The following is a 55900-nucleotide window of genomic DNA, read 5'->3' as shown; positions in this document are numbered from 1 at the left end:
TCCGCACGGGCGGGACCAGGGAACCCCTGGTCACCCTCAACGGTTCGGGCCTCCCCCTGGGCCGCACCCTGGTGGCCCTGCTGGAGCAGCACCAGAACGAGGACGGTTCGCTCACCGTCCCGCCCGCCCTGGTCCCCTACACCGGCTTCACGGCCATCGCTCCCGACGGCACCACGGTCCCCGCCTGACCGGCGGCAGGGCCCCGCGCCGCCTCAGGAGGACTCGCGCACCACCAGTTCCGTGGGCAGCACGATCCTGGGGCGTTCCCCCGCGCGGTCCCCGGAGCGGTTCGCGATCTCCTGGAGCAGGACCCGGGCCATCGTGCGGCCCATCTCCTCGATCGGCTGGCGGACGCTCGTCAGCGGGGGGTCCATGTGGCGGGCCACCGCCGAGTCGTCGAAGCCGATGAGCGCCACGTCGTCGGGGATGCGCCGGCCGGACTCGCGCAGGACCTGTCGGGCGCCGGCGGCCATCACGTCGGAGGCGGCGAAGACCGCGTCCACGTCGGGGCGGCGGACCAGCAGCTCCCGCATGGCACGGGCGCCGCCCTCCTCACTGAAGTCGGCGGGGGCGATCAGCCGTTCGTCCGGATCGAGGCCGGCGGCCGCGATCGCCTTGCGGTAGCCGTCGAGGCGGCGCTGCGCGCCGTACACGTCGAGGCGTCCGGTGATGGTGGCGATGGAGCGGCGGCCCCGCGATATGAAGTGGTCGACCGCGGCGCGGGCGCCCTCGAAGTTGTCGGAGTCGACGGAGGGCAGCGTCTCCGCCGCGTGTCTGCGGCCACTGATCACCGAGGGCATGCCCAGCTGTTCCAGCAGATCGGGCAGCGGGTCGTCCGCGTGCACGGAGACGAGCAGCACGCCGTCGACGCGGTGCGCGGTCAGGTACTGGGCCAGCCGGCGGCGCTCGCGGTCGTTGCCCGCGAGGGTGAGCAGCAGCTGCATCTCGGTGTCCGCGAGGGCGGCCCCGACACCGCGCACGATGTCGGAGAAGTACGGCTCGGCGAAGAAGCGCGTCTCGGACTCCGGGACGACGAGCGCGATGGCGTCCGTACGGTTCCCCGCGAGCGCGCGGGCCGCCCGGTTGGGCACGTACCCCAGTTCCGCGACGGCAGCCTCGACGGCCTCCCGGGTCTGTGCGCTGACCCGCGGCGAGCCGTTGATGACGCGTGAGGCCGTGCCACGCCCCACCCCGGCCCGCGCCGCCACTTCTTCGAGCGTGGGCCGCCCGCCACTCCGTACTCGCGCTGCCGCCATGGCTGCCTCCCGTTCGCGGTCAATTTCTCACAGCGGGACAAGGCAAACCAAGTCCCTCCGTCCGATCCCTTGACACTTGTCCGGACCGACCGGTCCCTCCGCAGCGCCACCCCTCCTGGGAGCGCTCCCAAGCCTACGGGGTCACCGTGTCGAACGGGTCGGGCGGGCACAGAAAAGCGGGGCCCGGCCGACGGCCGGGCCCCGCGATCCGTCCAGGTCAGAGGGTGCCGTCGCGCGGGGGCAGGGCGTGGCGGCGGATCACGTCGGAGTACCAGTGGGCGCTCGCCTTGGGGATGCGGCGCTGGGACGCGTAGTCGACGTACACGGTGCCGAAGCGCTTCGAGTAGCCGTACGCCCACTCGAAGTTGTCCATCAGGGACCACAGGAAGTAGCCGCGGACGTCCGCGCCGTCGGCGATCGCGCGCTGCACGGCGTCGAGGTGCCCGTGCAGGTAGGCGATCCGCTCGGGGTCCTCGACCTTGCCCTCGGGCGAGACGTAGTCGTCGAAGGCCGCGCCGTTCTCGGTGACCATCAGCGGCAGGTCCGGATGGTCGCGGGTGACGTCCATGAGCAGGTGGTAGAGCCCGTCGGGGTCGATCGCCCAGTTCATCGCCGTGCGCTCCTTCCCCTCGGCGAGGTGGAAGGCGATGTGCTCGGAACCGGGCCACGGGGAGTACGCGCTGTTGCCGTGTCCGTCGTCGCGGGCGTCGCCGGAGCCGTGCTCGGGCGCGGAGACCAGGGTCGGCGTGTAGTAGTTGACGCCGAGGGCGTCGAACGGTCGCGAGATGGTGGCGAGGTCGCCGTCCTGGACCAGCTTGGACCAGTCCACCACGTGCGCGGTGTCGGCGATCAGGTCCTCGGGGTACTCGCCGCGCAGCATCGGTCCGGTGAAGACACGGTTGCCGACGGCGTCGATCCGGCGGGCGGCGTCCACGTCGGCCGCGCTGTCGGTCAGCGGGCGGACCTGGTGGAGATTGAGGGTGACCGAGGTCTGCGCGGCAGCGGGGAGTTGGGTGCGCAGAACCTCGATCGCCCGTCCGTGGGCGAGATTGAGGTGATGGGCCGCCTGCAGCGCCGCCGCGGGCTCGGTGCGGCCGGGTGCGTGCACACCGGATCCGTAACCGAGGAAGGCCGAGCACCACGGCTCGTTGAGGGTGGTCCACATGCCGACGCGGTCGCCGAGGGCGCCGGAGACGATGGCGGCGTAGTCGGCGAAGCGCTCGGCGGTCGCGCGCTCGGGCCAGCCGCCGGCGTCCTCGAGCTCCTGGGGCAGGTCCCAGTGGTAGAGGGTGGCGACGGGCATGATGCCGGCGTCGAGCAGCTCGTCGACGAGCTTGCGGTAGAAGTCCAGGCCTCGCTCGACGGCGGGACCGCGCCCGGTGGGCTGGACCCGGGACCAGGAGACGGAGAAGCGGTAGGCCTTCAGGCCGAGCTGCTTCATCAGCGCGACGTCGTCGCGGTAGCGGTGGTAGTGGTCGGCGGCGATGTCACCGGTGTCGCCGTTGCGGACCTTGCCGGGGGTGCGGCTGAAGGTGTCCCAGATGGACGGCGTGCGGCCGCCTTCGGCGGCGGCGCCCTCCACCTGGTAGGAGGCGGTGGCCGCGCCCCAGAGGAAACCCGTGGGGAAGTTCGTTGCCTCGGGCGCCTGCTTCGGGGTGATGTCGGGTCGTACTGCGGTCATGCGGGAGCGCTCCCAAGAATGGACGAACACGGACAGGGAAGAGCGGGGACCCCGGGACCCGTACGGCCTGTGGTCAGGTACAGGCCGTACGGGACGGCCGGGGTCGGACCGGGGGTGGATCGGCGGGCCCTGGGTCAGCCCTTGACGGCACCGGACATGATTCCTCCGACGATCTGCTTACCGAAGATCACGAAGACGACGAGCAGCGGCAGTGTGCTGATCAGCGCGCCCGCCATGACGATGCTCTGGTCGGGCACGTAGGAGGCGCTCAGCTGGCCGAGGGCCACCTGGAGCGTGGGGTTCTGCTGGTTCAGCGCGAGGTACGGCCAGAAGAAGTCGTTCCAGGCCTGCACGAAGGTGAGCATGCCGAGCACCATCATGGCCGGGCGGGCGACCGGAAGCACGATGCTCCACACGATGCGGAGGTTGTTCGCGCCGTCCACCCGGCCCGCTTCGATGAGCTCGTACGGCAGTGCCTCGATCAGGTACTGCCGCATGAAGAACACGCCGAAGGCGCTCACCAGGGTCGGGAAGATCACCGACTCCAGCTGACCGCCCCAGCCGATGTCGGACATCATCATGAACAGCGGTACGACGCTGAGCTGCGGCGGGATCGTCAGCGTGGCGATGACCACCGTCATCAGCGCGCCGCGGCCCTTGAAGCGCATCTTGGCGAAGGCGTAGCCGGCCAGGGTGCAGAAGAACAGCGTCGCGAGGGTGATGCTGCTGGACACGATGACCGTGTTCAGGATGGCCTTGCCGAGGCTGGCCTGTTCCCAGGCCGCCTGGAGGTTGTTGAACAGGTTCCCGCCGGGGATGAGCGGCGGGGTGGTGTCCAGCACCTCCTCCTGGGTGCGTGAGGCGGCGACGAGCGTCCAGTACAGCGGGAAGAGCGAGCCTAGGCCGACGACGGCCAGGGCGAAGTAGGCGAAGGGCCCTGCGTGGTGCTGGCGGCCCGCGCCGGGCTTGAGACGGCTGCGGCGCGGGGGCTCGCTGCGGGGCGCGGACTTGGCGACCCGGCGGTCCGCGGCGGTGGTGGGGCTGGTCGTGGTCATGGGTATCGCTCCCCGTCAGGCCGCGGTCTTGCGCATGAGGCGCCCGACGAGCCAGTTGATCGCGGCAATGAGCAGCAGCAGGACGAGCATGGCCCAGGCGACCGCGGCGGCCGGACCGAGGTGCCCGAGGTTCCAGCCGTAGTTGTAGAGGTAGATGCTGAGCGTCTCGTACTGGTTCTCGGTGCCGCCCTGCGCTCCGATGGGGCCGCCTTCCAGGAGCAGGGGCTCACCGAACAGCTGCATGGAACCGATGGTCGAGATGACGATCGTGAAGAGGATCGTCGGCCGGAGCGAGGGGATCGTCACGTTGCGGAACTGCTGCCAGCGCGAGGCTCCGTCGAGTGAGGCCGCCTCGTACAGGTCGGACGGGATGGCCTGCATCGCGGCCAGGTAGATCAGTGTGTTGTAGCCCGTCCAGCGCCAGATCACGATGACCGCGATGGCGATGTTGGACGTCCAGTGACCGTTGGCCCAGTTCGTCTCGCCGACGCCGAAGAATCCGAGCACCCAGTTCAGCAGGCCGCCGTCCGCCCGGAACACCAGGGCGAAGACCAGGGCCGCGGAGGCCACCGAGGTGGCGTACGGGGTGAGGATCACGGTGCGCCAGAAGGTGCTGGCGCGCAGCTTGTAGTTCAGCAGGTGGGCCAGGCCCAGCGCGATCATCAGCTGCGGGACGGTCGAGATGACGCCGATGACGAAGGTGTTGGTGACCGCGGTCCAGAATTCGGAGTCCTGGAGGATGTTGCTGAAGTTCTCCCAGCCGACCCATTCCATCTGGTCGAGACCGGTCATCTCCACCCGGTGCAGGGCGATCCAGCCGGTGTACAGGAGCGGGTAGAGCCCGAAGGCCCCGAAGACGAGGAAGAAGGGCGCGATGTAGGCGTAGGGCGATGCCTTGTCGTCGAATCGCCACAGCCGGCTGCGCCAGGCCTGGCGGCCCGGGGTCATGGGCTTCGGAGCGCGGCGGCCGGGCCGTGATCCGTGTGCGGCCCGGGTGGGGGTCGAGGTTGCCACAGGTGGGAGTCCTTCCCTGGGGTGTGCCGACACCGCAGGGGCAGGCCGGACCTCTGGTCAGGTCCGGCGGAGGTGTCGGGGACGGTGCGCATGCCGGCAGGAGAAACCGGCACCGGTGCGGGCCGGCCGGGACGCGTCGTACGGCGTCCCGGCGGCCCGCACCGGAGGGGATCAGCCGATCACCTTGTCGATGGCCTTCGTGGCGGCGTCCCAGGCGTCGTCCGGGCTGGTGCCCCGCTGCTCCATGTTGTTGATCTGCGTGGAGATGGAGTCCTTGATGACGCCGTCCTTCGGGCCGAGCACGGCCGCGGGGATGACCTGAGCCTCTTCGGCGTAGATCTCACCGATCGGCGCGTTGTTGAAGTACTCCAGCTTGGCGGTCTTCACGTCGGGGAGCTCGTAGGCGCCCTTGTTCGACGGGAAGAGGCCGGCGGCCTTGAACACGGCGGCCTGCTGCTCGGGCGCGGTCAGCCACTTCACGAGCTCACCGGCCTCCTTGACGTGCTTGCCCTTGGCGGGCACGGAGAGGAACGAACCGCCCCAGTTGGCCGCGGTCTCACCCGGGGTGCGGGCGATGTCCCACTTGCCCTTGAACGCGTCACCGGAGTACGTGGAGATCTGCGCGGCCATCCACGCCGGGCAGGCCACGGTGGCGATGCTGCCCTTGCGCAGGGCGTTCTGCCACGGGACACCGAACTGGGCCAGGCCCTGGGTCAGGCCCTTGTCGACCGCCTCGGCGGCGAGGTCCCAGCCCTTCTTGACACCGGCGCTGTCCTTGTAGATCGCCTTGCCGTCCTTGGAGTAGTACTGCTCCGAGTCGGAGCTGACCACGCCGTTGTACATGGCGCTGGCGGAGTCCATGAAGAAGGTGCCCTTGGGGGCCTTCTTCTTGAACTCCTCACCGAGCTTGAGGTAGTCCTCCCACCCGCCGGCGAGCTTGGCGGCGACCTCGGTGCGGTCCGCCGGCAGACCGGCCTGCTCGAACAGGTCACGGCGGTAGCAGATGGACATCGGGCCGATGTCGGTACCCGCGCCGATGACCTTGCCCTCGTCGGTGCTCGCCTGCAGCGACTTCCAGTTCACCCACTGGTCGGTGTCGATCACCTTGGAGAGGTCCGCGAACGCGTCCGCCTTGGTGTCGACGAGCTCCTTGACGCGGCCGACCTCGATGCCCTGTACGTCGGCCAGCCCGCTGCCCGTGTTGAGCTGCTGGAGGAACTTGGGGTAGTAGACCTTCTCCTCGGCCGTGACGTTTTCCTTGACCGTGATGTTCGGGTGGAGCTCGTGGTACTTCTCGAAGAGCCCCGCCTCCTTGTAGCCGAACTGGCCGAAGTCGGCGACGGTCAGGGTGATGTTCCCGTTCGCGTCGGCCTCGTCGGACTCCGAACCGGAATCGCTGCAGCCGGTCAGCAGCAGGGCGGTGGCCGTGAGGCCCGTGGTGGCCATGACGGCGGTTCTGCGGCTTCGACCTGCGACGGTGCGGGTGATGCGCATTCCACTACTCCTTGTTCCAGGGTGGGACTGGCGTTCAATCTGCTCGGCATACGCGCTGGTGGTGCGTGCCAGTGGTACGGAGAGGACATGGGCTGTGCCGTCCCCGTACGAGCGAAAAACCTCGTTCGATATGGGAGCGCTCCCATGCGCTGATGCCGGAACATTGCTGCCTCAAGGGGGTGGGTGTCAAGAGTTGAAGACGCTTCCGTTGCCCGAGTGTGTCCTGCAAGTCACGCGACCGTGTCCGACCGAGGGCTTGCGTTAACCTCCGCGTCCTGCATGCCGCACACGCTGGTCCGGCAATTCCCCCTGGTCAGAGGGGTGTTGGGTGCTGAAGCCGTGCTCCGCGCGGGATTCCTGCCGCGCTCGGGGCGGATTGGTTCGGACACGCGCCCCACGCTCCCGCCGCCCGGAAGGCGCACGCCGGAAGATGAACGGGACACGGCGTCGTGGGGGTGCCCAGGGGGCTCCGAGGACGGTTTCGCGTTCTACCCCCGAACTCCGGTGCGCGGTGGGGAGGTTCCGCTTGAGCGGGTTTGCGTGCCCGGGGTGGGGGCCGGGAGACGGGACCCGTGCGGGAAGAACGGGGGGCACACCCGGCCGGGTGCGGGGTGTGCCGGACGTCGCCGCCCCGGGCCCGCAAGGCGCCGGACCGCGCACCGGGCCGTCACGAGAAGGTGCCGGGTGGCGGAGCGGGTGACGGCCGGGCGGCCCCGTCGGTGACGACGGCGGCGCCGCCGGTGAAGCCGACGAGGGTGCGGCCGTGTTCGACGCGGCCGGGGTGCGGGTCGCCCGCGACCCGCCGGGTCAGCTCGGCGACCGCGATCGGCAGGTCCGAGGCGACCAGGACCGCGTTGCCGAAGCGGCGGCCCCGCCAGACGGCCGGATCGGCGGCCAGGGCCAGTTCGGGAAAGACCGAGGCCGCCGTGGCGACCTGACCGCGGAGGTGGGCGAGCGGCGGACCGTCGGCGAGGTTGGCGGCGTACTGACCGTCCGGCTTCAGGACCCGGCGCACCTCGGCGAGGAATTCGGCGGAGGTGAGGTGGGCGGGGGTGCGGGCGCCGCTGAACACGTCCGCGATGACGAGGTCCGCCCAGTCGTCCTGGATTCGGCCGAGCCCGTCGCGGGCGTCCGCGGAGCGCACCCGTATCCGGGCCTGTGGGTCCAGCGGCAGTTCGCGGCGCACCAGCTGGACGAGGGCCGCGTCGATCTCGACGATCTGCTGGGTGGAGCGGGGGCGGGTCGCCGCGATGTACCGGGCGAGGGTGAAGGCCCCGCCGCCCAGGTGCAGGACCTGCAGGGGCTGGTTCGGGGGCGCGGCGAGGTCGATGACGTGGCCGAGCCTGCGCTGGTAGGCGAACGAGAGGTACGAGGGGTCGTCCAGGTCCACGTGGGACTGCGGGGCGCTGTCCAGCAGCAGGGTCCAGGCGTGCGGCCGTTCACGGTCGGGGACGAGCTCGGCGAGGCCGCCGTCCACCGTCACGGCCACGGGCTCCGGCCTGCGCTCGGACCGCTTCCGGGCGCTCGTACCTCTGGCCGGCGCTGCTCGACGTGCCACGCCCTCGTCCTCGTTCACCTGTGCGGGCCGGTCCTGGGGCGGGCCGGCGACGGCGGGATGTCCGCCCACCCGGCCATTATCGCCTCAGCGGCAGTTGTCGGCCGCCTCGATGAGCCGGGCCGCCTGGTCGAGGGCGGCACGGAGCACGACCGGGTCGGTGACCCGGGAGTCCTCGGCGGGCGGCAGGAGCCAGCCGCCGCCGGTGACGGGCGGTTCGGCGGGGATGCGCAGCCCGCGGCCGTCCGTCCGCGTACAGGCGCTGCCGGGTACGTCCCAGGCGTCCGCCGTACCGGGCGGCACCAGGAAGCCGAGGGTGGCGCAGGCGCCGTCGTGCAGGACCGGGCCGACGGCCTCGTGATCAGCGCCCCGACGCAGGATGTCGACGGCCTCCAGGCCCTGACGTGCCGGGACGGTCACCAGGTCGCACGGTGCGGTTTCCGGGCCGATGTGCGGCAAGGGAACCCCTCCTCTCGTCGCCGAACGGAGCTACGCCCCGTTTCCTCATGGCCCAACGCGCCGACGGCGTCAAGGGCTACGGCGGCACACCGCCGCAAAGGGTGGCAGTTCATGGCAGATCGCGGGCGAGATGTCTGCCTTATGGCGAAATACAACATACGCGTCTCGCCGCAGCAGGTACGTTCTTGCTCCGCCGGGACACCGGAAACAGGCGCCCGGCTGCACCAGAGAGGGCCCCGCCATGGTGACACGGGCAGTTCCCAACCTCGTCTTCCGCCGTCTGCGTGGACAGCGCTCCGCCGGTGAGTTCGCGGCGGCCGTCCGCAGGGCGGCCCGCGAGATCGGTGAACAGGTCGCGTGCGACGCCCGGTACATCGGACGCGTGGAGTCCGGCGAGATCCGCTGCCCCAACTACGCGTACGAGCGGGTGTTCCTGCACATGTTCCCCGGGGCGACCCTGGCGGACCTGGGCTTCCCGGACCGCGAGAGCGTGCGCGGCCGGGGGGCGCGCCACGCACCCCGTTCCTCCCTTTCCCCCCTTCCCCCCATGCTCGACAGTGACATCGACGAGGAGTGCGACGTGCTGCGTCGCGTGTTCATGACCAGCGGCACCACCACGGTGGCAGCCGCGTCCCTGGGCCTGTGCGGCGGAGCGTCCGCCGCCGGCCCGCTCATCACCGTGCCCGCACAGCGCCGGGTCGGCGAGGCCGAGGTGAGCGCCGTCGAGGAGGCGGTGCGCCAGATCCGGCGGCTCGACGACCGGCACGGTGCGGACGGGCTCTACCGGCGGGCCGCCGAGCCCCTCCGGGCCGCGTACGCCCTGCTCGACGCGGGGACCGCGGCCCGTCGCAGTACGGCGGACCGGCTGCACGCGGGCGCCGGGGAGCTGGCCATCTCCGTGGGCTGGCTGGCGCACGACTCGGGCCGCCTGGAGGACGCGCGCTCGCACTACGCGGAGGCGCTCGCGACGGCGCGGCTGGCCGGGGACTCCGCGCTGGAAGCGCACGCGTTCTGCAACGCGTCGTTCCTGGCCAGGGACATGGGGCGGGCCCGGGAGGCGGTTCGCGCGGCGGAGGCCGGCGGGCGCGCGGCCCGCCCGCTCGGCTCCCCCCGGCTGCTGGCCCTGCTGGCGCTGCGGGAGGCGGGGGGCCGGGCCTGGCTCGGGGACCGTACGGGGTGCGAGCAGGCGATCGGGCGGGCGCGCACGGCGTTCGACCAAGGGGCGGGCGCGGCGGACCCCGAGTGGATGAGCTTCTTCCGGGAGGCGGAGCTGGAGATGCTGGAGGCGCAGTGCTGGTCGGCGCTGGGCGACTGGCCGAGGGCGGCCCGGCACGCCCGCCGGGCCACACGGCTGCAGGACCCGCACTTCACCCGGAACCTCGCGCTGTACCGGGCGCAGCTGGCCGGTGACCTGGCGCGGGCGGGGACGGCCGACGAGGCGTCCGCGGCGGGCCACCAAGTGCTCGACCTGCTGGGCCGGGTCCGCTCCTCCCGCATCCGGGGGATGCTGGCGAGCGCGGTACGGGTGCTGAGGCCGCGGGGCGGCCCGGAGGTCGCGGCGCTCCTGGAGCGCTACGAGGAGCTCCCGCGGTCCACGGGGTGACCGGCGGGGACGTGTTCGCGCCTGCGGGTCCGGGCCGGGCCCGGACCCGCAGGTACCGGGGTCACCGGTCCAGGTGCCCCGTGTCGTTCCAGCGTTCCAGGGCCGGCATCCCGTACGCCCACCCCAGCACCGACAGCGACGTCGGCTCCAGCCGGACCCGGGCGGCGAAGGAGATGTCCTCGCCGAGCCACCGCGCGCCCAGCGTCCGCAGGATGTGCCCGTGGGCGAAGACCAGGACGTCCCGGTCGGACGAGCGCGCCCAGTCCACGACCTCGTCCGCGCGGGCCGAGACCTCGGCCAGGGTCTCGCCCCCGGGGACGCCGTCCCGCCAGATCAGCCAGTCCGGCCGGTCCGCCTTGATCTGCGCCGGGGTCAGCCCCTCGTAGTCCCCGTAGTCCCACTCCATGAGCGCGTCCCACGGCTCGGCCCGTTCGCCGAATCCCGCGATCGCGCACGTCTCGGCGGCCCGGACGAGCGGGCTGGTCCGCACCTCCACCCCGGGCAGCCCGCCCCAGGGCTCCCGGTGCAGGCGTTCGCCGAGCAGCTTCGCGCCCTCGCGGCCGGTGTCGAGGAGGGGAATGTCGGTCCTGCCGGTGTGATTGCCCTGGACGGACCACTGTGTCTGGCCGTGCCGGGCGAGCAGGATGCGCGGTGCCATGACGGCTCTCCCTGAAAATACTGAGATCCGATGATCCGGGGACCCTAGGATCTGATGGGTCCCGGGACAGCGGTGTCCGGGACGGCGACGGGGCGGAAACGTCGGCACGCCGGGGGACGGTGCGGACGAGGCCCCGCTCCATCATCTCCCACACGCCCCGATGGCAACCCGCGGGGCACTGTCCGCGTCCCTCCCTCCGCACGGCCACGGACGTTCGCAGTGAACGCCCACGGGGAAGACGGGCCGACAACCGCCGTACGGTTGAACGCCCGCCGTCGACCGCATGAACATGGGGAGAGCCATCGGATGTCGCACGCCACCGCCGGGACACCCTCCCGCGTCCACCGGCCCCGCTGGTGGACGGAGCTGCCTCTGATAGCGGTGGTGTACGGGCTGTATTCGGCGGGCCGGCTGCTGGTCCGGGAGGACGTGCCGGCGGCGGTGGAGCACGGGCTCGCCATACTCCGCCTGGAGGAGGCGCTGTTCCTCGACGCCGAGCACCCGCTCAACCGGCTGCTGACCGCCCACCCCTTCCTGGGGATACCCGCCGACTTCGCGTACGCCTCCCTGCACTACCTGGTCACCCCGGCCGTCCTCGTATGGGTGTTCCGGCGCCGGGCCGCCGCCTACCGGGCGGCCCGCACCTGGCTGATGGCCTCCACGCTCATCGGGCTGATCGGCTTCACGCTGATGCCGACCTGCCCGCCCCGGCTCCTCGACGCCCGTCACGGATTCGTCGACACGATGGCCCAGTACAGCTCGTTCGGCTGGTGGGGCGCGGGGGCGAGCGCCCCGCGCGGGCTCAGCGGCATGACGAACCAGTACGCCGCGATGCCGAGCCTCCATGTCGGCTGGGCGGTGTGGTGCGGGGTCCTGCTGTGGCGCCACGGACGCCACCCGCTCCTGCGGGCGGCGGGCGTCGCGTACCCGCTGCTCACCGTGCTCGTGGTGATGGGCACCGCGAACCACTACTTCCTCGACGCGGTCGCGGGTGCCGCCGTGATGGGTCTGGGAGCACTGCTGACCAGGCCGGTCATGCGGGTGGCCGACCGGTTCAAGGACCGTGCGCGGGCGGTGTTCCGACCGTCCGGCGCTCCCGTCCCGCCCGCACGTTCCGCGATTGTCAGTGGCGAATGCGAGACTTCCGCGGGTGAGCGAATCCCCGGCCAGCGGACCCCCTCCGCAGATTCCAGCGACGCGGCCACCGGCTCCGCAGCCGAAGCCGCCGGCGACGACGCTCCGGCAGCGGCTCGCTGAGCTGCGCGGCCCGTCCGTCGCGCCGCATCCGCTCGACGCGCGTGCGCTGGCCGCCCTCGCCGCGAACCCCGGCTGCAAGCGGCGCGCCCTGCTCGACGGCGCGGGGGTCGACAAGGGAGTGCTGGCCGCCTCGCTGGGCTCCCCCGCCCCGTTCGGCCAGTCGCAGTTCGCTTTCGTCCGGGGCAACGCCTTCGAGAGGAAGGTCAAGGCCGACGGCGGTACGGAGCTGCTGCGCCTGCTCTTCGAGCGGCTCGGCAGCGGGGCGGACGCACCGGGCGAGGCCGCGGTGCCCGATCTCACGGCCGCCGGGCCCGAGGGCCGGGCCGCGCGTACGGCGCTGGCGCTGCGCGAGGCCACGGCGGCGGGCGGCTGGGCCCTGCTCGACCATCCGATGCTGGCCCTGGAGGTGGCGGGCTCCCCCGCCTATCTGGAGCCGGACGCCGTGGTGGTGCACCCCGACGGCACCTGGACGGTCGTCGAGATCAAGTCCTTCCCCATGATCGACAGTTCGGCGGACGCCGCGAAGGTCGGGGCGGCGGCCCGCCAGTCCGCGGTGTACGTCCTTGCGCTGGAAAGGATCGCCGGCGTCACCGAGGGCGCCGAGGTCGGGCACCGGGTCCTGCTGGTCTGCCCGAAGGACTTCTCCAACCTGCCGACCGCGTCGGTCGTGGACGTCCGCAGGCAGCGCGCCGTCACCCGCCGCCAGCTGACCAGGCTGACCCGTGTCGAGGACATCGCGGCAGCCCTGCCCGAGGGCACGACGTTCGACCCGGGGTGCTCCCCGGAGGAGCTGGGCAGCGCGGTCGCCGCGGTCCCGGCGGCGTACGCCCCCGAGTGCCTGGCCGCGTGCGAGCTGGCCTTCCACTGCCGGGCGAAGGCCCGCGCCGAGGGGGCGGTGGAGACACTCGGCCGGAGCGTGCGGGGCGAGCTCGGCGGCCTGACGACGGTCGCCGGGGTGCTGGCCGCCGCGGCCGGCAAGGAGGGTGATCCCGCGGACCCGACGGTGGCCGCGCTGCGGCGGGCCGCGGCGCTGCGCGCGGAAGCACTGGAGACACGGAGCGGCGGAGCGGCATGTCACTGATCACCACCCTGGCCCGGCTGGAGGCGGTGGACAGCGGGCGGGCCCAGCCGCTGACCACGGTGCGCCACCGCCATCTGACCGGCCGGCCGCTCGTGCTGGTGCCGCTCACCACGGCGGGCGAGGCGGGCGCCCCGCTCGGCGCGCTCGTCGGCACCGACCGCGAGGCGCCCCGGCTGCTCGCGGTGACCCAGCCCCGCGACCGCGATCTGCGGTTCGCCTTCCTCTCCGAGCTGGCGGAGGCGGTGCTGCCGCACATCGAGTCGTACGCCGATGCCGTCGAGCCAGCCGAACGCGACGAGACCGATCCCGGGACCGGCAAGAAGGTCAAGGTCGAGGTCGAGCTCTGCACCGACGCGGCCCAGCTGGTCGTACCGAGCCGGGCCGGCATCGACTTCGTACGGCTGCTGGGCCGGTCCATGCGGTTCCGGCGCACCGCCGAGGACGATCCGGGCACACCGTATCCGGCGCCCGCCCGCGTCCCGCTGCTCGGCCGCTGGCTGACGCACTACGGGGAGCGGGCCAGGGTGCCGGGCTCCTCGCTGCTGCTCGCCGCGACGGATCTGCTGAACCGGCACTGGGCGACGGGGCAGAGCAGCCTGGAGGACCAGCATCTCGGTGCGCTGCTCGCCTGGATCGACCCGCCGGAGGGCGAGTTCGGGGCCTCGGCGGCGCTCCGCGCGGAAACGGGGCGCGACCGTGCCGGACAGCTGCTCTGCCCGCCGGCCGGACCGGCGACGGACCCGGCGTTCGACAACAGGCTGCTGGCGCCCGCGATCGAGCGGTACGACCGGGCGCGCACGGCGCTGGCCGCCGCCGAGGACGGCCTCGCGGCAGATGACCGGCTCGGCGAGCTGAGCCGGGCCGAGCGGGAGATCAGGTCCCTGCTCGCGGGGGTGCTGCTGCCCACGTGGAACGCCGTGTGGCGTGGGCTCGACCTCCTGGCGGAGCTGCCGGAGGGGGCGAGGGCGGAGGACCGCTGGACCAGGGACCGCTGGTCGTTCACCACGCACCGGGACCGGGTGCGGGCGGGCGAGCCGCCGCAGCCGCGCCGGGACGACGCGGTGACGGCGGCGCGGAAGCTCGCCTCGCGGGAGTCCGCGCAGGCACGGCTGGAGGCCCAGGAGGCACTGGACGATCCGCTGGTGCTGGCCGGCCGGCGGCTGGCGGGCGAGGCGTTCGTCGGGGTGGTGACGGAGGTGGAGATGGCGTACAGCGAGTCGAAGCGTCCCTCCCCCCGCCCCCTGGTCACGGTGCGGACGGACGAGCGCCCTCATCTCGGCGAGCGGACGAAGGTGTACCGCTCCCTGGAGGGCAAGCCGCAGACGGCCGAGTTCGTCGCGTACGTCTCCGAGGGGTCCGAGGGCCCGGACGGGGGGAGCGTGGACGAGGAGATCCTCCTCGTCCTGCGGATCACGGACCGGATGGGGCGCGGCAAGGAGCCCGCGCCCGGTTCGGTGCCAGGGCCCGGAGACCGGATCGCCTGGACGCTGTTCGAGCACGACCAGCGGGGTGGTCCGAAGCTGCCGGATCCGGAGGACACCCCGTGGACCCATGGCGGCCCGCCGGGGGCCGCGGCCGACGGCCCCGCCGAGAAGCCCGATCCCGTGACGCCGGAGGACCTCCTGTGACAGCCGTTCTCGACCCGGGTGCCGCGGCGGCGCGGGCGACCGACGCGATCCTCGGCGACACCCTGCGCGGTACGGCGCGCGGCATCGTCGTGGACTCGCCGCCGGGCGCGGGCAAGTCGACGCTCGTGGTGCGCGCCGCCCTCGAACTGGCCGCTGCGGGACGCCCGTTGATGGTGGTCGCGCAGACCAACGCCCAGGTGGACGACCTGGTGGTGCGGCTGGCCGAGAAGGCCCCCGAGCTGCCGGTCGGCCGGCTGCACAGCAGCGACTCCGATCCGTACGACAAGGTCCTGGACGGCCTGGACCACGTCCGGAAGTCGGCGAAGGCGGCGGATCTGGCCGGCCTCGACATCGTCATCTCCACGGCCGCCAAGTGGGCGCACGTGAAGAACGTGGAGCCGTGGGGCCACGCGATCGTCGACGAGGCGTACCAGATGCGGTCGGACGCGCTGCTGGCCGTGGCCGGGCTGTTCGAGCGGGCCCTGTTCGTCGGGGATCCGGGCCAGCTGGACCCGTTCTCGATCGTGGGTGCGGATCAGTGGGCGGGGCTGTCGTACGACCCGTCGGCGAGCGCGGTCTCCACCCTGCTCGCACACAATCCGGAACTGCCCCAGCACCGGCTGCCGGTGTCCTGGCGGCTGCCGGCGTCGGCGGCGCCGCTGGTCTCGGACGCGTTCTACCCGTTCACGCCGTTCCGCAGCGGGACGGACCACGGCGACCGGCGGATGTCGTTCGGCGTCCCCTCGGACGGTTCGGGTCCGGACCGGGTGCTGGACGAGGCGGCGGAGTCCGGCTGGGGGCTGCTGGAGCTCCCGGCCCGCCACACCCCGCGCACCGATCCGGAGGCGGTCCGGGCGGTGGCCCTGGTGGTCCGCCGGCTGCTCGACCGCGGCGGCGTGGCGACGAGCGAGCGTTCCCCGGATCCGGTCCCGGTGACGGCGGACCGGGTCGCGGTCGGCACGGCCCACCGCGACCAGGCCGCCGCGGTGCGGGCGGCGCTCGCGGAGCTGGGGGTGACGGGCGTGGCGGTGGACACGGCGAACAGGCTCCAGGGCCGCGAGTTCGATGTGACGGTGGTCCTGCACCCGCTGTCGGGCCGCCCGGACGCGACCGCCTTCCACCTGGAGACGGGACGCCTGTGCGTGCTGGCCTCACGCCACCGCCACGCCTGCGTCGTGGTGTGCCGGGCGGGGGTGGCGGAGCTGCTGGACGAGCACCCGTCGACGGAGCCCGTCCAGCTGGGCGTCACCGTGAAGTTCCCGGACGGGTGGGAGGCGAACCACGCGGTCCTGGCCCACCTCCGGGAGCACCGGGTGCCCTGGCAGCCGTGAATCCGCGGCGCGCCGCACGCATCGCGTGCCCTGTTCACGGGAAGCGCTCTTGCGCCGGGCTGGACAATGGAAGGTGGCCGTCCGGCCGTACGAGGAAGGAACACCACATGGCACACCCCGAGCGGAACGAGCGGCAGAGGCTGCGCCCCGCACCACTGCTCTTCGAGCCGTCGGAGGCGGCAGCCGATCCGGAGCACTTCTTCGACCTGGAGTCGATGGACGACCCGGAGGAGCTGCTGGCGCGCGCGACAGAGCTGACGCTCGCCTTCCGGGCCGCGACCGACCGGGCCGTGGAGTTCCAGGCCGTGGCCGCCGCGCAGCTCGCCGATCCGCGCCGGTTCGACCGGCTCACGGCCGCGGACATAGCGGAGCGAGCGGAGTGGACCGAGGACTATGCCAAGAAGATGATCGAGTTCGGCCGGTCCCTGCTCGATTCCCCCGGGCCCTGACGCCCCGGCGGTCCTGCCGCACGCCGGGCCGACGCACCGCCGGGTCCGCCGCGTGCCGTTCGGCCGCCGGCTCCGCCACCGTGCGCTTCGTCACCGCGGGTACAGCCTCTGGCATATGCCGTCGGGCAAGATACCCCCTCGGGGTCCGTCGTGTCCGGCTTTCGGCAACTCTCGGAAACAGGAGTGTCACTGCGGGTAGACCTGACGTCATGAGCGCATGGCTGAAAGACGAAACGACCCTGCACACCGGTGCCGCCCCGCACCACGGCGTCGACATCTTCGCCCTGCTGCGGGACCGCACCGAGAACCGGACGACCGACGACCGGGCCGCCCAGGTCACCGCGTCCGGAGCGGCCTGGCTGGCCGGAGCCACGCCTTACCCCCGCAGTACGCTCTCCCGGTGGGAGTCCCACCCCGGCTCTCCGGGCGTCCTGCCGTGCGGCACCTCCTTCGACGTGGTCAACGTGCCCGCCCTGTTCGGCCGACGCATGCTGGAGCGGCTCTGGACCGAGGGCCCGGGTTCCGGCCCGGTGGCCACGCACCGGGGCCGGATGCTGCTGTTCGCCTCGCCCGGCACCGCCCAGCGGCTGCCCTCCCTGCTGGCCTGGGAGGAGTGGGGCACGGGTTCCGCCGGCCGTCCCCGGACCCACCAGGCCTCCATGCCCCCGCTGCTCTGTCACGGTTCGGGGGACGCGGTCACCGTCCCGCCGCTGGCCGGTGGATCGAACGCCGGCGGACCCCGCTGGGTGGTCGCCCCCGACACGCGCGACCCATGGCTGCCGGGCCCGGACGTGCTGCTGTGGGCCTGTGTACGGGTGGGCAGGTCGGCAGCCCCCTCGACCACCGGGTATTCGATTTTTCCTCCGGCCGATCCGGGTGCTAATGTCTACGACGTCACCAGGCGCCGTTAGCTCAGTTGGTTAGAGCAGCTGACTCTTAATCAGCGGGTCCGGGGTTCGAGTCCCTGACGGCGCACAGACGGATGAAGCCCCCTCGCGGAAGCGAGGGGGCTTCTTCGTGTGCGCCCCGCGGATCAGGTGCCGGTGGTGATCCGGACGGTCCACGCACCCGACCGCGTCCGGTCGGCGACCTCGATCCGGGTGCGCACGCCGGGCACGGAGTAGCGCTCGCCCTCGCGGAGGGGCGCGTCCGCGAGGGGCGGGTAGACCGACCGGTCCCAGCAGGCCTCCGAGTCGGGGTGGGTGTCCAGCACCTCGACGGGGCCGCCGCCGGACGGTGTCGCGTTGCGGATGTGGTAGATCAGCACGCCTTCGGTGCAGGCCGACCGGTCGTTGCCGGTGGCGCTGCGGGCCTCGATGCCCAGTGCGCTGTCGGCGCCGGTCCGGACGACCGCGAGCCGGGTGCCGAGGGACGCGCCGCGCACGGGCACCTCGGCCATGGGTTCCAGGGTGAGGTCGGCGCCGCCCTGCACGCAGACGACCTGGTCCCGGCCCAGCCAGCCGAGCTTCCACTTGTGCCAGCCGAACAGATCGGGCGCCAGTCCGAACTGGCTGCCCATGACGTCCCAGTCCCCGACGAACGTGTCCCAGTCGCCCTTGCCGTCCGCCGGCCGGTGGTAGAGGTCCGCCAGGTCGAAGACGTGCCCGGTCTCGTGTGCGAGGACGTTCCGGTCCGGCGGGTGCTCTTCGAACAGGGTGACCACGCGCTTGATGTCCACACCGTCGGCCCGCAGCGGCCGGTCGAAGTTGACAACCTTCGTGGCGTCGGAGTCGACTCCGGGCGCGTCCGGGTCGGCGACGAGGTAGACGATGTCGTACGCGGAGAAGTCGGTGCGCTCGTCGGCGGCCTCGATCGCGTCGCGGAGGTAGTCGCTGCGCCGCTCGGCCTCCCAGTCGCGCTGTATCCCGTACCAGGTGGACGGGTGCGGCATCCGGGTCCACCGCTGCTGCGGGTGGGCGCGCAGGGTGAATTTCCCGTACGAGGCCCGCTGGAAGAACCGGGTGGTCGAGGGGAAGTAGTCGGCGGCAAGCACCTCGGGTGACACGACGGGCTCGGAGTCCGGGAACGAGAGGAAGACCATGACCGCGTCGAGGCCGCGGTCGGGGCGCGGGTAGGCGTCGTTCCAGCTGTCCAGGCCGAGCGAGTGGTGGGCCCCGGTCCGGGGCAGGGCGCACGGACCGGCGTCGCGGGAGGCTCCCACGGCGGGCCCGGCGACGAGTCCGGTGGCGGCGAGCGCCAGGAGGGACGTGAGAGCGGCCGCCACACTGCGCAGACTCGGCCGCTCCGCTCCCCCGGGTCCGTGCTGACGCGGCACATCTACCTCCGGTGGCGAATGCGGGACATCCCCCTCACCCTGGGCCGGTTCGGTGCCGTACGCCCTGTTGTGCTGCCCCACACGGGTCAGCGAGTCGCGCGCACCCTCACCAGCCCGCTCACGGAAAGTAACGATCGATCACGCAGCAAAGACAACAGAACAGGTCAGCACAAATGTGATCATTCATGGACGAAGAGGATCGCGCCGCCTCCCGGGGGGCCATGAGTGTGCGGTGGGCGGAATCGGCGGGCACGCCGGGACGGCCGACGCGCCACCCCATGGCCGCCGTCGGCCACCGGGGCGAGCCCGTCCGGGCGAACCACGCGCTCGGCGGGCTGCCCGGCGCCGACCCCGGGGACGCCGGTCCGCCGACCGCGGCCGGACTGATCGCCACCGCGCCGCCGGAGAGCTGAGGCGGTCAGACCGCCCGGGGCAGCCCGTACGCGTCCGCGATCAGCTCGTACGAGCGCAGCCGGGCGTCGCCGCCGTGCGCGTTGGCCGTGATCATCAGCTCGTCCGCGCCGGTGCGCTTGGCCAGATCGTCCAGGCCGCCGCGGACCTCGTCCGCCGTGCCGTGGACGATGTTGGCCAGCCAGCCGTCGACGAATTCGCGCTCCATGGGGCTGAACTCGTACGACTCCGCCTCCTCGGGGCTCGGCACCAGTCCCGGGCGGCCCGTGCGGAGCCGGACCATCGCCAGGGCGCCGGTCAGCACCTGGCGGCGGGCCTCGCGCTCCTCGTCGGCGGCCAGAGCCGCGACACCGATCAGGGCGTACGGGGCGTCGAGCACGGCGGACGGCCGGAAGGACTCGCGGTAGAGGTCGAGCGCCGGCACGGTGTTCTGGGCCGAGAAGTGGTGGGCGAAGGCGAAGGGCAGCCCCAGGACGCCGGCCAGCCGGGCGCTGAAGCCGGAGGAGCCCAGCAGCCAGACGGGCGGGCGGCCCGCCGACTGGACGCCCCCGGGAGAGGTGGCCTGCACCGGGCCGGGAACGGCGTGGATGCGGGCGTAGGGGTGGCCGTCCGGGAAGTCGTCGTCGAGGAACCGGGTCAGCTCGGCGAGCTGCTGCGGGAAATCGTCGGCCCCTTCGTCTAGCCGGTCGGTGCGGCGCAGCGCGGCCGCCGTCGCACCGTCCGTGCCGGGCGCACGGCCGAGGCCGAGGTCCACCCGGCCGGGGGCCATCGCCTCCAGGGTGCCGAACTGCTCGGCGATCACCAGCGGGGCGTGGTTCGGCAGCATCACGCCGCCGGAGCCGAGCCTGATGCGCTCGGTGTGGGCTGCCAGATGGGCCAGGATGACGGCGGGGGAGGACGAGGCGACACCGGGCATCGAGTGGTGCTCGGCGACCCAGAAGCGGTGGAAGCCGCGGCTCTCGGCGAGCTTCGCGATGTCCACGCTGGTGCGCAGGGCCTGGGTCGCGGTGCGGCCCTGGCCCACGGTCACCAGATCGAGCACGGACAGGGGCACGGAGGCCGTCCCGCTTGCGGTGCCGCGAATCTCGTCGCCTCGGTTCTCGTCCACGTGTCCGGCCTCTCCCGTGCTGGGTCTGTGTGTCCGGGGAGTACGAACAGGAGGATGGCTCCGCTTATTCCCGTCTGCCGCTGCGCACCCCTACTCCCGTACCTCGATGCCCCGGGGCTCGGCGGCGCCGAGCGGGGGCTCACGGGTGGCGAAGAGCGTGCCGAGTGTGGGCGCCCAGATCCGTCGGTCGGTGAGCCGGAGCCCCTCCCAGACCGCCACCTGGTTCGCGGTGAGGACCGGCTTGCCGAGGAGTTCCTCCAGCTCGGGGACGTACGCCGCGGTGTGCAGGGCGTTGTCCGGGAGCAGGACGACCTCCGCGTCGGGATGGTCCCCGGCCACGGCCAGCTCCTTCACGCGGTCCGGTCCGCACCGGGCGGCTTCGGCGGCGGTGATGATGCCGCTGCCCCGGGTTGCGGTCACCTCGATGCCCGCGGCCTCCAGGAACGCGGCGAAGAGCGCGGCGATGGCTTCGGGATATGTGGCGGCGACCGCGACCCTGGTGGCGCCCAGCTCGCGCACCGCGTGCGTGAAGGCGAAGGACGTGCTGGACGCGGGCAGTCCCGCGGTCCGGGCCAGGGCGGCGTTCTGCTCCTGGGCCCCTTCCCAGCCGTGGGCGAAGCTGCCGCCGGTGCAGGCCCAGACGAGCGACTCGGCGCCCGCCAGGCGCAGCTCCTCGACACCGGCGGCCAGGCGTTCGGGCGTGCCCGCCGCGCGCAGGGCCTCGACACTGCGGGAGTCCTCGTCGATGTCGGTGTGGAACAGCGGCAGTCTGATGTCGCTGTCGAGCATGACCTCCATCCGCGGGAAGTCGTCCTCCGCGGCGTGGCCCGGATAGAGAAGTCCTACGGTCGTCATGTCCATCCTTCCTGCGCGTCCGGATGTCCCGTCTGTCGCTTCCCGTGCGACGTGTCACCGCTGCCCCTGCCTGGGACAAGTATTCCTCCAATGCCCGCATATCGTCGCCCGCAATGGGTGTGACCTGCGGTTCTCCGTAGCGTGTCGGCGGCGGGGCGACCGGGTCCGAGCGCGGGACGTCCTCGTGGCCGGACCCGTCCCCCTAGCCCTGGACACCACCCCTCACCGAGCCTGGGCCGCCGCCCGGGCGGCCCGGGACGCGGGCCCGCCCGGTGCGCCGGTGGTGGTCGAGGACGATCCGGCCGAAGCCCTGAGCAGGCACTGGATCGCGGGTCCGTGCTCGATGCGGTCCCTCCAGGAGGGACCGCCGCGCCGGGACAGCCCCCTGCGGGACGCACCCACGCCCGGGCGAACCGTTCGTTTCGACGGACGAGCAGCGGGCAGCCGGGGAGGCGTCGCCCAACGTGGTGGATATACCGCGTGGTGACGTGTGATCACTGGACACGCCGCCGGCCGCCCTCACATGACGGATCGTCACCGGCCATGCGCCACACGGGAACACGCCCCCCGCACTCCCGCCGCCCGCGACGAGACACGGGAAGGTCACCCTCCGGCCACCGTTCGATTACATGGCAGCGCTTCCTGCATAGACGTACGGGATCGGGCAGGCGCTCACCCTGTCCGGACTGTCCGACGCCTCCAGGAGATTGCGAACCATGGCTGACTTCCCGAACCTGTCCCGCCGGGGTTTCCTCAACCGATCGGCAGCCGTGGGCGGACTGCTCGTCGTTCCCGGTCTGCTCTCCGCGTGCAGCAAGACCGACGCCGGCGCGGCGAACGGTGAGGGTGCCCTCGACAAGCTCCGCGAGCAGGGCTTCGTCCGGGTCGCGTACGCCAACGAGGCCCCATACGGCTATCTGGAGGGCAAGGAGCTGAAGGGCGAGGCGCCCACCCTGCACCGGGAGATCTTCAAGGCGCTCGGCGTCGACGAGCTGAAGCCCACCCTCTCGGAGTGGGACGGCCTGATCCCCGGTCTGCAGTCCGGGAAGTACGACGTGGTCAGCGCGGGCATGGCCATCACCCCCGAGCGCTGTGCCAACGCCATCTTCTCCGAGCCGGAGTTCATCTCGCCCACCGCGCTGATGGTGCGGAAGGGCAACCCGAGGAAGCTGACCGACCTGGCCTCCGCGAAGGCCGCCGGGGTCACCGTCGGTGTGATGTCCGGTGCGGTGGAGGGCTCGTACGCCGAGGGCGCGGGCATCCCCGAGGGGAAGATCAAGACGCTGCAGAAGCCGCAGGACGGCGCCGACGCGGTCAAGGGCGGCCGGATCGACGCGTTCCTGCTCACCGGCATCTCGCTGCGCTGGCTCGCGAAGACCAACCCGGACACCGAGGTCACCGAGGCCTTCGTGCCGGAGCTGGACGGGAAGCAGCAGTTCTCCCCGGGCGGCGCGGTCTTCCGCACGGGCAACGAGGACCTGCGGGACTCCTTCAACCGCGAGCTCAAGAAGATCGTGTCGGACCGGTCGCGCTACGTGGGCCTGCTCCAGGAGTACGGATTCGGCGCGACCGAGATCCCGCCGGCCACCCTGAAGACCGCCGATCTGTGCAAGGGCTGACGGGGCGGACGACACCGCATGAGTGACTTCCTCTCCACACTCCTCGATGAATTCCCGCAGGTGGGAGCGGGGTTGTGGGTGACGCTCCAGGCCACCGTCCTGGGCTCCCTGCTCGCCCTGCTGCTGTCCTTCGCCCTCGGTCTGATGGCGGGCAGCAGGCTGCTCCTGGTGCGCGGGGTCTCCCGGACCGTCGTGGAGTTCTTCCGCGGCACCTCGCTCTACATCCAGCTGTTCTGGCTCTACTACGCGATGCCGCAGCTCACCGGGTACGAACTGACGCCGGTGCTCTGCGGGGTCGTCGCCTTCGGCCTGAACTACGGCGCGTACGGGTCCGAGATCGTGCGCGGCGCGATCAACTCCGTACCGCGCGCCCAGTACGAGGCGGCCGTGGCGCTGAACATGAGTCCCTTCCACCGGATGCGGAAGGTGATCCTGCCGCAGGCCTGGGTGCAGATGATCCCCTCCTTCACCAACCTGCTGATCCAGCTGCTGAAGTGCACGCCCCTGCTGTGGCTGATCTCCGCGGCCGATCTGATGACCGTGATCCAGCAGATCCGCGACCGCACCGGTGAGACCCTCACCGCGTACCTCACGCTGCTGGCCGCCTACTTCGTCCTCGCCTACGCCCTGACCCTGCTGATGAACCTGCTGGAGCGGAGCGCCAAGCGGCGGCTCGGACTGCCCACCGGCGCGGGGAGCCTGCTCAGGACGCGCAGTGCGCGACCCGCCACGACCGCCGGAGGTGCCCGGTGAACGCATTCGACCTGGATGCCGTCGGGGAAGCCCTTCCCCTGCTGCTCGAAGGGTTCCGGGTCACCCTCCTCGCGACCGTGCTCGGCACGCTCGTCGCGGCGGTGCTCGGGCTGGTCATCGCGGTGGCCGGGCGGGCGCCGTCCCGTTTCGTGACCGTGCCCGTGAAGGCGGTGATGGAGTTCATCCGCTCCACCCCGCTGCTGGTCCAGCTCGTCGGCGCGGCGGCCCTCTTCACCTCCGTGGAGCCGCTGACCATCGGCATCGTGGTGCTGGGCATCCATTACGCCACGTACACCTCCGAGGTGTACCGGGCCGGGATCGACGGTGTGCCCGAGGGCCAGTGGGAGGCCTGCCGGGCCCTCTCGCTGTCGCCCCGGCGGACCTGGCAGGCCGTGATCCTGCCGCAGGCGGTGCGCAACGTACTGCCCGCCCTCGGCAACTACGCGATCTCGATGTTCAAGGAGACCCCCTTCCTCGCTGTGATCACGGTGCAGGAGATGGTCTTCGAGGCCCGGAAGTACGGGGCCGACCACTTCGCGTACACCGAGGCGTTCACGCTCGCGGGACTGATCTTCCTGGTCGCGAGCTACCCCACGTCACTGCTGATGAGAAAGCTGGAGAAGCGCCTTGGCCACTGACTCTGCCCCCCTGAAGGAACCCGCGGACACGACGGCGGCCACCGGGACGGCCGGTGTGGAGCCGCTGGTCCGCTTCGACCGGGTCGTCAAGCGGTACGGCGACCATGTGGTCCTGGACGGACTGGACTTCACCGTGCGGCGCGGCGAGCACGTCACGCTGATCGGGCCGAGCGGCTCCGGCAAGACCACCATCCTGCGGCTGCTGATGACGCTGGAGAAGGTCAGCGAGGGGGTGATCTGGGTGGACGGCTCGCCGCTGTCGCACGTACGGACACCGGACGGCTCGCTGAAGCCGGCGGGCGAGAAACAGCTGCGTGAGTCCCGGAGGAAGATCGGGATGGTCTTCCAGCAGTTCAATCTCTTCCCCAACATGAAGGTGCTCCAGAACATCACCGAGGCGCCGGTGAACGTGCTGGGCCTGGACCGCGAGGAGGCGGAGGCCCGCGCCCTCGGCCTGCTCGACATGGTCGGGCTCTCCGGCAAGGTCGACGCGCATCCCTCCCAGCTCTCCGGAGGCCAGCAGCAGCGGGTCGCCATCGCCCGCGCGCTGGCGATGCGGCCGGAGATCCTCCTGCTCGACGAGGTGACGTCCGCGCTGGACCCGGAGCTGGTGGCGGGCGTGCTGGACCTGCTCCGCGACATCGCCCGGAGCACCGACATCACGATGCTCTGCGTGACGCACGAGATGAACTTCGCCCGGGACGTGTCCGAGACGGTACTCATGTTCGACGCGGGCCGGGTGGTGGAGTCCGGTACGCCGGAAAAGATCTTCTCCGATCCCGACCACGAACGCACACGCGAATTCCTCGACGCGGTGCTGTGACCTCACCCTTGCCGTCCGATCGTGACACAGGCATATGCCAGTCGAATGCGCCCCTGTCCGTGGGGTCGGGGCGTATTCATGAACTCGCCAACAGCCTCTTCTCATCGGCCTCGTGGCCGCTATCGTGGGTCGAAAGCCGCCGGTCACAACCTGGTAGGGGGAAACCGTGGCGTTGAAGCCCGAGCCGAAGGCGTCGTTCCACTCGGTGCAGTACGCCCTGCGCGTCCTCGAGTCGGTGTCCACGCACGGCAGCGGCGTGACCGAGGCGCAGCTGTCCCGCGAGACGGCACTGCCGCTCGGACACCTCTCCTCCCTGCTGTTGACACTGCGCCGCGAGGGGTACGTCGAGCAGGTCGCCGACGGCGCGTACGTCCTCGGGGCGTCGCTCCTGGAGCTCGGCTCCGGCGCGGCCCGCAGGCAGGCCCTGGAGGCGAAGCTCCAGCAGACGCTGACGCAGCTGCGCGACTCGGTCGGCGCGGCGGTCTATGTCAGCCGGTACGTCGACGGGGAGATCCGGGTCACCCAGATGGCCGACGGGCCCCGTACGCCCGCGGTCAACGAATGGGTGGACTTCCGGTCGGCGGCGCACGCCAGCGCGATGGGCAAGTGCCTGCTGACGCAGCTCGACCGGAACGGGCGGCGCGACCATCTCTCCCGGCACCGGACGGCACGGCTCACGTCGCGGACGATCACGAGCGAGAAGGTGCTGTTCTCGAAGCTGGACAGCCAGCCGGCGACGGTCCCGGTGCTCGACCTGCAGGAGTACGCGGTGGGCACGGTGTGCGCCGCGGTCCCCCTGACGGCGGGCTCGTCCGCGGGCTGCCTGGCCCTGTCCCTGCCGATCGAGGACGCGCACCGGCTGCGGGCCGCGGCGGCGACGCTGAACCGGCGGGCGGCGCCCGTGCTCCTGTCGCTGGCGCTCTGAGTCCAGGCCCGGTGCGGGCACGTGTCATCAGCACCCCTGAGGACCGGGTATTATTTTCGAGTCAGCAGGCGCCGTTAGCTCAGTTGGTTAGAGCAGCTGACTCTTAATCAGCGGGTCCGGGGTTCGAGTCCCTGACGGCGCACGACAACGCAGTGGGCGGTTTCCGTGATACGGGGGCCGCCCACTGCGCTATGTCCTGCCGGTGACCCGGCTACGCCTCAGAACTGGACGTCGGAGCACGCGTAGAACGCGTTGGCGGTGTCCGCGACGTTCCAGACGGCCAGGATGATGTGCTTGCCGGTCTTCTGGGTGGGGATGGTGCCCTGGTGGGTCAGCGTCGCCGGGGGCTGCTGATTGCCGTACGGCACCGTCATGAACGGCTGGGACTCGAGGGCGGCCCGGGTGAGCGGCTGCGTGGAGTTCCATCCGTTCTTGGTGATGTAGTACCGGAAGTCGGACGTGGAGTGGCGTGCGGTGAACTGCCAGCGGAAGCTGTAGCCCTGCCCGCCGGTGACCTTGGTGGCGGGCCAGTTGCCGCCGCGGGGATCGTCGAGCTGGGCGAACTGGCCGTTCCCGCCGGCACAGATCTTGCCGTCCGCCGGTCCTGCCGCCGGGAAGCCCTTGGGCCCCTCGACGCTCTGCGGCTCCCACTGGATGTTGCCGCAGCCGGTAACGGTGCCGTTGGCACAGAGCTTCTGCCGGCTGATGGGGGAATCCGTGTAGCCGTGGCTGCTGGCACTGCCGGTCGCGAACATGGAGACGCCCGCTATCGCGAGGCCGATGACGGCCGCGCTTGCCCTTTTCCGCATGGTGTGTCGCTCCTAGAAGACGTGGGGGATGTTCCGGGGGCTCTGCTGCGCGCAGGTTGTGCGGTCTAGACCAAGTCCCAGATTATTGACGCGGCATGGACATGTCCAGACCAATGGGGGAACGGTTTCGGCCCGCCGCCTCTCCGCCCCCGAAGGGCCCTCAGGCCCCTTCCCCACCGCTGCGGCCGGTGTAGAAGGCCACGGTCAGGTCCCTGACCAGGGCCTTGTGCTCGTAGTCGTCGAGCTCGACGATGCCGCGCGCGGTCAGCCGGCTGATGGTGTCGTCGACCGCGTCGACCACGGCGGTCAGAACGCCGTCCCGGTGCTTGGCGTCGATGGCCGCCACCCGGCACCGCTGCATCGCCGCCGCGATCTCCGGGGCGTACTCGATCGCGGTCGGCTGCGCGGAGTAGACCTCGACCCCGGCCGGCGCGCAGTCCGCCTTCAGCATCCGGGTCAGCGCGTCGCCGACGGTCTCGGCGTCGCGCAGGGTGTGGGTGTCCTCGTGGAAGGCGTCGGCGGGCAGCTGCGAGAGCACCCGCGCCAGTGCCGCCTCCACCTGGTCGCGCAGATACCGCTCGTGGTCCGCGACGCCGAGCGTGGCCCGCACGGTGTCCTTGACCCGCCAGACGACGAGGACGACGACACGCAGGGCGGTGCCGCTCGCGTCCACGGCGGGCAGCGGCTCGCTGCGCCAGTGCCGCAGCCGTACGTCCACGCGCCGGCGCAGCAGGAGCGGCGAGACCCAGAGCAGGCCGGTGCGCCGGACACTGCCCCGGTAGTCGCCGAAGAGCGTGAGCACCGAGGCGTAGCCGACCCGCCCGCGCCCGATGCCGCCGAGCGCGAAGAGCACCACGACCGCCAGGAGCGCGAGCGGCGCCCAGGCCTGGACGCCGAGGCCGTCGTACGGGCGCGGGCCGGTCCCGAGCCCCTCGGTCACGGCGGCGGGCAGGGCTCCGTGCCATCCCAGCACGGCGAGCCCGGCGGCGGTCGCGGCCACCGCGGTGAGCAGGGCGGCCCATCCGGGCAGGACGGGTCCGGGCCGCTCGGTGAGCCGGGGATCGGCGACGGGCGCGGGCCGGGTGGGCGGCCGCACCCGGGGCGACCGGGGCATGGGTGGCCGCCGGACGGCGGTCCGCCGCTCCGGGGCGCCCGGACCGGCGGACCGGTTGCCGTGCCCGTGACCGTCGCCGCGGTCCTCGTCGCGGAAGAGCAGGTGTACGGGAATGGGAGCGGTGGTCTCGCTGGCGATGACGGGCCGTCGGCGCCCGGTCCCCCACCACGCGACCGGGTCCTGCGCGCCCACCGAGACGGTGACCGCGGCACGCGCCTCGCCGTCCGACGGCCCGGCGCTCAGGTCCACCGGGTCCACCAGGGCGCCGGTCCTCCGGCCCACGGCGGCCACCGCGTCCACCACGTCGAGGTCCAGGTCGAGGCGCAGGTCCACCGGATCGTCCGCGTCCGCCGCCCCGGACATCCGCACCAGGTCATGCGCGCCCGCGTAGGCATCCGCGTCCACGCCACCGCCCACGCCCGACGTGGCGTCCGCCTCCGGCGCAGGCACCTTCCCGAGGTCGACGCGACCTGCGGCGGCACCGGACCACGCGCCCGGCTCCGGCCCCGACTCCGACTCCGCCGAGAGCGTGGGCAGCGGCGGCGTCTCGACCGGGAGCGGTGTGTCACCCGCACCGCCCGGCCCGGCACCCCACGCGTCCCGCCCGCGCTGCTCGCGCCTCTCGTCACGCTCTTCCCACTCGTCCCGCTGGTTCTCCGTGGATCGCATTCCCGCCTCCGTCATGTCCGTTCCGTCACCACAGCCGTCATGCGAAGAGCCGGCGCCACGTCTCCGGCCCCGGGTATCCGTCGGCCGCGCGTCCGCGCCAGCCCTGGGCCTGCTGGAAGGCTTCGACATTGCGGCGGTCGGCCTCGGTCCACCGCGGGCCGGGGCCCGCCCTGTAGTGCTTGCCGTATCCCTTCTTCACCAACTGGGCACCGAGCCTTTGGACATGGCTGTTGGACTGCCCCGGCTGGAAGACGCCCCTCCCCGGGTAGGCCGGGGCCGGACCCGGGCCGGCGGCGGGGATCTTCCGCCCGGTGCCCTTGAGCAGCAGACTCCAGGTGTCGGGGCCGGGGATGCCGTCCGCTTCCTCGCCCCTCCACCCCTGGGCCAGCTGGAAGGCCTGGGTCGCACGCCTGTCCGCATCGGTCCAGCGCGGCCCCGCGCCCGTCGCGTAGAAGCGCTTGCCGCCCTGGGCGATGAGCAGCTTCCCGAGCCGGGTCACGTAGGCGTTGTCCGCACCGGGACCGAAGGTCCCCGCTCCCGGGAACACGGTGGCCGGCTCGCTGCCGCCCGTACCGCCGGCGAGGCCGTTGTAGCGGTACGCCACGTACTTGGACGAGTCGCTCCAGTACGCCATGGGCGTCGTCGCCGCGCGTGTGTTCGGGCGGGTCTGCTCGTAGGCGAGGTAGTGACTGTGCGTGTGGTCGGTCCAGCCGCCGAAGAGCGTCACGTGCGACCCCACCGTCGGGTCGGCCGGGTTGTGGAAGAGCAGCATGTCGCCGGGCTGCAGATCCGCCCGTGCGATCTTGGTCCCGTACGCGGCGAGACTGCCGGTCCACTCGTTGCTGCCGAGGTTCCACGCCATCGACACGTAGCCGGAGCAGTCCTGCCGGTACCCGTCCGACCAGTACGCCGCCATGCTGTAGGGGACCTTCGCGGACACCCATTTCTTGGCGCGGTCGATGATGTCGGCCCGGGTCGTCGTGCGCGGTGCCGTGCCCGGGGCGGCCGGCGGCCCCGAGGCCGCGCCGCCGTTCAGGGGCCCCACCGCGCCCTGCGGGTGGGTCGGCTGCGGGTCGGCCGCCGTGTCCGCCCGGGCACCCCGGCCGGCCGCGGCCGCGGCGGCCTCCGCCGCCCCGCAGGACAGGACCATGCCCGCCGCGGTGACCAGCACCAGTGCCCGCCGCGCACCGTGCGCGGCCGGGTGTCCTCCGTACCGGACGGGCAGCGCGGCGGCCGTGCGCCGCTGGTGGGCGCAGCCCGCGCAGCCGCAGTCGGCGGCGGGCTCGTACTCCTCGAAGACCGGCACAGTCATGCGGCTCCTCACTCGGCAGATCTTCCGTATCTCAACTTTCCCGTCATACCTCATGGTGACGGACTAAAGGGACAAAACGACCATCCGACAGGCCGGGCCCGGGGAGAATTGGTCGGGAGCATCCCCGCCCATCGGGTAAAGTTCTCCAGGTCAGCAGGCGCCGTTAGCTCAGTTGGTTAGAGCAGCTGACTCTTAATCAGCGGGTCCGGGGTTCGAGTCCCTGACGGCGCACGCAACAGCAAGGCCCCCTCACCGAGCGTGAGGGGGCCTTGCTCGTGTACACCGGCGGTCCTGGGCCGCACCGGGCCCTGCCGGGGCGGTGCGGCTACGTCGTGGCGCGGGCCAGATCCAGCGCGTACTCCGGATACCAGGCCCCGGCCTTCGGCCCGCCCTTGCAGTCGCCGTCGGACTCCCCCGGCCGCTTGATCCACAGGTACGCGTCCACCAGCGCCTCGCCCGTGTCCGTCGTCGGCCGTTCGCCGAGCGCCCGCCCCGGCGGGTTGCACCAGCTCTCCGCGGGGTCGCCCCCGTCGTAGGGGCCGTTGCCGTTGCGGCTCGTGTCGATCACGAAGGGCTTGCCGCCCACCTTCGCCGACAGGCGTTTGCCGAAGTCGGTGCTGGCCGCGGTCGTCTCGAAGTTGGACACGTTGACCGCGAAGCCGTCCGCCTCGGCGATGCCCGCCCGCTGCAACGGCTCGAACAGCGCGTCGGGTGTCTGCCAGCCCGCGTTGCCCGCGTCCATGTACACCGTGGCGTTCGGCTGCCGCTTCAGCCGCTGGACCGCGCTCTTCAGCAGGTCGTAGCGCTCCTCGTGGAACTGCTGGGGCGTGCATCCGTCCACCAGGTGCAGCAGCGCGTCCGGTTCGAGGATCACCGTGGCGCGGCGGTCACCGATGCCCTGGGCGACACTCTCCAGCCAGTTCCGGTACGCGTCGCCGTCCGCGGCCCCGCCCTTGGAGAACTGGCCGCAGTCCCGGTGCGGGATGTTGTACAGGACCAGCAGCGCGTCCCGGTCGGCGGCCTCGGCCGTCTCGGTGAGGCCCCGCGTGACGCCCCGCGGATCGTCCGGTCCGATCCATTCGCCCACCGGCTGCTCGGCGATCTTCCGGATCAGGTCGGCGTTGGCCTTCTCGCCCTCGCGCGCGTAGGCGGCGACCTGCCTGGCCGCGTTCCCGTCGGGGTTGACCCAGTACGGGTCGCCGCGCTTGGGCTGCTGGCCGATCGCGGCCGAGGCGCCCCGCTCCCCGCCGCCGTCGGACGAGGAGCACCCGGACAGGAGCAGAGCCGCCCCGATTCCGGCCACCGCACACGTCAAGGACCCGGTGTGACTGCCGTACATCCACTCCCCCTCGCACCGACCCACCGTCGGCCGGAATCCATCCTGGCACAGCGGTCCGGGCGAGGGACCGTTCCGCCCGGATCCGGACATCTTGCCAAAATCTCTCTGGGCCGCACCGGTGGTCCGCCCTAGAGTGTGCCTTCGTGTCAGGACGGACCATCCGACCTCCCGTGCCGTGCCGGGCTACTCCCGCAGCCCGTGCACCGCGGTAGAGGACCGGCCCGGCCGGCGGCTCCGAGGGGGAGCGGACCTCCGGCCGGGCCAGGTGTCAAGCGGCGTTCCTCCCGCCGCCCCGCTCGCCCGTGAGGTACGCGGAGACGACCACGTTCGCCGTGTACGCCCGGGAGTCGTGGTCGTACGTACCGCCGCAGGTGATGAGCCGGAGCTCCGCCCGCCCGTCCTTCCGGGGCCCGTACGCCTTCTGCGCGTCGAAGCGTTCCCGGGTGAAGACCTGGACGTCGTCGATGGTGAATTCGGCGACCGATCCGTCGGACCGGCTCACCCGGACCTTCTCGCCGGGCTGTGCCGCGCTGAGCCCGTAGAACACGGCCGGCTTCGTCTCCGTGTCGACGTGGCCGACGAAGAGGGCGGCGCCCTCCGTGCCGGGCTCGGTGCCGCTGCCGTACCAGCCGACGGTTCCCGGCTTCGCGTACGGCGGCGGCTCGATCGCCCCGTCGGGGTCCAGGCCGCGCGGGACGACCGGTGCCTCGATCCCGACCGAGGAGATCTCGACGCGCTCCGGCGCGGCCCCGTCGAGCGGGTGGTGCGCCGGGGGCAGCGGCTCGCCCAGAGGGCGGCCCACCGCCGCGACGTCACCGGTCGTCGGAGCGGAGTTGCCGCCGGTGGCCTCGCGGCCCCACAGCCACAGTCCCAGCAGCAGGACGGCCCAGGCGACTCCGGTCAGCAACCGTCCGGTTCCGGCCGGACGGTCCGGGGCCGGCATGTCAGTCCAGTGCCGAGCGGCGGCGGCGCGCACCGCGGAGCGCGAAGGCGGCGGCCGCGACGGCACCCAGGGACAGGCCGATCACCGCGTGCTCGGCGCCGGGGCCGCTCTGTTCCGGGGAGGCGGTGGCGGCCCGGTCGGCGGCGAGGGTGGCGGTGCCACCGCCGCCGGCCCGGACGGGGGCGACGGGCGAGGGGCGGCTGTGATGAACGACGGTGACCGTGCCGGTGGCCCGGCCGTGACCGTCCTTGCAGGTCACCCAGACCTCGTAGTCGTCGGGTGCGGCGTCGGAGCGGATCCGGGCCTCGGCGCGGAGGCCCTTGCCGTGGGCGGGGGTGAAGTGCGCTTCGGAGACGAAGGCTTCGGAGTTCCCCCGGGCCGACCTGCCCTTGCCGCAGACGTCGACCCGGAGCTCCACCTCCCCGCCCGGGGAGACACGGGACGGGCTGACCGAGACCGATCCCGAGCCCTTCGTGTCGGATTCGGAATCGGCCAGTGCGGCGGGCACGGGAAGGGCTATGGTCGCGGCCGCCGCTGCGGCACAGAAAGTGAGGGACAGTGAACGCATCGTAAACCTCCTGAGGGAAGGTTCACGCGCCGGGGGACGCGCCGCACGCGCTGACGGCCGTTCGGGTGAGGACCGCGAGGCCCTACTCCACGGGCAGGTCCACGAGGTCGACCAGGTCGGCGATCGAGTCGACGACCGTGGACGGCCGGAACGGGTAGCGGTCCATGTCGGCGGTCGTGGTGAGGCCGGTGAGGACGAGGAACGTCTGCATACCGGCCTCCAGACCGGCGAGCACGTCCGTGTCCATCCGGTCGCCGATCATGGCGGAGGTCTCGGAGTGTGCCCCGATGGCGTTCAGCCCGGTCCGCATCATCAGAGGGTTGGGCTTGCCCGCGAAGTACGGGGACTTGCCGGTGGCCTTGGTGATCAGCGCGGCGACGGAGCCGGTGGCGGGCAGCGGGCCCTCGGCGGACGGGCCGGTCTCGTCCGGGTTGGTGCAGATGAAGCGGGCGCCGCCGTTGATCAGCCGGATCGCCTTGGTGAGCGCCTCGAAGCTGTACGTGCGCGTCTCGCCGAGGACCACGTAGTCGGGCTCGTGGTCGGTGAGGACGTAGCCGATGTCGTGCAGGGCGGTGGTGAGCCCGGCCTCGCCGATGACGTACGCCGTGCCGCGCGGCCGCTGGTCGTCCAGGAACTGGGCGGTGGCCAGGGCGGAGGTCCAGATGTTCTCCACGGGCACGTCCAGACCCATGCGCTTCAGGCGTGCGTGCAGGTCCCGGGCGGTGTAGATGGAGTTGTTGGTGAGGACCAGGAACGGCAGACCGGAGTCCCGCAGCCGCTTGATGAAGGCGTCGGCCCCGGGGATCGGGGTGCCTTCGTGGATGAGGACCCCGTCCATGTCGGTCAGCCAGGATTCGATCGGCTTGCGCTCTGCCATGTGACGGGCTCCTGCCGTACGCACTGTGCACTCGGGGTGCCGGACGCCGGCGGCACCGCGCTGTGCAGCGCCGACGCCCCGATTTTAGGCTGCCCGCCCAGCCGGACGGAACCGCCCGGTGACCGGCGGCTGATCTTCACCGGACATCCTCGGCAGTCGGCACGAGGGCGCCCCGGGGCAGCTCAGTCGCGCACCCGGCGGATCCTGCGGGCCCCGGCCAGCGCCGCCACTCCGCCCAGCAGGAGCGCGCCGGCCGTGAGCCCGGCCTCGGCGGTGCGGTCCTGTCCGGTGCGGGCCAGCTCGGGAAGGGGGTTGCCCGCCGCGTCGCGGAGGGGGGTGTCCTCGCCGGTGCCGGTCTCCCCGTCGTCCGTGCCGGTGCCGGACGCCACGTCGTCCTGCGTGCCGGTGCCCGGCTCCTCGTCCTCGTCCGTCCCGGTGCCCGGCTCCACGTCGGTGCCGCCGTCGATGTCCCCCTCGACGACGGCGAAGCTGTAGTCGGCCGACTCCCCGACCCAGTCCCCGTCGCCTCCGCGCTTCGCCGCCTCCGACAGCCGCTGGACGATGGCCGCGTTGGCCGTGACCGGGCCGGGTTCGGTGTCCGAGGTGAAGGCCATCCGGACCTGGACGGTGACCATGCGCCCCGCCGGCACGGTGAAGCCGGGGAAGTCGTCGTCCTCGCCACTGCCGAACACACCGATCTTCTCGTGCCGTTCGGTGGTCTCCCAGGTCACCCGGTGCTGGGTGCCGGGCTCGGACCGGTCGGAGAACTCCAGCTGGATCTGGGAGGGCGTGAGCGTGCGGTCCCGGTCGGTCAGCACCAGTACGGGATGGATGGCGCGGCACGTCTCGGACGTGGTGTTGGCCAGGTCGAGGTACCAGGTGCCGTAGCCGCCGCCGGAGGCGTACGTGTCCGGGCCGCCGTGGATCCGGGTCTCGATCGGGAAGTCCTCGGCGTCGAGATCGCCGCAGACGGGCTGCCGGGCGCCGACGGCGGAGGCGGGGGCCTGCGGTGCGGCACTGGCCTGGGCGCCGCCCAGGAGGACGGCGGGTACGGCGAATCCGGCCGCCAGCCCGAACGTCCCGAGGGTGGAGAAGGCACGGCCGTCGCGTGGTCGTGCCGGGGGTTTGGGGGGCATGGAGGGACATCCTTCGCTGCTCGCGAACGACCGGCCGGGGGTGCCGGATGCCGCGCACGACGCTGCCACGGGGGCAGGGAGGATGCCACCACCGGCGGGGAACTCCGCCCGTTCGGGCGCGGAAGTCCGCCCGAACGGCCGCGGCCGGTGCCGTCCGGGCGGGCCCGGCCCCGCTCAGTCCGGTTCACCGCCCTCGCCCGCCCGGCCGAAGACCGGTGCCAGGACCAGCTGGGCGGCCCCCTCGGCGACGGGGCGGTCGCCGCCGCCCGCGACGCCGACCGGCACGGGGTCGCCGGTGCCGTCCCGGCGGGCCCGCTCCTCGATCACCGCGCGCACCCCGCTGACGTACGCGTCCTCGTCGGCGGCGACCGTACGGCCGCCGAGGACCACCCGTTCGATGTCCAGCAGCCCCACCAGGTTGGCGGCGCCCGCCCCGAGGACCCTGGCCGCCTCCGCGATGTCGCCGCGGGCGGCGGCGGCCAGGCAGAGCGCCTCGATGCAGCCACGCCCGCCGCAGCCGCACGGGGGGCCGTCGAGCTGGAGGGTCTGGTGGCCGAACTCTCCGGCGCCCGTACGGGCTCCGCGGTGCAGCGCCCCGCCGAGGACGAGCCCGGCGCCGAGGCCGGTGCCCAGGTGCAGGTACGCGAAGTCGGCCTCGTCGCCTGCGCGCAGGGCGAGGCCGAGGGCGGCGGCGTTGGTGTCCTTGTCGACGACGACGGGCAGCCCGGTGGCCTCGGTGAGGGTGTCCCGCAGCGGGTAGCCGTCCCACTGCGGGAAGCCGGTGACCCGGTGGAGCACCCCGCTGCGGTGGTCCAGGGGGCCGGGCAGGGCGACACCCACGCCGAAGACCCGGTGGTCCTCGGTCCGGGGGGCGGCTGCCCGTAGCGTCTGCACCGCACGGGCCGCCGTCGCGACGACCTCGGCGGCCGGGGCTCCGAGGTCGAGCGGGGCGGTCTGGGTCGCGACCGGGGTGCCGGCGAGGTCGGCCAGGACGGCGGTCAGCTCGTCGCGGTCCAGGTGGAGGCCCACCGCGTATCCGGCGCCCGGGACCAGGCGCAGCACCGTGCGGGGCTTGCCGCCGGTGGAGGCGAGCCGGCCGGCCTCGGCGGCGAGGCCCTCGGCCCGGAGCCGGGCGGTGATCTTGCTGACGGCCTGCGGGGTGAGTCCGGTGCGCTCGGCGAGCTCCAGCCGGCTGATCCCCTGCTCACCGGCCGCGCGGAGCAGGTCGAGCACGAGCGAGGCGTTGTGGTGGCGCAGGGCGGGCAGGTTCGCCCCGCCGCCGCTCCTGCTGTTGCTCCTGTTCACCACACCATTGTCCCTCTCGCTTGCACTTTGGCAACAGCGTTGCTTAAGTGGATCGCATGACTGCCACCGCTCCTCTTCGTGTCGGGCTCGTCGGCTACGGCCTGGCGGGCTCCGTGTTCCACGCCCCGCTGATCTCGGCGACCGAGGGCCTCGTCCTCGACACGGTCGTCACGTCGAACGAGGAGCGGAAGGCACAGGCCCGCGCCGAGTTCCCCGACGTACGGTTCGCGGACTCGCCCGACGACCTCCTCGCGCGGGCGGACGAGCTGGACCTGGTCGTGATCGCCTCACCGAACAAGACCCATGTCCCGATCGCGAAGGCCGCGCTGAAGGCCGGACTGCCCGTGGTCGTGGACAAGCCGCTCGCGGGCACGGCCGCCGGGGCACGCGAGCTGGCCGCGCTGGCCGACGAGCGCGGGCTGCTGCTGTCGGTCTTCCAGAACCGCCGGTGGGACAACGACTTCCTGACCCTGGCCCGTCTCGTCGAGGACGGTGAGCTCGGCGAGGTACAGCGCTTCGAGTCCCGTTTCGAGCGGTGGCGTCCGGAGCTCAAGGGCGGCTGGCGCGAGTCGGGCGACCCGGAGGAGATCGGCGGCCTGCTGTACGACCTGGGCAGCCATGTCGTCGACCAGGCGCTCACCCTGTTCGGCCCCGCGGTCCAGGTGTACGCGGAGTCCGACGCACGCCGTCCGGGTGCGGCGGCCGACGACGACACCTTCCTCGCGATCACGCACGCGAACGGGGTCCGTTCGCATCTGTACGTCAGCGCCACCACGGCCCAGCTCGGCCCGCGTTTGCGGGTGCTGGGCTCGAAGGCGGGCTACGTGAAGTACGGCCTGGACCCGCAGGAGGCCGACCTGCGCAAGGGTGTCCGCCCGGCGCCCGGCGCGCCCTGGGGAGAGGAGCCGGAGGAGCTGTGGGGGCGTCTGGGCTCCGGCGAGTCACCGCTGACCGGCGGCGGCGACCCGGTCCGTACGCTGCCGGGCGACTACCCGGCGTACTACGCGGCCGTGGCGGCCGCCCTGCGCGGCACGGGCGAGAACCCGGTGACGGCCCTGCAGGCCGCCGCCGCGCTGGACGTCCTGGAGGCCGCGCGCCGTTCCGCCCGCGAGGGCGTGTCCGTCACCCTTCTTCCGCACCACGACGAGGAGAGGCACGCATGAGCCCCATCACTCCGACCGTCTCCGAGCTGATCGCGCAGGAGCGGCGCCTGACGCTGCCGCACTTCGGCTACGACGACGCGTACGCGCTGGGCAGCCTGCTGGTCGCGCTGGCCCGGGACCGGCACGCCCCGGTCGCGATCGACATCCGGCGCGGCGCCCAGCAGCTGTTCCATGCCGCGCTGCCCGGTTCGAGCGCGGACAACGACGCCTGGATCGACCGCAAGCGCAGGGTCGTGGAGCGGTACGGCGAGAGCTCCTACCTGGTCGGGACGCGCTTCCGGGCGAAGGGCACCACCTTCGACGAGTCCTCCCGACTGGACCCGGACACGTACGCCGCGCACGGCGGTTCGTTCCCGATCGCGGTGGAGGGCGCGGGCGTGATCGGCTCGGTCACGGTCTCGGGCCTTCCCCAGGCGGAGGACCATGCGCTGGTGGTCGAGGCACTGGAGCAGTTCGCGACGCGCCGCCCGTCCTGACCGGCGCCGCGCGCGGAAGGCTCCGCCGGAACCGGCGGAGCCTTCCGCGCGCCCGTGCGGGACGGGGAGCGCGGGCGGTCCGTGGAGCTGTTCGACCTGGTGCGGGTCCCGGGCAGTCGGACCGCGTTCCGCTCCGTTACGTCCCCTACGCGTCCTTGAGCTCCTGCCGCTGCCGTCCCAGCCCCTCGATCTCCAGCTCGACCACGTCGCCGGCTCGCAGGTAGGGCTTCGGCTCCGGCCGTCCCAGGGCCACCCCGGCCGGGGTGCCCGTGTTGATCACGTCGCCGGGGTACAGCGTCATGAACCGGCTGAGGTAGCGCACGACCTCCCCGACCGGGAAGATCTGGTCGGCCGTCGTGCCGTCCTGTTTCAGCTCGCCGTTGACCCACAGCTTCAGCGGCAGCGCCTGCGGGTCCGGCACCTCGTCCGCCGTCACGAGCCACGGCCCCAGCGGGTTGAACGTCTCGCAGTTCTTGCCCTTGTCCCAGGTGCCGCCCCGCTCCAGCTGGAACTCCCGCTCGGAGACGTCGTGCGCCGTCGCGTATCCGGCGACGTGCCCGAGCGCCTCCTCGGCGGATTCCAGGGAGCGGGCGGTGCGGCCGATGACGACCGCGAGCTCGACCTCCCAGTCGGTCTTACGGCTGCCGCGCGGCACGAGCACGGTGTCCTCGGGGCCCACGACCGTGTCCGGGGCCTTGAGGAACAGGATCGGCTCCTCCGGGATCGCCGCCCCGGTCTCGGCCGCGTGGTCGTGGTAGTTCAGCCCGATGCACACGATCTTGCCGATGCGGGCTACCGGCGGCCCGATCCGCAGCCCTTCCGTGTCGATCGGGGGCAGCACCTCGGGTGTCTGTGCCGCCTCCCGCACACGGGCCAGCGCCGACGCGTCGGCGAGCAGGTCGCCGTCGATGTCGGTGACGAGGCCCGAGAGGTCACGCAAAGTCCCGTTACGGTCAAGCAGTGCCGGGCGTTCCGCGCCCGCCGTACCGACTCGAAGCAGCTTCAACGGTCCATCTCCCCTTGGTCGAGATCGAGCCCGTCGGTGGGTTGCGGCCAGCGAAAGGCTCGGTCGATCCTCCAAGACATCGGATGACTCCGCAATACCTTGTTCACTGACTGGACCGGGCGCGCGTGCCGTACGCGTACGGGCCCCTCAGAGCGCGGGTGCGAGGGCGGCATCCGCGGCCGGGGTGTCCCGGTAGAGGTACGCCCGCTCGATCGCGGTCCAGGTGGTGCTGGTGACGATGTACAGCGCCGCGGCCAGCGGCACGAAGGCCACGGAGAAGAGCGTGAGGAACGACATCAGCGGCATGATCTTCGTCATCGCCCCCATGCCGGGCACCGGCTGTCCGTCCGGGCCGGTGGCCGGGGTCATCGGGTTCTGCGCCATCTGACGCTTCGTGCGGCCGTAGTTGAACGTGGCGACGGCGGCGACGATCACGAACAGCGCCAGGTAGACCAGCGCCTGCGCGCCGAACGGCCCGCCGTCGGCGAGCGCGTTGTGCCAGCGCTCGCCGAGCGGGGCCGAGAACAGCTCGTGGCCGAGCAGCGAGTTGGGTTCGCCGCCGATCTCCTGACTGGAGAAGAGGTGGTAGAGCAGGAAGAAGGCCGGCATCTGGAGCAGGCTGGGCAGGCAGCCGGAGAGCGGCGAGACCTTCTCCGCGGCGTGCAGCTCCATGAGCGCCTTCTGCATCCGCTCGGGGTTGTTGGCGTGCTTCTCGCGCAGCTCGGTGATCTGCGGCTGGAGTTTGGCGCGGGCCTTCTGCCCGCGTGCCGCGGCCCGCGACAGGGGGTGCACGGCGAGCCGTACGAGGGCGGTGAACAGGACGATCGCGGCGGCCGTGGACGCGGTCTGGAAGAACGGCTGGAGCAGATCGGCCAGCGAGCCGACCAGGCTCGCGAAGGCGGACATGAAAGCGGACATGGGTGAGCCCTCCGGGGGGTCTCGTCGTGCCGGGATGAGTGGAGCTCGGCAGGACGACCCGCGCGGGGAGTGCGGAGAGGTGCTGGTCCCTACGCGGCCGTCAGGAGGGCGGATCCGGGCGCTCGGGGCCTGGTGCGCCCCCTGGCGTCGGGGTCGCGCTGAGGCAGGAACGCGGTGCGCTTCTCGCGGTCGCGCATGGCGGTGCGCACCCGGGTGCGGGGCACGGGGGCGGCGCAGCGGGCGCTGATGACGGAGCAGACGAGGAGCGCCGATCCGGCGGCCGCGGTGGCCGCGAGGGCGACGGCGGCGGAGAGGCTGCCGCCTTCGGCGAGCAGGACCTCGGTGAGGAACAGGACGAGGAACGCGGCGGGGCGGAGCACGGGCCGGAGCAGCTGGGCGGCTCCGCGGCGTACACGGTCGGTGTCGCTCATCGGTGCCCCCCTCCGTGGTGTGCGAGGCGCGCGCGCCCGCGATGTGTCCTTCAGCCGTTATACACGATCGGTCTCCAGCGGCTGGAGGAGCCGGCGGGGGACGAGCAGGGCCCGGCTGACCGGATCGGCCGGGTCGGGGTCGAGTCCGTGGCCGGGCCGCATCTCCACGTCCTCGGGCGGTACGTCGGTTCCGCAGGCGGGGCACTGTCCGTAGGAGCCCAGCTCGGTGCCGCACGCGGCGTGCACGAAGACGCGCATGGGGAGGGTGCCGGTGATGTGTTCGCGGCCCCAGAGTCCGATCGAGCGCAGGGTGGGCCAGAGGGCCTTGCCGCTGTCGGTGAGGACGTACTCGTCGCGCGGGGGTGATTCCTGGTAGCGGCGTCTGACCAGTACCCCGGCCTCGGTGAGGGCCTGCAGCCGGCCGGCCAGGACGGCGCGCGGGATGCCGAGGTGGGCGAGGAAGTCGTTGTACCGGCGCACGCCGTAGAAGGCGTCGCGCACGACCAGCAGGGTCCAGCGCTCGCCGATCACTTCCAGCGCGCGGGCGATCGAGCACTGCTGGGTCGCGTAGTCCTTGCCGAGTGCCATGGGATCACTTTACCTCCACAAGGTTCGGTGAATGAACCTACCGTGCTAGCGTGACCCCGTCCGGTGAGTTCATTCACCGAACCCACTGCGTGGAGCCGGGGTCCGCACCCGGATCCCGAACCCGGAACGCCTTTGCCGGGTCGAGCCCCGAAGGGACGTCATGACCCAGCAGCCCGCACGGACCGAGCCCGCACCCGTCCTGCGGACACCCCCCGGCCGCGCGCACCGTCCCGGCGCGACCCTCGCCGTCACCAGCGCCGCGACCACCGTCGCGCTGATGAACTACACCGCGCCGATGACGACGCTCCCCGACATCTCCGCCTCCCTCGGCACCCCGGCCGCCGCCCAGGCCTGGCTGCTCAACGGCACACCGCTCGGCCTCGCCGTCCTCCTCCTCGTGGCGGGCAGCCTCGCCGACGACTTCGGCCGCCGCCGGCTCTTCCTCACCGGCACCCTGGGCCTCGGCGTCACCACCGCGCTCGGTGCGCTCGCCACCTCCACGCTCGGCTTCACCCTCGCCCGGGTCGGCCAGGGCGCGGCGAGTGCGGCGATCCTGGCCACCAGCCTCGGCCTGCTGGTCGGCGCCTATCCGGTCGGCCACGCGAGGATCAGGGCCATGGGCGTGTGGGGAGCGTTCGTGAGTGCGGGGATCGCGCTCGGCCCGCTGCTCGCGAGCTCCCTCGGCACCGTCGACTGGCGCCTGACGTACGTCGCCCTCGGGCTCGGCGCCCTCGTCACGGCCGTCTTCGGCTTCCGGGTGCTCACCGAGTCCCGCGCGCCTCGGGCCGGGCGCCCCGATCTGGCGGGCGCCGCCGTGCTCGGTCTGGCGATGACCGCGCTGCTGACCGCCCTGACGCTGGGCCGGGACGGCTGGCTGCGCGCGCCCGTGGGCCTGCTGCTGCTGGCCGCGCTCGCCCTGTCCGCCGTGTTCGCCGCGGTGGAGCGCCGGGCGGCGGCCCCGCTGATCGACCTGGCGCTGTTCCGCAGCCGGGCCTTCCTCGCGTCTGCGGCGGGCGGGCTGTTCACGGGACTCGCGGTCATCGGCCTGTTCAGCTATCTGCCGACGCTGCTCCAGCACGCGCTCTCCTTCTCGGCGCTCGACTCGGCGTGGCTGTTCCTGCTCTGGTCCGGCACGTCGTTCGTCACGGCCCTGCAGTCGCGCCGGCTGACGGGCAGGGTGGCGGCCCGCCACCAGCTGGCGGCCGGATTCCTGCTGCACGGGCTGGCGGTGCTGCCGCTGCTGGGCACGCTCACCGGCGGTAGCGGGAGCGCGAGCGCGTCGGTGTGGCTGCGACTGGTGCCGGCCTTGGTCGTCGCAGGCATCGGCAGCGGCCTGCTCAACGCGGCACTGCCGCGCCTCGCCGTCGAGTCCGTGCCGCCGGAGCGTGCCGCCATGGGGTCGGGCGCGAACAACACGGCCCGCTACCTCGGCTCCTCGGCCGGTGTCGCCGTCACGATCGCGGTGGCCACGACGCCGCTGGGCGCGGACGCGGCGGTGCTGGTGTCGGCGGGGACGGCCCTGGCGGCCACGGTGGGCGTCCTGTTCCTGCGGGAGCGCTGACCGGGGCGGTGCCGGAGCCCCGGCTCCCCGGGGCTCCGCCCCACGCACCTCGCCCGTGGGCGCGGGTCGTTCTCCCGGCGGCCCTGTGGCCTCCACCACCGCTCCACCCCGCGCTCTCTCACCTCGCCCCCGCACCGCAGTACGGTGTGGTGCATGCGCCCCGACACGCCTGCCGCCCACACCACCGAAGCCGAGCGCCTGCTGCGCACCGCGGCGCAGTATCCCGAGGACCACGAACCGCTGTTCCTCCAGGCCGCGGCCCATCTGGAGCTCGCCGGAGACCGCGCCCGCGCCACCGCCCTCTACGACGAGCTGCTCGGCTCCCCCGGAACGACGGTCGAGAACCCGCACCTGGTCAAAGCACTCAAAGCGGCCAACCTCTGGGAGTACGGCCACGAGGCGGAGGCCCGCGCGATCATCGACGGCATCCGTGTCGCGGCCCCGCTCGACGCGGCACCGTGGGAGATCGCCGCGGAGACCCTGGAGGGCCATGACGAGCTGGAGTCGGCCCACGACTTCTTCTCGACCGCGCTGACGATCCTCCTCACACCGGGCGAGGAAGTCCCGTACGCCACCCAGTCCTTGCTCGTCGGACGGCACCGGGTGCGCAGGCTGCTCGGAGTCGGCCACGACCCGTGGGACGAGCTGGCCGACACCCTGCACACGGCCGCCGTCCCCCTCGACGAACTGCACGACCCGAAGCGCCTGTGGTCGCTGGGCTCCTCGGACCCGGGCGAGCTCCAGGCGGAGATCACCCGCCTGCGCGCCGAACTGGGCACCTACCGCACGGCGCTGTCCCGCCCGTTCCCGGTGGCCGTGCTGCACTGGCCCGAGGACGAGCTGAGCGAACTCCTGAGCACGTACCCGGAGTTGAATCAGGAGTACGCGGGCCACGAGGATCATCTGGCCCGCCTGGAGGCGGCGTTGCGGGATCTGCACGCCGCGGGCACGCCGAATCTCGGCATCGTCACGGGCACGGTCCCCTCGTACGAGGCGTTCGCCGCGTCGGAGGCGGCGTCCCCCTCGGACCCGGACCTGCTCCCCCAGTACGCCACCACCCTGGCAGCCCGCGGCCGTGCCGTCCCGTGGCCGCCGGCGCGCAGTGCGGCGTGCTGGTGCGGTTCGGGGCGCGCGTACCGGGAGTGTCACGGGGCCGCGTAGCTCCGGGCCCGGTGCTTCGGGGAACGCCGTCGGGGCCCTCCTCCGGTGTCGGTGGTGACAGCGGACGTACGGGGGGCACCGATTACTTCCGGGCGCGCCGACGGTCATCAGTGCAACAGGCCCCGGCCTCACCACCGATCGCCTGCCCACGACGAACGAGACGAACGGGACGCAACGACATGACCGACCCGGTAAAGGGCCCCGCGAGCTACTTCCCCTCGATCGAGAAGAAGCACGGCCGCCCGATCGCGGAGTGGAAGCGCCTCATCCGCACCTCACCCCTGACGGGACACATGGAGCTCGTCTCCTGGCTCAAGTCGGAGCACGGCCTGGGCCACGGCCACGCCAACGCCCTGGTGGCGCACACGCTCGCCGAGGACAAGGCGGCCGAGTAGAGCCACGGCGGCCCGGCAGCCGAGGAATCGCGGCGGCGCGGGCCGAGTTCCCCACCTTCGGCGACGACCTGGACGAACTCTGCCGCTGAACACCCGGGCCCGCATCGCCCGCGCGCCCGCCCCGGTGAAGCGGCACCCGGCGTGCCGGAGCGTCGCGGGCCGGGCGCGTCCCTACATGCTCGCAGCGACCTCGCTGCGCAGCTGGGGCAGTTTGTCGTGCAGCACGCCCGGGCAGAGGGTGGTGCCGAAGTCCTTGTGCCCGTAGATGCGGCTCGGTGCGACGCCGTACTGCTTGCAGACGTACGCGCAGAGCACGACCAGGACCTCCCACTGAGCCTGCGGGGGCTGGGCGCCGTCGTGATACGCGCCCTCGTTGGCGATGCCGATGGCCTGGTCGTTCTGCCCGGACGTGTGGGAACCGAGCACGAAGTTGCTGCCGCCCTGCAGGGTGCTGAGGCTGCGGTGACGCGCCTCGGTGATCCAGCCGCCCCGGCTGACGAGGAAGTGGTAGCCGCTGTCGATCCACCCGTTCTTGTCCATGTGCAGGTCCTGGACCCAGTGGGCGTGCGCGTGGGCCTGGGCGCGGGAGAAGTCGGAGGTGTTGGCGCTGACCGTGTGGTGAACGATGATCTTGTTCGGCCGCCTCGGCACGAGAGTCACCGCGCTGCGGGGCGGGCGTGCGTTCCACTGCGCGGTGCTGTCGATGTCCGGCTCGACGGCACTCGCGGCACGGGCGGTTCCGGGTAGGGCGGCGGCCACCAGCCCACCCGTACCGGCGAGCAGGATGTGGCGGCGGCTCGGCTTCGGAAGGTTCACGGTGCACTCCTGGTCTGCGGTCGTTCCGGCCGGCCGCGCCGTGGCAGCGACGGCGGCGGTGGGGGTGGCGGAGACAGCGCGGGTGCGGCCGGGCGAGCCCCCGCGGGAACTCGCCCGTCCGCCGTCGCAGGGGCGTCGGTCACGCCGTGTTGTTGGCGAGGGCCAGGAGTCGCGTCATGGTGCCGTTGAACTTGTTGCGGTCCACGTCACCGGCGACACCGCTGACCCGGCCGGTGGCGGTGTACTGCCAGATCGTCCAGGTGGGGAATCCGGCGGGGACGGTGGGGCTGCTGACGCCCCAGTGGGCGATCCAGAGGGGCGCCTTGGTGGACATGCCGGTCCAGCTGCCGGTGCAGGTGTTCCACCAGCTGGCGGTCGTGTAGATGACGACGTCCCGGGTCGTACGGGCCTTGTACGTGTTGTAGAAGTCGTTGATCCACGTCCGCATCTGCGTGGTGGACAGGCCGTAGCACATGGCCCCGTACGGGTTGTGCTCGATGTCGAGGACGCCGGGGAGGGTCTGGTTGTCCCTGGACCAACCGCCGCCGCTGGAGGCGAAGTAGCCGGCCTGCGTCGCACCGTTGGAGACGTTCGGGCGGGCGAAGTGGTACGCGCCCCGGATCAGGCCGGCGTTGTAGGAGCCGATGTAGTTCGCGCTGAAGTTGCTGTCCTTGTACGTCGTGCCCTCGGTGGCCTTGATGTAGGCGAAGTCGATGCCCGCGGCCTTCACCGAGCCCCAGTTGATCGCGCCCTGCCAGTGGGAGACGTCGATGCCCTGGACACCACTGGTGTCCATCGTGGACATGCCCCCGTCGCCCGAGGCCTGGGGGCCCTGCTCGATGCGGGTCCCCGCCCCCATCCACGCGTGTCCCTGCTGCACCGGCCTGTCGGGGCCGGGGGGCGCGGCGGCCACGGGCCCCGCGCTGGTCACCAGCAGGGCGGCGACACCGCTGAGGACGCCGGCGAGGAGGGCGGCTCTGGATCTGACGAGTCGGCGGGTCGGAGAACTGTACGCGGGCATAGCTGCCTCCGGGCACGTTGAGGGGACGGTAGTGCCTGGCATCCGATAATCGGATGCCATGGACACGACATGAGTAACGCACGAGTGACCAGGGGCGTAAAGAGGCGTGTTGGCCTAGACCTCTGACGCGCCGCGTCAGCTGGGCCGACGCTCGGAATTGGCAGAAACTTTCAGATTTGAAGGGTCGGGCGGAAGCCGATTTCGCCATGCCGGAGGAGGACATCCCGGCGCAGCGCCGACGAGTGCTCGCTTCGTTGGACCCGAACCCACCGTGTCCCGAAGCTCCAGGCCCGCGCTCCTGATCACCTACGCAACCCGCGACGAGATGAGACTCGGCCATGCCGAAGGGGCGCAAGGACGACGGGTAGCGTCGTCGCAGATGGGATGACGAGTCGCGTGTCTTGAACAGGGCTGCGGGTCAGCTCGCTGCGCTCTCGCTCCGAGACTACGAGCGGCACCTCGACACAAGCTGATCCCGGAGCGCCGCTACCGACCACGACGGACAGATGACCGCCCACGGAGCAACTCTCACGCACTTCCCCTGGTTTCGGTCATGAACCACAAGGCCCCCACCGACCGAGTCCCCATCAAGGTCCATCACTACGGGACCTGAGCTTGCCACTCAGGTCAGCTGGGCGGCGTGGGCAAGCCCAGGGCAGGTGAGGCCCTTTCGTCCACTTTCCCTGTTCCGGCATCGACGTAGACCGGGTAAGTGTCGCCACCGGCCACGACCGGAATCATCCATTGCGCCCGCCAGTCCCCTTCGCGCCGGATGGCCAGCAAGTTCCCTGCATCTGTCTTAGCTCCGCCCGCGAACTTGGACGCGATGGTCGCAGCTTGCTTCTCACTCACCCGGCGCGGGGGAAGTGAGACGGGTCCCTCCACATGACAGGACAGCAGCGCCGAGACGCGGCCGGCTCGATTGATCTGCACGTCCAGACGCATTGGCATAAGCACCCCGTCAATGCGACTACGCCAACTGACCATCCAGCCAAACTCCGCATCATCGCCGACTGGGAACGACTTCACGTGCGAATCCTTGAGACCCCACGGGAAACGCTCCTTCGCGTACGTTGTCGCTATGCGGAGCGCATCGTCAGGCGTCCTGGGTGCGGCTCCGACTCCCGCCACCGCAAAGCTCCCAGGCCCAGGCTCGCTTGAGCCTTCCAGGCTGACCGTGAGCAGTTCTTTGTCCGGCCAGCTCAGCTCTGCGAACCCCGTCTCCAGGGTAATCAGCAGTAGGTCAGGTGCCCCGTTCTGCCCGGACTGGAGCTGCACGTTCGCAACGTCGAGGTGGTTATCGAAGGCGGCGGTAAGGACCTGCTGCGCCTGAGTCTTTGCGTCGCGGCCCACGATCTGCAGACTTGTGGAGTCCAGAGCCAGCGGGGTGATCCACGCCCTCCACACCATGGCGCAGACGACGAGACCGGCCACGAAGACGACAGCCGTCGACTTCGCCCCAGAACGCAGAGAATTGAGCTCCCCGCGGGCAGCTCGAACTGCGGCCCAGCCGACAAGCGTTCCAGCTCCCGCCCCGAGTACGTTCGTCAGCACATCACTGCTATCGCAGCTTCGCCCCACCCATGGGGCGAGCGCCTGCCCGAGCTCGGTCACCACCGACAACAGTGCGCCACCCAGGAAGACAGGAAGGATGCGCCGAGCCGCAAGAACACCGAAGAACCCGATAGGCAAGAACATTGCCACGTTCAGCAGGCCCTGCTCCGTCGCGAAAGGTTCACTGTAATTCCGGTTGAGGACACAATGCCCGGACACATGCCCCGGGGACGGAAAGAAAATAGTGACGCTCAACTCCGCCGCCAGAACGGCGGCCAGCCCGGCATAAGCCCATGGGCGATGCAGGAACCTCTTCGCAGCGAGATAACTCAAGAGAGCAGCGAACGTCACGGCGGCCATGGCGATCAGGACGAAATCGCCTCGACCATGAAAAAGAGCTTGCAGCATGTGCGCAAAACCTTCGAACGGGACCGCCTCGCCCCACGTGAGCCGCAGGACGGAATAGCAAGGGAGGGGACTCAGCAGGCACCGGAACGGGTCTGAAATGCCAACTGAACGAAAGCCAACATCAGCCCGATAGCGGAGTAGCAGTCTGAAGTCCATTTACGGCTACACGAATTACTGCCGGTCACACCTGCCGCGTGAGCGGATGCCGAGCCCTACGTGGTCGCATCGAGGGAGCTAGGCCAATGGATGCCAACTGGACGCTTCACCATCAGGCTCCAACCAATATCTAGACCTACTCAGCCATAGCCGCAGGTTGACGGTCCCGAGGTGCACCATCCGTTAAGAAGCGTTCGAACTCATCAATCAGCGCTAAATTTTCTCTGAGCGGTCCACCCACCGAGAGCGATGCTGTTCCAAGCACTTCCGATCGATGTGGTGGCGGTCGCGCTTGACGTAAAGATCTCCAAGCACCCGATGGGTGAGTCCATCCACAATCTTGAGATCATCGGTGATGAGGCGCACCCCATTATCGAAGAGCACATGACAATTGGGGCACAGGCATAGTATGTTCCCCTGGACATCCCGCCCCTCATGCGGCCTACCAAGTGCGTGTATATGCGCCCCCTCACTGTATCGAGCACCGTTGGCATCCACTACGATCGGCACCTGGCACATCTGGCACGTGTTCTCGTACAGGGCCTTTATGGCGCGGGTTGCCAACGTATTGCGAACACGTCGCTGCGTGGCAACGTACTTCGCGGTCACTCGCTCAAGAGGGGTGAGCTCACTACTGGAGTCGGTCGCGAGGTCGCCCGACTCCCGAGCCAGCTCCTTCGCGAGCCTGAACTGCCACATCAGATAACCGCGCTCGGTGCGCACACTCCAGTAATCTTCCACAAGGTAGAGGCCTCTGTAGCGATAACCCTCGGTTGCTTTACCTCGCTTGATCCCAAGACCCCGCACGAATCGAATAGGTAGACCCTCCCGAAAGTTACGCACCATTCCCTCATTGACGCCCGTCAGGGCTTGGTTACCAGTGATGTGTCCGTTCCTGTCGGGATCTCCGCCCTGGGCCGTATAGATCACGATGTCGCCCAGATCCTCGTCTCCGGCGTACCCGCCGCTCGCGACGATGGAATCAACACCCTCATGTGCTGTGCCTGAGATGCCTCGCCCCCGGAAGCGGTGGACGTCAGCCGCATGCAACTCATCGTGGCTCTTGAACCATTGCCCCTCCTCCACATTCGGTGGAGGACCAAAGTAGATCGACTTCGACGGCTTGGGAGACATGCGAACATGTTGCCGACGTCCGATAGTTCTACGGTGCCGGTGGTCGATCATGGCTGTCTTTGACCTAAATGTGGCTTAAAATAGCTGCCACACAAGAGCTTCAGACCTCCACTCTTGGGACGAATCACCCAGCGCGTCAGCGTCGCCGCTGCGACTCCCTCCCCGTGAGCGCTGATCGGGTCCGGATCAGTCGTTCCACGCGGTCAGTTACCCCTTCATCGCGGCAACCTGCCCCGCCCGCTCGACGAGCGCCCGCACAGCCCGCACCCTGCGGTACGGAACGAGCCGCTTCCGCATGGTGTCGAAGTGGTCGTCTCCCCGGGCCGTCGACAAACCCACGTAGTCGTCGAGGAAGGTGTCCCAGGTGGCACACGCCTCCTCAATGTGGCCCAGCTCGTATTGTCGGTGGGCCATCACCGCGTTGGCATGCAGGCGTCCTTGTCGTTCCTGCTTCGGCTGCGTCCTGATCGAGGTCTTCAGAGCGGCGATCGACCCCGGTAGGTCCTTCGTCTCATAGAGGACATGTCCAACGTGGAACTGGTACGCCGTCTGGTCATACCCACCGATGGACTCCCGCCTGGAGTCGGCCTGGGAAAGTGCCACCTCGGCCTCACGCAGCCGTGTGAAGGCCTGCTTGCGGTCGCCGACCAGCGCTGCCGCATGTGCCTGCTGTCCGCGCAGGAAGGCAACCAGCCGTGGACCCGCCTTCGGCGCGGCCTCGGCTGCGGAATCCGCCAGTTTCAAGGCTGTCGCGCCATGACGCAGGCTCGAAGCCTGGAGGCTCATGCCGCGCAGCGTGCGGCAGTACGTCACGTGGTCACCGGCTTCCGTGGCGAGCTTCAGCGCCTTGACGTAGTAGCGCTGCCCGAGGCCGTGCTCCCGCTCGTACATCGCCATCCAACCGGTCAGGTAGGTCAGGTCCGACGCAGCGGAGAGCATGTCGCTTCTCACCTGTTCGGTGGCCGATGCCCGGAGGTACGGCGCGACGGTGTTGACGAGAAATGCCGCGGCCATCGGCCGCGCATGCCCGCCACCCAGCTCGTCGAGGATGTCCGCGATGCGGTCGGTCATCGTCCGCACAGTGGCAACTTCGGCAGTCCCGATGCGACCGGTGGGTTTCGTTGCACGTTCCCTCTCCTCCGCCTGCGCCTCACCGGCGAAGAGGGGTACAGCGAGGGCTGCCGAATACAACCCGGCGGCGAGGACACCGCGTCGCGAGGGATCCATGTCTGACCTTCCCAGGTCCAGAAGCGACTCGACGGTGTCCCCGTCGCGAGGGGTCTCACCGCGTCTCGGCTGCTGCAGGCCTGCCTCGGCGTACGTCAACGGCCGGCCAAGCCTGCGCTCCAGCACTTCGAGGATGATCCGTCTGGCCTGTTCCCTCGGCTGCGTCCCGCTCAGCCAATGGGAAACCGCTGAATGGTCGTACTTGAGGGGCATCCCATGCTGAACACCCACTCGATTCACAGCGTTGGCGAGCTGCGTACGTGACCATTGCGCCTGCTCAAGCAGGGTCTCGAGTCCCGTATTGCGGTCGCCCTGGGGTTTCTTGGCCATCGCCAACTCCCGGATGATTCACGGCTTTCACGGTCACGCCTCCCACTCACGGTACCCGGATATGCACGTCCCGCAGTTAGCTCTTCACACACCGCAATCGAAACCGGACAAGAGAGGATCACATGATGACTGCCGTGGCAGGGGGCCATGCTTCCGACCCTGATGTCGTCGGGTGCGAGGCACTACCAGTCGATCTGGAGGACATCAGCGACTCGGTGGACAGGGCACTGGCCATCAGGCTGTGCATGCCGGATCGGCAGGAGATCGACTTCATGGCGAGCCGGTTGCGCGGGGCGCTGAACCTCTTCCTTGCAGAGGATCTCGGATTCTCCGCAAACCAAGAGGCACGGCAGATGCGCCGCTCCGCCCACCGCCTCTTGGAGTTGCTTGCTCGCCCTGACGCCGAGACCCCTCAGTTCACGGCCTTCGAGTACACGCGCGAGCTCGCTCGCGTGACGAAGTACTTCGTCGGCCTCTGGCGGGAACATCACCCAGCAGGGGGCCACGATGGATGACCACGGAGCAGCGAGGTCCGCACTGCCTGTTCGGGAGCCCGGCGCAGCGTTGCGGGAGTTGCTGCGGGTCGAGGCCAACCAACGACCCTCGCCGCCACAGATGGCTGTCATGGGTCAATCGATCCCGAACTCCAGGTGTAGTTGCGGCCGATGTGAGTCCCTGAACTGGTGAGGCCAGTTGAAGAGGCGCTGCCGTCTCTCGAGATTCTCAGCTCGCACCGTTGGGTGAGCGCCGGCACCTGCGGTACGTGGTCGACCTGACCTGTGGCGCATGATCGAGGCTGACAGGCTCATGCCGTGTGGGAATGCCTCCCCTCGTCATTCCCACACTGCCGCGCTGCACGCCTGCCTCGCCGCTGGTGTCTCCACCGGAGCTCGGAACCCGAGCCTCGGAACCCGAGCTCCGGGCCAGGTCGTTCACTCCTTCAGGGGGCTGCGGAGGGCGCCGGGCCCGGCGCTTGAGCTTCGGGATTCGGGGGTCTGGATCCGGGGGCCGGGATTCGAGTGGTGTCTGTATCCGGTAGGGGAAAGAAGGGGTTGAGGAAACCTCCCCGCCCTCCCTGACCCGTCACGGCCAGCAAGTATGACTAATCGTGACCAGCTTGCGGCGCGGAGTCGCGACTGCTTACGGTGCCCACAACTGAACGACCCCGACGCGGTGTTAGCGCACCAGGCCGGGGTCTCACCCCAAGATCGTTAGGACCCGATCTCGTGGCTATCGAGCACCCTAGCTCCGCCCTGCGCGCCCCCGCATCCTCACGCCCGTACCGAGAAGCCCCGCGTGGATACGGCAAGCGATCCGTACCCCGGCAACGCCCCTCCGAAGCGTCGGACTTCGCCTTCCTGCCGGAGCGCGAGCGGTACGTCGCCGGTTACGTCGACCGTCTCCCCGACGGCGCCGCCATGGACATCAAGTCCCTCGCCAAGGACCTGCCCCTGTACGGGCAGATGGCGATCGGCAGCGCCCTGCGAGCCCTGGGAGTGGCCGGGCACCTCCGCCACGTACGGTGCCGCGTCGAGCGTCTCGGCCAGAGCCGCTGGGTCACCCTCACCTACTGGTCCCGCACCGCCCACGACAACGAGTGGTGGACCGCCTACCTCTCGGCCGAAGACGGCCAGGACGGCCAGGACGGCCAAGGTGCCCAGGACAACCAGGGCGACCTCGGCAGCCGGGTCAGGCGTGCCGCCCCGGAGGCCGTCACCCCGCCGCCGCCCTGGGTCCCTGCGGACGCGCAGGCCGTCCCCACGGGAGCGCCGGCCCTCGCGGCCGAAGCCCCGGCCGCGGCTGCGGCACCTGTCGCGCCGCTCCGGCCCGGGGCACGGCCCGCCCCTGCCTCGCCCGCCTACCTCGCCCTCGCCCGACTCGGGCAACGCGAACCCCGCCTCGCCCTGTCCGCGGCCGACTGCCGGGTCCTGGAGGGCCTGGCCGCCGAGTGGTTCGTACGCGGTGTGGACGCCGACTACCTCACCCACGCTCTCAGCTCCGGCCTCCCCCGAACGGTCGGCTCCCCCGTCGGGTTCGTGCGTCGCCGCCTCGTCGACAAGCTCCCGCCGCACCTGCCCGCCATCCCGGGCTCCCCCGCCCCCACCCGCCGCCTGCTGGTGGAGTGCACCGCATGCGGGGCCCCCGGCCACCCTGAAGCAATCCCCGACGGCCTCTGCCGCGCCTGCCGGCCCGCCCTTGGGCACGCAGCCCCGGCCGCGTCGGCAGTGCCTGCCGGGCCGCCCGCCGTGCGTGATGTCCACGCACTGGTGAGCAGCCTTCGAGGCCTGCTCCGCACCCCGTCGTAGGCCGCCCACGGGTGACGGGTGACCGCCCGCCCGGGACAGCCCGTCAGGACGGCCCGTCCGGGAACGCGCGTACCCGCGCCGCCCGGGAACCACCGCGCTCCCTCCCGCCGTCCTCAGGCTCGAACCTCCGTGCGAGTCACTCCGAGTGCCGTGCGGGCCACGTCACGCACCCGAGGAGAAGCATGTTCGCCCACGGCAGCACACGACCACGGAACAGCGGCCCGGGAAGCATCGGCGACTCATCGCGGCGCGGTGCTCGTGCCGCCCTGTCGGCCGGCTCGCGGGCGGCGCTCCTCGTGCTCGTCCTGGGGACCGCGACCGCCTGCGGCCAGACGACATCCAGCGGCAGCCAGGAAGCCAAGGAATGGGCGGTCGGCGACTGCGCCGGGCCGGACACGAGCAAGTCCGAGGACGGCTACCAGGCCCTCGACTGCGACGACCCCAAGGCGACGCTCAAGGCGCTGGAGATCCAGGACGGTGCCATGTTCGCCCAGTCCGTCCAGTGCCCGGCCGGGACGGACGAGATCATCTCGGTGAAGATCTCCTTCGGCGGCGGCGACGCCTCGACCAGCGGCATTCCCAGCAAGACCGTCTGCGGGCGCAACCTGTCCGGCGAGCATCCCGGCGACGCCGGCGCGGGCGGCGGCCAGCTGGTCGTCGGCGACTGCGTGGACGACCAGGCGAAGGAGATCGCCTGCGCAGGCGCGAGCGGGGCCGTGAACAAGGTCCTCGCCCTGACCAAGACGGCCGAGGAATGCCCGTCGGAGGCGAAGGACCCGATCGACCTGTTCCCCAGCCCGGGCCGCCCGTACGACACGATCTGCGCCTCGGCCACCTGACCTGTGCGCGGTCCGGTGGGCGGCCCGTGCGGGGCCGCCCACCGCTCGCGTCGGGCCTGCGGTGCTCCACACGATGTGCGCGCGACATCTTGACCTGTCCCTGACGAGATGGCTTTATGGGAGCGCTCCCATCCCGCTCCCCTTCCCTCATTTCCTTTCCGATGCTCAGGTTTCTTGGCGCTCACTCATCTGGAGTCGCAGTGAGAACAACACGAGGTACGGCACGAAGCAACCCCCTCATCGCCCTGCTGGCCGCCCTGGCCACCCTCCTCGGACTGGTCGCCCTCGGCGCCCTCGGCCCGGCCACCGCCCAGGCCCGGGAACGGGCCGCTGAACAGGCCCCGAAGCAGGACCGCCCGGCCGGCGCCGCGGCCGCCACCGGTCTCCACATCAGCGACGGCCGTCTGCTCGAAGGCAACGGCAACGACTTCGTCATGCGCGGCGTCAACCACGCCCACACCTGGTACCCGGGCGAGACGCAGTCGCTGGCCGACATCAAGGCGACGGGCGCCAACACCGTCCGCGTCGTCCTCTCCGACGGCCACCGCTGGACCAGGAACGGTCCCGCGGAGGTGGCCGGGATCGTCGGCCAGTGCAAGGCAAACCGGCTGATCTGCGTCCTGGAGGTGCACGACACCACCGGCTACGGGGAGGACGCCGCGGCCGGAACGCTCGACCACGCCGCCGACTACTGGATCAGCCTGCGGGACGTACTCACCGGCGAAGAGAACTACGTCGTCATCAACATCGGCAACGAGCCCTGGGGCAACACCGATCCGGCGGGCTGGACCGCGCCCACCACCGCCGCCGTCCAGAAGCTGCGGGCCGCGGGGTTCGAGCACACGATCATGGTGGACGCGCCGAACTGGGGCCAGGACTGGCAGGGCGTCATGCGCGCCAACGCCCAGGCCGTCTACGACGCCGACACCACGGGCAACCTGATCTTCTCGATCCACATGTACAGCGTCTACAACACCGCCGCGAAGGTCACCGAGTACCTGAACAGTTTCGTGGACGCCGGACTGCCCCTCCTCATCGGTGAGTTCGGAGGCCCGGCCGACCAGTGGGGCGACCCGGACGAGGACACCATGATGGCCGTCGCCGAGCAGCTCGACCTCGGCTACCTGGCCTGGTCCTGGAGCGGTAACACCGACCCGGTCCTCGACCTGACGATCGACTTCGACCCGAGCCGCCTCAGCTCCTGGGGCGAGCGCATCTTCCACGGCGTCAACGGCATCGCCCAGACCTCCCGGGAGGCCACGGTCTACGGCGGCGGCGACCCGGGTGACACCGAGGCCCCGACCGCTCCCGGTGCGCCGACCGCCTCCGCGGTGACGGCGACCTCCGCCGCCCTCACCTGGACCGCGGCCTCCGACAACGTTGCCGTCGCCGGATACGACGTCGTCCGCGTCAGCGGCGGAACCGAGACCACGGTCGCCGCCTCCGCCACGAACAGCGCCACCGTGACCGGCCTGACCGCCGGCACGGCGTACACCTTCGCCGTCTACGCCCGGGACGCGGCCGGGAACCGCTCGGCCCGCTCGGCCACGGTGAGCGTCACCACCGACGAGGACGGCGGCACTCCGGGCGTGGGCTGCTCCGTCGGTTACCGCGTGGTCGGCGACTGGTCCGCCGGCTTCCAGGGCGAGATCGTCATCCGCAACACGGGCACCGCCGCCATCGAGGGCTGGACGCTCGGCTTCGCCTTCGCCAACGGCCAGACCATCACCAACATGTGGGGCGGAACGCCCGCCCAGAGCGGCGGCACGGTGAGCGTCACCCCCGCCTCGTACACCTCGTCCATCGCGGCCGGCGGCTCGGTCACCGTCGGCTTCACCGCGGCGCGCGGCGGTACGAACACCGCCCCGACCGCGTTCACCCTCAGCGGCGCCACCTGCGCCACGGCCTGACCGGGGCCGGACACCGGCCGGCAGGGCGTACGCGTCCCTGTCGGCCGGCCGCGCCCACCCCCGAAATACGGGCAGACCGACGAGAATCCGCCACCTCCTGGGCCGGATACCGGCATCCACCGCAAGACGTCACCCGCACATGGCGGCACGGGCCGGCTGCACGGCCGTGCGTCCCACAGCGGCCCCTCCCGGAGGAGCGGCGCCCGAACGGGGCAGCCGCACGGGCTCGTGCCGGCGCACAGCCCGCCTATGTGATCCTGACGTCATGGCTGATCAGCGCGAGGTTGTCATTGTTCCGTGGCCCGGCCCGGGGCCGGTTGCCGAGGCGGGGCCGGCCGGCCTGCTGGCCGCCTACCATCTGGCCACGGAGGCCGAGAAGGGTACGCCCGCCGACGGCGTGGCCGAGCTGCCGGAGCGCTACCGCGCCGAGGTCCTGGACCCGCGGGCCGCGTTCGCCGGCGATGTCGTGCTCGTGGCGTCGAGCGGGGGCACCCCCGTGG

The 55900-nt window shown here is 71.5% G+C and carries 53 protein-coding genes and 3 tRNA genes (2 of these 56 cut by a window edge); 27 read left to right on the top strand and 29 right to left on the bottom strand.

Features of this window, described 5'->3' with window-relative positions; all coding sequences use genetic code 11:
- Positions 1-188, top strand: partial view of a serine--tRNA ligase gene (gene serS / locus AB0F38_RS01005; RefSeq protein ID WP_361884820.1) — the final stretch only. Its footprint begins 1099 nt before the window's first position; the window shows 188 of its 1287 coding nt (coding positions 1100-1287); its start codon lies off the left edge, out of view; its stop codon occupies positions 186-188.
- Positions 189-212: 24 nt separating this feature from the next.
- Here the strand turns inward: serS and AB0F38_RS01000 are convergent, their stop codons facing one another.
- The 7 genes from AB0F38_RS01000 to AB0F38_RS00970 all read right to left on the bottom strand — a co-directional run bounded on the left by AB0F38_RS01000 (position 213) and on the right by AB0F38_RS00970 (position 8514).
- A complete protein-coding gene (locus AB0F38_RS01000) occupies positions 213-1256 on the bottom strand; it encodes a LacI family DNA-binding transcriptional regulator (RefSeq protein WP_361884818.1) in 1044 nt (347 codons plus the stop codon).
- A 217-nt stretch (positions 1257-1473) separates the two neighbouring features.
- A complete protein-coding gene (locus AB0F38_RS00995) occupies positions 1474-2937 on the bottom strand; it encodes a GH1 family beta-glucosidase (RefSeq protein ID WP_361884816.1) in 1464 nt (487 codons plus the stop codon).
- Between the two features lie 134 nt (positions 2938-3071).
- Positions 3072-3992 (bottom strand): carbohydrate ABC transporter permease, encoded by a 921-nt coding sequence (locus tag AB0F38_RS00990; protein ID WP_361884814.1) that lies wholly within the window; start codon positions 3990-3992, stop codon positions 3072-3074.
- 15 nt (positions 3993-4007) lie between these two features.
- The gene (locus AB0F38_RS00985) at positions 4008-5006 is read right to left on the bottom strand and encodes a sugar ABC transporter permease (RefSeq protein WP_361884812.1); all 999 of its coding nucleotides are present in this window, start codon (positions 5004-5006) and stop codon (positions 4008-4010) included.
- 171 nt (positions 5007-5177) lie between these two features.
- A complete protein-coding gene (locus AB0F38_RS00980; RefSeq protein WP_361884810.1) occupies positions 5178-6500 on the bottom strand; it encodes an extracellular solute-binding protein in 1323 nt (440 codons plus the stop codon).
- 667 nt (positions 6501-7167) lie between these two features.
- Positions 7168-8058 (bottom strand): fused MFS/spermidine synthase, encoded by an 891-nt coding sequence (locus AB0F38_RS00975; protein WP_361886692.1) that lies wholly within the window; start codon positions 8056-8058, stop codon positions 7168-7170.
- A gap of 84 nt (positions 8059-8142) precedes the next feature.
- Positions 8143-8514, bottom strand: coding sequence for a hypothetical protein (locus AB0F38_RS00970; protein WP_361884808.1), 372 nt, complete (start codon positions 8512-8514; stop codon positions 8143-8145).
- 241 nt (positions 8515-8755) lie between these two features.
- Between AB0F38_RS00970 and AB0F38_RS00965 the strand changes: the two genes are divergently transcribed.
- Positions 8756-10117 carry a tetratricopeptide repeat protein gene (locus AB0F38_RS00965; protein ID WP_361884806.1) on the top strand — a complete coding sequence of 454 codons (1362 nt, stop codon included), beginning with the start codon at positions 8756-8758 and terminating at the stop codon, positions 10115-10117.
- A gap of 61 nt (positions 10118-10178) precedes the next feature.
- Here the strand turns inward: AB0F38_RS00965 and AB0F38_RS00960 are convergent, their stop codons facing one another.
- Positions 10179-10775, bottom strand: a complete 597-nt coding sequence (locus tag AB0F38_RS00960) for a histidine phosphatase family protein (RefSeq protein WP_361884804.1) — start codon at positions 10773-10775, stop codon at positions 10179-10181.
- A 306-nt stretch (positions 10776-11081) separates the two neighbouring features.
- Here AB0F38_RS00960 and AB0F38_RS00955 point away from each other — a divergent pair, with 306 nt between their 5' ends.
- The 7 genes from AB0F38_RS00955 (at position 11082) to AB0F38_RS00925 (ending at position 17496) form a co-directional block, all read left to right on the top strand.
- Positions 11082-12032: a phosphatase PAP2 family protein gene (locus tag AB0F38_RS00955; protein ID WP_361884802.1), complete on the top strand. Its 951-nt coding sequence runs from the start codon at positions 11082-11084 to the stop codon at positions 12030-12032.
- On the top strand, positions 11926-13113 hold the full coding sequence (locus AB0F38_RS00950) for a hypothetical protein (protein ID WP_361884800.1): 1188 nt from the start codon (positions 11926-11928) through the stop codon (positions 13111-13113). The genes AB0F38_RS00955 and AB0F38_RS00950 overlap by 107 nt, the downstream gene beginning before the upstream one ends.
- The gene (locus AB0F38_RS00945; RefSeq protein WP_361884798.1) at positions 13104-14741 is read left to right on the top strand and encodes a hypothetical protein; all 1638 of its coding nucleotides are present in this window, start codon (positions 13104-13106) and stop codon (positions 14739-14741) included. The genes AB0F38_RS00950 and AB0F38_RS00945 overlap by 10 nt, the downstream gene beginning before the upstream one ends.
- A complete protein-coding gene (locus AB0F38_RS00940; protein ID WP_361884796.1) occupies positions 14738-16072 on the top strand; it encodes an AAA domain-containing protein in 1335 nt (444 codons plus the stop codon). The genes AB0F38_RS00945 and AB0F38_RS00940 overlap by 4 nt, the downstream gene beginning before the upstream one ends.
- A gap of 107 nt (positions 16073-16179) precedes the next feature.
- Positions 16180-16521: a hypothetical protein gene (locus AB0F38_RS00935; RefSeq protein WP_361884794.1), complete on the top strand. Its 342-nt coding sequence runs from the start codon at positions 16180-16182 to the stop codon at positions 16519-16521.
- 209 nt (positions 16522-16730) lie between these two features.
- The gene (locus AB0F38_RS00930; RefSeq protein WP_361884792.1) at positions 16731-17432 is read left to right on the top strand and encodes a bifunctional DNA primase/polymerase; all 702 of its coding nucleotides are present in this window, start codon (positions 16731-16733) and stop codon (positions 17430-17432) included.
- A tRNA-Lys gene (locus AB0F38_RS00925) sits at positions 17423-17496 on the top strand. Before AB0F38_RS00930 ends, AB0F38_RS00925 begins: the two co-directional genes overlap by 10 nt.
- Positions 17497-17554: 58 nt before the next feature.
- On the opposite strand, the gene AB0F38_RS00920 is transcribed toward AB0F38_RS00925, so the two are convergent.
- Positions 17555-18796: a M6 family metalloprotease domain-containing protein gene (locus tag AB0F38_RS00920; protein WP_361884790.1), complete on the bottom strand. Its 1242-nt coding sequence runs from the start codon at positions 18794-18796 to the stop codon at positions 17555-17557.
- 185 nt (positions 18797-18981) lie between these two features.
- Between AB0F38_RS00920 and AB0F38_RS00915 the strand changes: the two genes are divergently transcribed.
- Complete coding sequence (locus AB0F38_RS00915; RefSeq protein ID WP_361884788.1) at positions 18982-19209, top strand: hypothetical protein; 228 nt, start codon at positions 18982-18984, stop codon at positions 19207-19209.
- Between the two features lie 5 nt (positions 19210-19214).
- On the opposite strand, the gene AB0F38_RS00910 is transcribed toward AB0F38_RS00915, so the two are convergent.
- On the bottom strand, positions 19215-20315 hold the full coding sequence (locus AB0F38_RS00910; protein WP_361884786.1) for an LLM class flavin-dependent oxidoreductase: 1101 nt from the start codon (positions 20313-20315) through the stop codon (positions 19215-19217).
- Between the two features lie 90 nt (positions 20316-20405).
- The gene (locus AB0F38_RS00905) at positions 20406-21170 is read right to left on the bottom strand and encodes a decarboxylase (RefSeq protein WP_361884784.1); all 765 of its coding nucleotides are present in this window, start codon (positions 21168-21170) and stop codon (positions 20406-20408) included.
- A 716-nt stretch (positions 21171-21886) separates the two neighbouring features.
- Here AB0F38_RS00905 and ehuB point away from each other — a divergent pair.
- From ehuB to AB0F38_RS00875, 6 genes are all read left to right on the top strand, one after another.
- Complete coding sequence (gene ehuB, locus AB0F38_RS00900; RefSeq protein ID WP_361884782.1) at positions 21887-22789, top strand: ectoine/hydroxyectoine ABC transporter substrate-binding protein EhuB; 903 nt, start codon at positions 21887-21889, stop codon at positions 22787-22789.
- Between the two features lie 18 nt (positions 22790-22807).
- On the top strand, positions 22808-23542 hold the full coding sequence (ehuC, locus tag AB0F38_RS00895) for an ectoine/hydroxyectoine ABC transporter permease subunit EhuC (protein ID WP_361884780.1): 735 nt from the start codon (positions 22808-22810) through the stop codon (positions 23540-23542).
- Positions 23539-24180, top strand: coding sequence for an ectoine/hydroxyectoine ABC transporter permease subunit EhuD (gene ehuD, locus AB0F38_RS00890; RefSeq protein ID WP_361884778.1), 642 nt, complete (start codon positions 23539-23541; stop codon positions 24178-24180). Before ehuC ends, ehuD begins: the two co-directional genes overlap by 4 nt.
- Positions 24181-24190: 10 nt before the next feature.
- A complete protein-coding gene (gene ehuA, locus AB0F38_RS00885; protein ID WP_361886689.1) occupies positions 24191-25003 on the top strand; it encodes an ectoine/hydroxyectoine ABC transporter ATP-binding protein EhuA in 813 nt (270 codons plus the stop codon).
- A gap of 166 nt (positions 25004-25169) precedes the next feature.
- The gene (locus AB0F38_RS00880; protein ID WP_361884776.1) at positions 25170-25928 is read left to right on the top strand and encodes an IclR family transcriptional regulator C-terminal domain-containing protein; all 759 of its coding nucleotides are present in this window, start codon (positions 25170-25172) and stop codon (positions 25926-25928) included.
- 68 nt (positions 25929-25996) lie between these two features.
- Positions 25997-26070: transfer RNA gene (locus AB0F38_RS00875), tRNA-Lys, on the top strand.
- A 76-nt stretch (positions 26071-26146) separates the two neighbouring features.
- Here the strand turns inward: AB0F38_RS00875 and AB0F38_RS00870 are convergent.
- The 3 genes from AB0F38_RS00870 to AB0F38_RS00860 form a co-directional block, all read right to left on the bottom strand.
- Positions 26147-26737 carry a lytic polysaccharide monooxygenase gene (locus tag AB0F38_RS00870; RefSeq protein WP_361884774.1) on the bottom strand — a complete coding sequence of 197 codons (591 nt, stop codon included), beginning with the start codon at positions 26735-26737 and terminating at the stop codon, positions 26147-26149.
- A gap of 160 nt (positions 26738-26897) precedes the next feature.
- Positions 26898-28520 (bottom strand): SPFH domain-containing protein, encoded by a 1623-nt coding sequence (locus AB0F38_RS00865; RefSeq protein ID WP_361884772.1) that lies wholly within the window; start codon positions 28518-28520, stop codon positions 26898-26900.
- Between the two features lie 37 nt (positions 28521-28557).
- Entirely contained in the window at positions 28558-29832 is a 1275-nt protein-coding gene (locus AB0F38_RS00860; RefSeq protein ID WP_361884770.1) for a peptidoglycan-binding protein, read from the bottom strand.
- A 157-nt stretch (positions 29833-29989) separates the two neighbouring features.
- Here AB0F38_RS00860 and AB0F38_RS00855 point away from each other — a divergent pair.
- Positions 29990-30063, top strand: a tRNA-Lys gene (locus AB0F38_RS00855).
- 94 nt (positions 30064-30157) lie between these two features.
- Here the strand turns inward: AB0F38_RS00855 and AB0F38_RS00850 are convergent.
- The 6 genes from AB0F38_RS00850 to AB0F38_RS00825 form a co-directional block, all read right to left on the bottom strand.
- On the bottom strand, positions 30158-31171 hold the full coding sequence (locus tag AB0F38_RS00850) for a glycoside hydrolase family 6 protein (protein ID WP_361884768.1): 1014 nt from the start codon (positions 31169-31171) through the stop codon (positions 30158-30160).
- A 268-nt stretch (positions 31172-31439) separates the two neighbouring features.
- Complete coding sequence (locus tag AB0F38_RS00845) at positions 31440-32114, bottom strand: class F sortase (protein ID WP_361884766.1); 675 nt, start codon at positions 32112-32114, stop codon at positions 31440-31442.
- A 1-nt stretch (position 32115) separates the two neighbouring features.
- On the bottom strand, positions 32116-32682 hold the full coding sequence (locus AB0F38_RS00840) for a hypothetical protein (RefSeq protein ID WP_361884764.1): 567 nt from the start codon (positions 32680-32682) through the stop codon (positions 32116-32118).
- A gap of 82 nt (positions 32683-32764) precedes the next feature.
- Positions 32765-33559 carry an HAD-IIA family hydrolase gene (locus AB0F38_RS00835; RefSeq protein WP_361884762.1) on the bottom strand — a complete coding sequence of 265 codons (795 nt, stop codon included), beginning with the start codon at positions 33557-33559 and terminating at the stop codon, positions 32765-32767.
- Positions 33560-33741: 182 nt separating this feature from the next.
- A complete protein-coding gene (locus AB0F38_RS00830; protein ID WP_361884760.1) occupies positions 33742-34695 on the bottom strand; it encodes a hypothetical protein in 954 nt (317 codons plus the stop codon).
- A gap of 174 nt (positions 34696-34869) precedes the next feature.
- On the bottom strand, positions 34870-36000 hold the full coding sequence (locus tag AB0F38_RS00825) for an ROK family transcriptional regulator (RefSeq protein ID WP_361884758.1): 1131 nt from the start codon (positions 35998-36000) through the stop codon (positions 34870-34872).
- Positions 36001-36056: 56 nt separating this feature from the next.
- Between AB0F38_RS00825 and AB0F38_RS00820 the strand changes: the two genes are divergently transcribed.
- Both AB0F38_RS00820 and AB0F38_RS00815 read left to right on the top strand, forming a co-directional pair.
- The gene (locus AB0F38_RS00820) at positions 36057-37163 is read left to right on the top strand and encodes a Gfo/Idh/MocA family oxidoreductase (protein WP_361884756.1); all 1107 of its coding nucleotides are present in this window, start codon (positions 36057-36059) and stop codon (positions 37161-37163) included.
- Positions 37160-37639, top strand: coding sequence for a heme-degrading domain-containing protein (locus AB0F38_RS00815; protein WP_361884754.1), 480 nt, complete (start codon positions 37160-37162; stop codon positions 37637-37639). Before AB0F38_RS00820 ends, AB0F38_RS00815 begins: the two co-directional genes overlap by 4 nt.
- A gap of 145 nt (positions 37640-37784) precedes the next feature.
- Here AB0F38_RS00815 and AB0F38_RS00810 read toward each other — a convergent pair whose 3' ends face one another.
- From AB0F38_RS00810 to AB0F38_RS00795, 4 genes are all read right to left on the bottom strand, one after another.
- Entirely contained in the window at positions 37785-38645 is an 861-nt protein-coding gene (locus AB0F38_RS00810) for a fumarylacetoacetate hydrolase family protein (protein ID WP_361884752.1), read from the bottom strand.
- 147 nt (positions 38646-38792) lie between these two features.
- Positions 38793-39563 (bottom strand): YidC/Oxa1 family membrane protein insertase, encoded by a 771-nt coding sequence (locus tag AB0F38_RS00805; protein ID WP_361884750.1) that lies wholly within the window; start codon positions 39561-39563, stop codon positions 38793-38795.
- Positions 39564-39652: 89 nt separating this feature from the next.
- Positions 39653-39994: a DUF6412 domain-containing protein gene (locus AB0F38_RS00800; protein WP_361884748.1), complete on the bottom strand. Its 342-nt coding sequence runs from the start codon at positions 39992-39994 to the stop codon at positions 39653-39655.
- Between the two features lie 57 nt (positions 39995-40051).
- Positions 40052-40582 carry a helix-turn-helix domain-containing protein gene (locus tag AB0F38_RS00795; protein ID WP_361884746.1) on the bottom strand — a complete coding sequence of 177 codons (531 nt, stop codon included), beginning with the start codon at positions 40580-40582 and terminating at the stop codon, positions 40052-40054.
- 160 nt (positions 40583-40742) lie between these two features.
- Between AB0F38_RS00795 and AB0F38_RS00790 the strand changes: the two genes are divergently transcribed.
- From AB0F38_RS00790 to AB0F38_RS00780, 3 genes are all read left to right on the top strand, one after another.
- Positions 40743-42143, top strand: coding sequence for an MFS transporter (locus AB0F38_RS00790; RefSeq protein WP_361884744.1), 1401 nt, complete (start codon positions 40743-40745; stop codon positions 42141-42143).
- Positions 42144-42296: 153 nt separating this feature from the next.
- Complete coding sequence (locus tag AB0F38_RS00785) at positions 42297-43304, top strand: SEC-C domain-containing protein (protein WP_361884742.1); 1008 nt, start codon at positions 42297-42299, stop codon at positions 43302-43304.
- A gap of 179 nt (positions 43305-43483) precedes the next feature.
- Positions 43484-43699 carry a DUF4287 domain-containing protein gene (locus tag AB0F38_RS00780; RefSeq protein ID WP_361884740.1) on the top strand — a complete coding sequence of 72 codons (216 nt, stop codon included), beginning with the start codon at positions 43484-43486 and terminating at the stop codon, positions 43697-43699.
- 171 nt (positions 43700-43870) lie between these two features.
- On the opposite strand, the gene AB0F38_RS00775 is transcribed toward AB0F38_RS00780, so the two are convergent.
- From AB0F38_RS00775 to AB0F38_RS00755, 5 genes are all read right to left on the bottom strand, one after another.
- Positions 43871-44515, bottom strand: coding sequence for an N-acetylmuramoyl-L-alanine amidase (locus AB0F38_RS00775; protein WP_361884738.1), 645 nt, complete (start codon positions 44513-44515; stop codon positions 43871-43873).
- 139 nt (positions 44516-44654) lie between these two features.
- Complete coding sequence (locus AB0F38_RS00770) at positions 44655-45536, bottom strand: lysozyme (RefSeq protein WP_361884736.1); 882 nt, start codon at positions 45534-45536, stop codon at positions 44655-44657.
- A gap of 627 nt (positions 45537-46163) precedes the next feature.
- Positions 46164-47498 (bottom strand): VanZ family protein, encoded by a 1335-nt coding sequence (locus AB0F38_RS00765; RefSeq protein ID WP_361884734.1) that lies wholly within the window; start codon positions 47496-47498, stop codon positions 46164-46166.
- 369 nt (positions 47499-47867) lie between these two features.
- Entirely contained in the window at positions 47868-48788 is a 921-nt protein-coding gene (locus AB0F38_RS00760) for a YDG/SRA domain-containing protein (protein WP_361884732.1), read from the bottom strand.
- A gap of 207 nt (positions 48789-48995) precedes the next feature.
- Complete coding sequence (locus AB0F38_RS00755) at positions 48996-50345, bottom strand: hypothetical protein (protein ID WP_361884730.1); 1350 nt, start codon at positions 50343-50345, stop codon at positions 48996-48998.
- A 122-nt stretch (positions 50346-50467) separates the two neighbouring features.
- On the opposite strand from AB0F38_RS00755, the gene AB0F38_RS00750 reads away from it, so the two are divergent.
- From AB0F38_RS00750 to AB0F38_RS00730, 5 genes are all read left to right on the top strand, one after another.
- Positions 50468-50860 carry a DUF6415 family natural product biosynthesis protein gene (locus AB0F38_RS00750; protein ID WP_361884728.1) on the top strand — a complete coding sequence of 131 codons (393 nt, stop codon included), beginning with the start codon at positions 50468-50470 and terminating at the stop codon, positions 50858-50860.
- 711 nt (positions 50861-51571) lie between these two features.
- Positions 51572-52651, top strand: coding sequence for a MarR family transcriptional regulator (locus tag AB0F38_RS00745; protein WP_361884726.1), 1080 nt, complete (start codon positions 51572-51574; stop codon positions 52649-52651).
- Positions 52652-52833: 182 nt separating this feature from the next.
- Positions 52834-53490 carry a hypothetical protein gene (locus tag AB0F38_RS00740; RefSeq protein WP_361884724.1) on the top strand — a complete coding sequence of 219 codons (657 nt, stop codon included), beginning with the start codon at positions 52834-52836 and terminating at the stop codon, positions 53488-53490.
- A gap of 200 nt (positions 53491-53690) precedes the next feature.
- Positions 53691-55400, top strand: a complete 1710-nt coding sequence (locus tag AB0F38_RS00735) for a cellulase family glycosylhydrolase (RefSeq protein ID WP_361884722.1) — start codon at positions 53691-53693, stop codon at positions 55398-55400.
- A 265-nt stretch (positions 55401-55665) separates the two neighbouring features.
- Positions 55666-55900 carry the 5' end (the start) of a GNAT family N-acetyltransferase gene (locus AB0F38_RS00730; protein ID WP_361884720.1) on the top strand. It continues 266 nt past the right edge of the window, so the window shows 235 of its 501 coding nt (coding positions 1-235); the start codon lies at positions 55666-55668; its stop codon lies off the right edge, out of view.

This window comes from Streptomyces sp. NPDC025273, assembly GCF_040638585.1.
Taxonomy (GTDB): Bacteria; Actinomycetota; Actinomycetes; order Streptomycetales; family Streptomycetaceae; genus Streptomyces; species Streptomyces cinereorectus.
This window is presented reverse-complemented; position numbering and strand designations above follow the sequence as displayed.

Excerpts from the sequence above, each read along its gene's own strand:
- AB0F38_RS00755 (WP_361884730.1), bottom strand. The coding sequence starts at position 50,345 with ATGGCCAAGAAACCCCAGGGCGACCGCAATACGGGACTCGAGACCCTG.
- AB0F38_RS00785 (WP_361884742.1), top strand. The coding sequence starts at position 42,297 with ATGCGCCCCGACACGCCTGCCGCCCACACCACCGAAGCCGAGCGCCTG.
- AB0F38_RS00915 (WP_361884788.1), top strand. The coding sequence starts at position 18,982 with ATGGACGAAGAGGATCGCGCCGCCTCCCGGGGGGCCATGAGTGTGCGG.
- AB0F38_RS00765 (WP_361884734.1), bottom strand. The coding sequence starts at position 47,498 with ATGCTGCAAGCTCTTTTTCATGGTCGAGGCGATTTCGTCCTGATCGCC.
- ehuB (WP_361884782.1), top strand. The coding sequence starts at position 21,887 with ATGGCTGACTTCCCGAACCTGTCCCGCCGGGGTTTCCTCAACCGATCG.
- ehuC (WP_361884780.1), top strand. The coding sequence starts at position 22,808 with ATGAGTGACTTCCTCTCCACACTCCTCGATGAATTCCCGCAGGTGGGA.
- AB0F38_RS00935 (WP_361884794.1), top strand. The coding sequence starts at position 16,180 with ATGGCACACCCCGAGCGGAACGAGCGGCAGAGGCTGCGCCCCGCACCA.
- AB0F38_RS00790 (WP_361884744.1), top strand. The coding sequence starts at position 40,743 with ATGACCCAGCAGCCCGCACGGACCGAGCCCGCACCCGTCCTGCGGACA.
- AB0F38_RS01000 (WP_361884818.1), bottom strand. The coding sequence starts at position 1,256 with ATGGCGGCAGCGCGAGTACGGAGTGGCGGGCGGCCCACGCTCGAAGAA.
- AB0F38_RS00860 (WP_361884770.1), bottom strand. The coding sequence starts at position 29,832 with ATGACTGTGCCGGTCTTCGAGGAGTACGAGCCCGCCGCCGACTGCGGC.
- AB0F38_RS00930 (WP_361884792.1), top strand. The coding sequence starts at position 16,731 with ATGAGCGCATGGCTGAAAGACGAAACGACCCTGCACACCGGTGCCGCC.
- AB0F38_RS00965 (WP_361884806.1), top strand. The coding sequence starts at position 8,756 with ATGGTGACACGGGCAGTTCCCAACCTCGTCTTCCGCCGTCTGCGTGGA.
- AB0F38_RS00850 (WP_361884768.1), bottom strand. The coding sequence starts at position 31,171 with ATGTACGGCAGTCACACCGGGTCCTTGACGTGTGCGGTGGCCGGAATC.
- AB0F38_RS00990 (WP_361884814.1), bottom strand. The coding sequence starts at position 3,992 with ATGACCACGACCAGCCCCACCACCGCCGCGGACCGCCGGGTCGCCAAG.
- AB0F38_RS00760 (WP_361884732.1), bottom strand. The coding sequence starts at position 48,788 with ATGTCTCCCAAGCCGTCGAAGTCGATCTACTTTGGTCCTCCACCGAAT.
- AB0F38_RS00840 (WP_361884764.1), bottom strand. The coding sequence starts at position 32,682 with ATGCGTTCACTGTCCCTCACTTTCTGTGCCGCAGCGGCGGCCGCGACC.
- AB0F38_RS00845 (WP_361884766.1), bottom strand. The coding sequence starts at position 32,114 with ATGCCGGCCCCGGACCGTCCGGCCGGAACCGGACGGTTGCTGACCGGA.
- AB0F38_RS00795 (WP_361884746.1), bottom strand. The coding sequence starts at position 40,582 with ATGGCACTCGGCAAGGACTACGCGACCCAGCAGTGCTCGATCGCCCGC.
- AB0F38_RS00865 (WP_361884772.1), bottom strand. The coding sequence starts at position 28,520 with ATGCGATCCACGGAGAACCAGCGGGACGAGTGGGAAGAGCGTGACGAG.
- AB0F38_RS00740 (WP_361884724.1), top strand. The coding sequence starts at position 52,834 with ATGTTCGCCCACGGCAGCACACGACCACGGAACAGCGGCCCGGGAAGC.
- AB0F38_RS00995 (WP_361884816.1), bottom strand. The coding sequence starts at position 2,937 with ATGACCGCAGTACGACCCGACATCACCCCGAAGCAGGCGCCCGAGGCA.
- AB0F38_RS00870 (WP_361884774.1), bottom strand. The coding sequence starts at position 26,737 with ATGCGGAAAAGGGCAAGCGCGGCCGTCATCGGCCTCGCGATAGCGGGC.
- AB0F38_RS00770 (WP_361884736.1), bottom strand. The coding sequence starts at position 45,536 with ATGCCCGCGTACAGTTCTCCGACCCGCCGACTCGTCAGATCCAGAGCC.
- AB0F38_RS00945 (WP_361884798.1), top strand. The coding sequence starts at position 13,104 with ATGTCACTGATCACCACCCTGGCCCGGCTGGAGGCGGTGGACAGCGGG.
- AB0F38_RS00750 (WP_361884728.1), top strand. The coding sequence starts at position 50,468 with ATGATGACTGCCGTGGCAGGGGGCCATGCTTCCGACCCTGATGTCGTC.
- AB0F38_RS00820 (WP_361884756.1), top strand. The coding sequence starts at position 36,057 with ATGACTGCCACCGCTCCTCTTCGTGTCGGGCTCGTCGGCTACGGCCTG.
- AB0F38_RS00815 (WP_361884754.1), top strand. The coding sequence starts at position 37,160 with ATGAGCCCCATCACTCCGACCGTCTCCGAGCTGATCGCGCAGGAGCGG.
- AB0F38_RS00800 (WP_361884748.1), bottom strand. The coding sequence starts at position 39,994 with ATGAGCGACACCGACCGTGTACGCCGCGGAGCCGCCCAGCTGCTCCGG.
- AB0F38_RS00830 (WP_361884760.1), bottom strand. The coding sequence starts at position 34,695 with ATGCCCCCCAAACCCCCGGCACGACCACGCGACGGCCGTGCCTTCTCC.
- AB0F38_RS00960 (WP_361884804.1), bottom strand. The coding sequence starts at position 10,775 with ATGGCACCGCGCATCCTGCTCGCCCGGCACGGCCAGACACAGTGGTCC.
- AB0F38_RS00980 (WP_361884810.1), bottom strand. The coding sequence starts at position 6,500 with ATGCGCATCACCCGCACCGTCGCAGGTCGAAGCCGCAGAACCGCCGTC.
- AB0F38_RS00835 (WP_361884762.1), bottom strand. The coding sequence starts at position 33,559 with ATGGCAGAGCGCAAGCCGATCGAATCCTGGCTGACCGACATGGACGGG.
- AB0F38_RS00905 (WP_361884784.1), bottom strand. The coding sequence starts at position 21,170 with ATGACGACCGTAGGACTTCTCTATCCGGGCCACGCCGCGGAGGACGAC.
- AB0F38_RS00780 (WP_361884740.1), top strand. The coding sequence starts at position 43,484 with ATGACCGACCCGGTAAAGGGCCCCGCGAGCTACTTCCCCTCGATCGAG.
- AB0F38_RS00955 (WP_361884802.1), top strand. The coding sequence starts at position 11,082 with ATGTCGCACGCCACCGCCGGGACACCCTCCCGCGTCCACCGGCCCCGC.
- AB0F38_RS00805 (WP_361884750.1), bottom strand. The coding sequence starts at position 39,563 with ATGTCCGCTTTCATGTCCGCCTTCGCGAGCCTGGTCGGCTCGCTGGCC.